The organism is Nocardioides agariphilus (genome assembly GCF_015352445.1).
In the GTDB taxonomy this organism is placed as follows: Bacteria; Actinomycetota; Actinomycetes; order Propionibacteriales; family Nocardioidaceae; genus Nocardioides; species Nocardioides agariphilus.
The window spans coordinates 1-44056 of record NZ_JADKPO010000037.1; the positions used below are offsets into that span (position 1 = coordinate 1).

45 protein-coding genes and 1 tRNA gene are annotated in these 44056 nt (G+C 70.0%); 22 read left to right on the forward strand and 24 right to left on the reverse strand.

Features of this window, described 5'->3' with window-relative positions; genetic code table 11:
- Window positions 1-440 precede the first annotated feature (440 nt).
- On the forward strand, window positions 441-2588 hold the full coding sequence (locus ISU10_RS19750; RefSeq protein WP_194698161.1) for an Ig-like domain-containing protein: 2148 nt from the start codon (window positions 441-443) through the stop codon (window positions 2586-2588).
- On the opposite strand, the gene ISU10_RS19755 is transcribed toward ISU10_RS19750, so the two are convergent.
- Window positions 2579-4219, reverse strand: coding sequence for an MFS transporter (locus ISU10_RS19755; RefSeq protein ID WP_194698162.1), 1641 nt, complete (start codon window positions 4217-4219; stop codon window positions 2579-2581). The two genes, ISU10_RS19750 and ISU10_RS19755, sit on opposite strands and share 10 nt — an antisense overlap.
- Window positions 4220-4371: 152 nt before the next feature.
- Between ISU10_RS19755 and ISU10_RS19760 the strand changes: the two genes are divergently transcribed.
- On the forward strand, window positions 4372-4584 hold the full coding sequence (locus tag ISU10_RS19760) for a hypothetical protein (protein ID WP_194698163.1): 213 nt from the start codon (window positions 4372-4374) through the stop codon (window positions 4582-4584).
- 17 nt (window positions 4585-4601) lie between these two features.
- On the opposite strand, the gene ISU10_RS19765 is transcribed toward ISU10_RS19760, so the two are convergent.
- Both ISU10_RS19765 and ISU10_RS19770 read right to left on the reverse strand, forming a co-directional pair.
- Window positions 4602-5621: a phosphotransferase gene (locus ISU10_RS19765; protein ID WP_194698164.1), complete on the reverse strand. Its 1020-nt coding sequence runs from the start codon at window positions 5619-5621 to the stop codon at window positions 4602-4604.
- Window positions 5611-6612: a GNAT family N-acetyltransferase gene (locus tag ISU10_RS19770; RefSeq protein WP_194698165.1), complete on the reverse strand. Its 1002-nt coding sequence runs from the start codon at window positions 6610-6612 to the stop codon at window positions 5611-5613. The genes ISU10_RS19765 and ISU10_RS19770 overlap by 11 nt, the downstream gene beginning before the upstream one ends.
- Window positions 6613-6671: 59 nt before the next feature.
- Here ISU10_RS19770 and ISU10_RS19775 point away from each other — a divergent pair, with 59 nt between their 5' ends.
- Together ISU10_RS19775 and ISU10_RS19780 are read left to right on the forward strand one after the other, a co-directional pair.
- The gene (locus ISU10_RS19775; protein WP_194698166.1) at window positions 6672-7424 is read left to right on the forward strand and encodes a PIG-L deacetylase family protein; all 753 of its coding nucleotides are present in this window, start codon (window positions 6672-6674) and stop codon (window positions 7422-7424) included.
- Window positions 7425-7480: 56 nt separating this feature from the next.
- On the forward strand, window positions 7481-7912 hold the full coding sequence (locus ISU10_RS19780) for a hypothetical protein (RefSeq protein ID WP_194698167.1): 432 nt from the start codon (window positions 7481-7483) through the stop codon (window positions 7910-7912).
- Between the two features lie 53 nt (window positions 7913-7965).
- Here the strand turns inward: ISU10_RS19780 and ISU10_RS19785 are convergent.
- From ISU10_RS19785 to dnaG, 3 genes are all read right to left on the reverse strand, one after another.
- A tRNA-Asn gene (locus ISU10_RS19785) sits at window positions 7966-8038 on the reverse strand.
- Between the two features lie 41 nt (window positions 8039-8079).
- Entirely contained in the window at window positions 8080-8577 is a 498-nt protein-coding gene (locus ISU10_RS19790) for a hypothetical protein (protein WP_228501419.1), read from the reverse strand.
- A 7-nt stretch (window positions 8578-8584) separates the two neighbouring features.
- Entirely contained in the window at window positions 8585-10471 is a 1887-nt protein-coding gene (gene dnaG / locus ISU10_RS19795; protein ID WP_194698168.1) for a DNA primase, read from the reverse strand.
- Between the two features lie 129 nt (window positions 10472-10600).
- On the opposite strand from dnaG, the gene ISU10_RS19800 reads away from it, so the two are divergent.
- Both ISU10_RS19800 and ISU10_RS19805 read left to right on the forward strand, forming a co-directional pair.
- On the forward strand, window positions 10601-11683 hold the full coding sequence (locus tag ISU10_RS19800) for a YihY/virulence factor BrkB family protein (RefSeq protein ID WP_194698169.1): 1083 nt from the start codon (window positions 10601-10603) through the stop codon (window positions 11681-11683).
- A 23-nt stretch (window positions 11684-11706) separates the two neighbouring features.
- The gene (locus tag ISU10_RS19805; protein WP_194698170.1) at window positions 11707-12054 is read left to right on the forward strand and encodes a YtxH domain-containing protein; all 348 of its coding nucleotides are present in this window, start codon (window positions 11707-11709) and stop codon (window positions 12052-12054) included.
- A 17-nt stretch (window positions 12055-12071) separates the two neighbouring features.
- On the opposite strand, the gene ISU10_RS19810 is transcribed toward ISU10_RS19805, so the two are convergent.
- Complete coding sequence (locus tag ISU10_RS19810) at window positions 12072-13343, reverse strand: deoxyguanosinetriphosphate triphosphohydrolase (RefSeq protein WP_194698171.1); 1272 nt, start codon at window positions 13341-13343, stop codon at window positions 12072-12074.
- A 56-nt stretch (window positions 13344-13399) separates the two neighbouring features.
- On the opposite strand from ISU10_RS19810, the gene ISU10_RS19815 reads away from it, so the two are divergent.
- Both ISU10_RS19815 and ISU10_RS24245 read left to right on the forward strand, forming a co-directional pair.
- Complete coding sequence (locus ISU10_RS19815) at window positions 13400-13909, forward strand: SigE family RNA polymerase sigma factor (protein ID WP_194698172.1); 510 nt, start codon at window positions 13400-13402, stop codon at window positions 13907-13909.
- Window positions 13906-15126 (forward strand): PASTA domain-containing protein, encoded by a 1221-nt coding sequence (locus ISU10_RS24245; protein WP_194698173.1) that lies wholly within the window; start codon window positions 13906-13908, stop codon window positions 15124-15126. Before ISU10_RS19815 ends, ISU10_RS24245 begins: the two co-directional genes overlap by 4 nt.
- A gap of 21 nt (window positions 15127-15147) precedes the next feature.
- Here ISU10_RS24245 and ISU10_RS19825 read toward each other — a convergent pair whose 3' ends face one another.
- The 8 genes from ISU10_RS19825 to ISU10_RS24250 form a co-directional block, all read right to left on the reverse strand.
- Complete coding sequence (locus ISU10_RS19825; RefSeq protein WP_194698174.1) at window positions 15148-16032, reverse strand: VldE C-terminal domain-containing protein; 885 nt, start codon at window positions 16030-16032, stop codon at window positions 15148-15150.
- Between the two features lie 180 nt (window positions 16033-16212).
- Entirely contained in the window at window positions 16213-17406 is a 1194-nt protein-coding gene (gene dusB, locus ISU10_RS19830; RefSeq protein WP_194698175.1) for a tRNA dihydrouridine synthase DusB, read from the reverse strand.
- Window positions 17407-17408: 2 nt separating this feature from the next.
- Complete coding sequence (locus tag ISU10_RS19835) at window positions 17409-17882, reverse strand: TspO/MBR family protein (protein ID WP_194698176.1); 474 nt, start codon at window positions 17880-17882, stop codon at window positions 17409-17411.
- Complete coding sequence (locus tag ISU10_RS19840) at window positions 17879-18856, reverse strand: SDR family NAD(P)-dependent oxidoreductase (protein ID WP_194698177.1); 978 nt, start codon at window positions 18854-18856, stop codon at window positions 17879-17881. Before ISU10_RS19840 ends, ISU10_RS19835 begins: the two co-directional genes overlap by 4 nt.
- A complete protein-coding gene (locus tag ISU10_RS19845; protein ID WP_194698178.1) occupies window positions 18853-19299 on the reverse strand; it encodes an SRPBCC family protein in 447 nt (148 codons plus the stop codon). The genes ISU10_RS19840 and ISU10_RS19845 overlap by 4 nt, the downstream gene beginning before the upstream one ends.
- 49 nt (window positions 19300-19348) lie before the next feature.
- Entirely contained in the window at window positions 19349-19996 is a 648-nt protein-coding gene (locus ISU10_RS19850) for a hypothetical protein (RefSeq protein ID WP_194698179.1), read from the reverse strand.
- A 37-nt stretch (window positions 19997-20033) separates the two neighbouring features.
- Window positions 20034-21443, reverse strand: a complete 1410-nt coding sequence (locus ISU10_RS19855) for a glycine--tRNA ligase (RefSeq protein WP_194698180.1) — start codon at window positions 21441-21443, stop codon at window positions 20034-20036.
- A gap of 60 nt (window positions 21444-21503) precedes the next feature.
- The gene (locus tag ISU10_RS24250) at window positions 21504-21839 is read right to left on the reverse strand and encodes an antibiotic biosynthesis monooxygenase family protein (RefSeq protein ID WP_194698181.1); all 336 of its coding nucleotides are present in this window, start codon (window positions 21837-21839) and stop codon (window positions 21504-21506) included.
- A 151-nt stretch (window positions 21840-21990) separates the two neighbouring features.
- Between ISU10_RS24250 and ISU10_RS19865 the strand changes: the two genes are divergently transcribed.
- Window positions 21991-24303 carry an arylsulfatase gene (locus ISU10_RS19865; RefSeq protein ID WP_370865741.1) on the forward strand — a complete coding sequence of 771 codons (2313 nt, stop codon included), beginning with the start codon at window positions 21991-21993 and terminating at the stop codon, window positions 24301-24303.
- A gap of 47 nt (window positions 24304-24350) precedes the next feature.
- A complete protein-coding gene (locus ISU10_RS19870; protein ID WP_370865742.1) occupies window positions 24351-25193 on the forward strand; it encodes a formylglycine-generating enzyme family protein in 843 nt (280 codons plus the stop codon).
- Window positions 25194-25201: 8 nt separating this feature from the next.
- Here ISU10_RS19870 and ISU10_RS19875 read toward each other — a convergent pair whose 3' ends face one another.
- The 3 genes from ISU10_RS19875 to ISU10_RS19885 are packed head-to-tail and all read right to left on the reverse strand — an operon-like array spanning window position 25202 to window position 26870.
- The gene (locus ISU10_RS19875; protein WP_194698183.1) at window positions 25202-25486 is read right to left on the reverse strand and encodes a DUF202 domain-containing protein; all 285 of its coding nucleotides are present in this window, start codon (window positions 25484-25486) and stop codon (window positions 25202-25204) included.
- Between the two features lie 40 nt (window positions 25487-25526).
- A complete protein-coding gene (locus tag ISU10_RS19880; protein WP_194698184.1) occupies window positions 25527-25901 on the reverse strand; it encodes a YidH family protein in 375 nt (124 codons plus the stop codon).
- Between the two features lie 15 nt (window positions 25902-25916).
- Entirely contained in the window at window positions 25917-26870 is a 954-nt protein-coding gene (locus ISU10_RS19885) for a DMT family transporter (RefSeq protein ID WP_370865743.1), read from the reverse strand.
- A 40-nt stretch (window positions 26871-26910) separates the two neighbouring features.
- Here ISU10_RS19885 and ISU10_RS19890 point away from each other — a divergent pair, with 40 nt between their 5' ends.
- From ISU10_RS19890 to ISU10_RS19910, 5 genes are read left to right on the forward strand one after another with little or no spacing between them, the layout of a single operon-like run.
- Entirely contained in the window at window positions 26911-27405 is a 495-nt protein-coding gene (locus ISU10_RS19890) for a MarR family winged helix-turn-helix transcriptional regulator (protein WP_194698186.1), read from the forward strand.
- A gap of 46 nt (window positions 27406-27451) precedes the next feature.
- Window positions 27452-28360, forward strand: a complete 909-nt coding sequence (locus ISU10_RS19895; protein WP_194698187.1) for a metal ABC transporter substrate-binding protein — start codon at window positions 27452-27454, stop codon at window positions 28358-28360.
- A complete protein-coding gene (locus ISU10_RS19900) occupies window positions 28357-29154 on the forward strand; it encodes a metal ABC transporter ATP-binding protein (protein WP_370865744.1) in 798 nt (265 codons plus the stop codon). The genes ISU10_RS19895 and ISU10_RS19900 overlap by 4 nt, the downstream gene beginning before the upstream one ends.
- A complete protein-coding gene (locus tag ISU10_RS19905; RefSeq protein WP_228501423.1) occupies window positions 29151-30170 on the forward strand; it encodes a metal ABC transporter permease in 1020 nt (339 codons plus the stop codon). The genes ISU10_RS19900 and ISU10_RS19905 overlap by 4 nt, the downstream gene beginning before the upstream one ends.
- Window positions 30157-30567, forward strand: a complete 411-nt coding sequence (locus ISU10_RS19910) for a Fur family transcriptional regulator (RefSeq protein WP_194698189.1) — start codon at window positions 30157-30159, stop codon at window positions 30565-30567. Before ISU10_RS19905 ends, ISU10_RS19910 begins: the two co-directional genes overlap by 14 nt.
- Before the next feature lie 40 nt (window positions 30568-30607).
- Here the strand turns inward: ISU10_RS19910 and ISU10_RS19915 are convergent, their stop codons facing one another.
- The 4 genes from ISU10_RS19915 to ISU10_RS19930 all read right to left on the reverse strand — a co-directional run bounded on the left by ISU10_RS19915 (window position 30608) and on the right by ISU10_RS19930 (window position 34313).
- Window positions 30608-31552 (reverse strand): type IV toxin-antitoxin system AbiEi family antitoxin, encoded by a 945-nt coding sequence (locus ISU10_RS19915; RefSeq protein ID WP_194698190.1) that lies wholly within the window; start codon window positions 31550-31552, stop codon window positions 30608-30610.
- Between the two features lie 301 nt (window positions 31553-31853).
- A complete protein-coding gene (locus ISU10_RS19920) occupies window positions 31854-32624 on the reverse strand; it encodes an isoprenyl transferase (RefSeq protein ID WP_194698191.1) in 771 nt (256 codons plus the stop codon).
- A complete protein-coding gene (gene recO / locus ISU10_RS19925; RefSeq protein ID WP_194698192.1) occupies window positions 32621-33361 on the reverse strand; it encodes a DNA repair protein RecO in 741 nt (246 codons plus the stop codon). Before recO ends, ISU10_RS19920 begins: the two co-directional genes overlap by 4 nt.
- A gap of 82 nt (window positions 33362-33443) precedes the next feature.
- Window positions 33444-34313, reverse strand: coding sequence for an alpha/beta fold hydrolase (locus ISU10_RS19930; protein WP_370865745.1), 870 nt, complete (start codon window positions 34311-34313; stop codon window positions 33444-33446).
- A 52-nt stretch (window positions 34314-34365) separates the two neighbouring features.
- Here ISU10_RS19930 and ISU10_RS19935 point away from each other — a divergent pair, with 52 nt between their 5' ends.
- Complete coding sequence (locus tag ISU10_RS19935; RefSeq protein WP_194698194.1) at window positions 34366-35172, forward strand: GNAT family N-acetyltransferase; 807 nt, start codon at window positions 34366-34368, stop codon at window positions 35170-35172.
- Window positions 35165-35647 (forward strand): GNAT family N-acetyltransferase, encoded by a 483-nt coding sequence (locus ISU10_RS19940; RefSeq protein ID WP_194698195.1) that lies wholly within the window; start codon window positions 35165-35167, stop codon window positions 35645-35647. The genes ISU10_RS19935 and ISU10_RS19940 overlap by 8 nt, the downstream gene beginning before the upstream one ends.
- 94 nt (window positions 35648-35741) lie before the next feature.
- On the opposite strand, the gene leuA is transcribed toward ISU10_RS19940, so the two are convergent.
- The gene (leuA, locus tag ISU10_RS19945) at window positions 35742-37469 is read right to left on the reverse strand and encodes a 2-isopropylmalate synthase (RefSeq protein ID WP_228501426.1); all 1728 of its coding nucleotides are present in this window, start codon (window positions 37467-37469) and stop codon (window positions 35742-35744) included.
- A 289-nt stretch (window positions 37470-37758) separates the two neighbouring features.
- On the opposite strand from leuA, the gene ISU10_RS19950 reads away from it, so the two are divergent.
- Together ISU10_RS19950 and ISU10_RS19955 are read left to right on the forward strand one after the other, a co-directional pair.
- Entirely contained in the window at window positions 37759-39453 is a 1695-nt protein-coding gene (locus ISU10_RS19950) for a lactonase family protein (RefSeq protein WP_194698196.1), read from the forward strand.
- 14 nt (window positions 39454-39467) lie between these two features.
- On the forward strand, window positions 39468-40229 hold the full coding sequence (locus tag ISU10_RS19955) for an SAM-dependent methyltransferase (RefSeq protein WP_194698197.1): 762 nt from the start codon (window positions 39468-39470) through the stop codon (window positions 40227-40229).
- On the opposite strand, the gene ISU10_RS19960 is transcribed toward ISU10_RS19955, so the two are convergent.
- Complete coding sequence (locus tag ISU10_RS19960) at window positions 40226-41482, reverse strand: serine hydrolase domain-containing protein (RefSeq protein WP_228501428.1); 1257 nt, start codon at window positions 41480-41482, stop codon at window positions 40226-40228. The genes ISU10_RS19955 and ISU10_RS19960 overlap by 4 nt on opposite strands.
- Before the next feature lie 100 nt (window positions 41483-41582).
- On the opposite strand from ISU10_RS19960, the gene ISU10_RS19965 reads away from it, so the two are divergent.
- From ISU10_RS19965 to ISU10_RS19975, 3 genes are read left to right on the forward strand one after another with little or no spacing between them, the layout of a single operon-like run.
- On the forward strand, window positions 41583-42086 hold the full coding sequence (locus tag ISU10_RS19965) for a flavodoxin family protein (protein WP_194698198.1): 504 nt from the start codon (window positions 41583-41585) through the stop codon (window positions 42084-42086).
- 41 nt (window positions 42087-42127) lie between these two features.
- The gene (locus tag ISU10_RS19970) at window positions 42128-42934 is read left to right on the forward strand and encodes a septum formation family protein (RefSeq protein WP_370865746.1); all 807 of its coding nucleotides are present in this window, start codon (window positions 42128-42130) and stop codon (window positions 42932-42934) included.
- Entirely contained in the window at window positions 42931-43797 is an 867-nt protein-coding gene (locus ISU10_RS19975; protein ID WP_228501430.1) for a septum formation family protein, read from the forward strand. Before ISU10_RS19970 ends, ISU10_RS19975 begins: the two co-directional genes overlap by 4 nt.
- Window positions 43798-44056 lie beyond the last annotated feature (259 nt).

Genomic DNA, 44056 nt, shown 5'->3' on the forward strand with positions numbered 1-44056 from the left:
ATCGCCATGAACCAGTTCGACGTCATGTTCCCCGGCCGTCTGGACAACGCCTAATATCAAAGTCAGGTCAGGCCCTTACACAGGAACGCTGACAAGCCCTGCTAGCGCAACCTCCTCAACCAGCAGAGACCGGCGCAACCTCCTCAACCAGCGACACCCACCGGGTTTCGAGACGGTTGCTAGCGCAACCTCCTCAACCAACGGAGACCGCGCAACCTCCTCAACCAGCGACACCCACCTGGTTTCGAGACGGCTGCTAGCGCAACCTCCTCAACCAGCGGAGACGGCGCACTCCTCAACCAGCGGAGGGATCGCGGTAGGCGAAAGACGCACTATCGCTGGGGCGGCGGTTCTGGGACCGTGCTTGCAGCGGGGTGAGAACGGCAGGGGGCCCTTCCATGATGTCTTCTTACAGGCGAGCCATCTCAGCAGCAGCCAGCTTGGTCCTGGCAGTCGTCGCGTTGACCGCGACCGCGGCTCCAGCCGAGGCTGCGGTCGTTCCTCCGTGGCGCTGGAAGCGCGTCGACCTGCAGAACCAGAACATCGCCGCCACGGGCGACGGGTTCTACGAGCTGCAGTGCCCCGACGGCTACATCCCCGTGAGCGGCGGCATGGGCTCGCCCAACAACGCGGTCTGGATCAAGCGCGAGTACGTCGACTACAACACCAATCGGTACGTCATGGTGATCCACAACTGGACGCCCACCGAACGTCCCGTCCACCTGCACGCATGGTGCGCAAACGCGATCGATGTCGGGCCCATCGTGACTGTCACGGAGACTTACACCGAGGTGAACAACCGGGCCGGAGGCTACGCGATCTGCCCCGACGGCTACACGCTGCTCAGCGCCGGGGCCGACTGGAACACGCTCGGCGACCGCCACATCGACGTCAGCGGCCCGACACCACTGGCCGACGCGTGGTACGCCGCAGGCACCAGCGCCGCGACCGACGACACGCTCTACATCGATGTGCACTGCATCCCCAGCGCCAACGTGCCTGACTTCACACCGGTGCTCAGCGCCGCCGACGTCAGCGGCAGCAACACCTCGAGCCAGGGCGTCTTCTGCCCAGCGGGCAAGCGGATACTGACCGGTGGCACGTGGGCCGGGCCCAGTGGCACCAACCAGCGCGACAGCGCCCAGCGCGCGACGACGTGGTCGTCGTACCCGACGAGTGCGGCTGGTTGGACCGCGGGCGCGCAGGTGGTGGACAGCAGGTTCGGCGTGATCGCGATCTGCATCCCTGTGAGTACGCCCGTACTGGCGCTCACTGACGTGCCGCCGCTTGTCTCCGCGAGCAACACAGGGTCCTTCGCGTTCAGTCTGAGCGACCCGGCAGGCGAGGAGCTCTCTTACTCCTGCCACGTCGACTTCGCCCCGACTCCGTGCTCGCCCGGCTCGGCCAACCCCTTCGGGCCGGTGGCCGACGGCTCGGTGACGCTGCAGGTCTCAGCAGGCAACACGTCGGGACAGACCGTGTACAAGAGCTATGACTTCGTCGTCGACACGACCCCTCCGACTGTCACGCAGCACGACCCCAGCACGGCCGCTCCCTTGAACGGGGACTTCACCATGACGTTCTCGGAGGGGGTCACCGGAGTCGACAGCTCCACCTTGCGCGTCGTGGCCGACGGGTCGACCAAGCCACTCGCGGGCACCATCACGCTCGAGCCCTCGGCGAACTCAGCGACGTCGGCGACCTTCGACCCCGACGCACCACTGGTTCCCGGCCAGACCTACAGGGTGCTGCTCGGCAGCGGCATCAAGGACCACGTCGGCCTCTCGCTCGTGCCGCCCGACTGGCAGGTGCGGGCCACGACCGATGTCGACGTTCCCTCGTCGGTGCTGACGCAGAAATGGGACCTCGACAAGTCCACGAAGGCGAGCAAGGGACGATTCATCGCCTCCCGCGACAAGGGCGCAACGGCCGAGCTCACGTTCACCGCGCCGAGCTCCGGAGAGGTGTCCGTCTTCGGCATCCGGTCTCCGACCGGTGGGCGGGCACAGGTCTACGTCGACGGGATGCTCGTGCGGACCGCTTCGTTCTACGCACCCCGCCTCAAGCGCGCACTGGTCTTCAAGGCAACGGGACTCAAGTCCTTGGTCAAGCACAGCCTGCGGATAGTGGTCGCCGGCACCAAGCCCCAGGGCTCGCGGGGCACGTGGGTCAACCTCGACTCGGTCGCCTATGGCACCACCGTCAAGCAGGAAGGCGCGTTGCGGCAGTCGTTCCGCACCGTCGTCGACCCAGCGGCGTACGGCGGCTCGTACGTGAGCGTCACCCACGCCACGAAGGGCGACACCGGCGCGAAGCCCGAGTACCGCCTGAGGTTCCGGGGTACGTCGGTCAGCGTGCACGCCGTGTTGGACCCGGGTTCGGGCAGGGCCGCGATCTACGTCGACGGCGTGCTGCGCAAGAAGGTCAACCTCACCGCGTCCGGACGGGCCTACGACGTCGACGTCTTCACGATGTCGCTCGCCGACAAGGTCCACGTGATCCGCGTGGTGCCACTGGGCACGCGATCGGGCAGCAAGTCTGCTGTGGGCATCGACCGGTTCGTGGTCGACGCCGCCGGTCAGACCTGACCGGGCGGCCACTCTTCGGTGAACCGTCCGGGGGCGTGCTCCAGGTGCTCGGACCGGGTCTTCTCGGCGGCGGCGCGGGCCTCGCTGATCCCTGTCACTGCGGGCAGGAAGTCAGAAGCGCTGATGCCGAGCAGCCGCGTGTCCTCGGTGGCTCTGACAGTCATCGTGCGGGTGGTGTGACCGAGCAGGGCGATCTCACCGAAGCCCTCGCCCGGACCCATCGTCCGAACGAGCCGCTGACCGTCGAGGATGTCGACGGCGCCTGACTCCACGACATAGAAGCTGTCGCCGATCTCGCCGGCCTCGAAGACCGCCTCACCTGTCGCGACGTCCATGTGGTCGGCACGCTGGGCCAGCTGCTCGATCGCGTTGACCGGCAGGGGTCGCAGCATCGACACACCTCGGAGCACCTTGATGACGTCGGTGCGCACCGAGATCGACCGATCGACCTTCGTGGCCCGGAACCACGTGAGGACGCAGGCCACCGGCGCGACCAGTCCTACGACGATCAGCGCCGCGCGGTCGCCGAACAGGGCGACGAGCAGCGGTGCGATGAGCGAACCCAGCCCGACGGCGAGTGCACCGAGCGCCTCCAACGCGCCGAACACCCGCGCCAGCACGGCATCGGGGACCATCCGCGCGATCAGTGTGAAGGCCGTGACATCGACCATCGCGTTGCCGATGCCGATCACGGCAGCGGCGACGAGAGCTACGACGTACTCAGGTGCGATGCCCATCACGGCCATCGGCGCTCCCCACAACACGACGGCGATCGAGAGCCACCGCGTCATCGCCCGGCTGCCGACCAGGAGCGTGCACAGCGCGCTGCCGGCGAGGGCGCCCACCCCTACCGCTCCCTGCAGCACCCCCACCTCGGACTCGCCACGACCCAGCAGGTCGATCGCCACCACGACCACGTAGACCGTGAAGGCCCCTCGGAGGAAGGTCTGCAGGATCACGAAGGCGAACGAGGTCGGCACGCCGGGGTTGTCCCTGACGGCCTTGAGGCCTTCGACGACCTCGCCCAGCAGCCGGGGCCGGGCGGGAGCGACGGGGATGCGCTCGTAGGACAGGTTGAGGATGAGCACCGCTGACAAGATGCCGCACGCGCCAGCGAAGACGAAGACCGACGCCACATCCGAGACCGTGACCAGGATCGCTGCGACGAAGGGTCCTATCACCACGCTGAGCGAGTCGAGCAGGCCGCGCACGACGTTGATCGAGGTGAGCTCCTCGGGTTCGCGACACAGCAGCGGCATCAGCGCCGAGTGACCGGCACGGTACGGCGTGAACGCGATGGTCGAGATGATCGCCAGCCCGTAGACGACCCACGTCGGCCCCCCGGAGATCAGGATCGGCGCGCACAAGACTGTCGCCAGACCCCGCACCGCACTGGAGGCGAACAGCACCTTCTCGCGGGGCAGGCGGTCGGCGTAGGCCGCCACGACCGGCGCCAGGACAGCTGATGGCAGCAGTCGCAGTGTGCCGACCAGACCGACCGCAACGGCTCCCCCGTCGGCGAAGGCCACCAGGCTGATCGCCACGGTGAACGCCCACTCCGCGGTATAGGCACCGCCGAACGACAACAGGGCACGAACCAACGAGGCGTCGCGAAAGACCCGTCCGTGCACCCCCGCATGCTCACTGAAATCGGGGTACGACGCGAGCCCGCCACGGCGAATCGGTACCGCTACGTACTCAGGGGTGGTTTGACGACTCAGGATCGGTGCCAGCATCCGAGCAAGGGTCCGATCACGGATCCCGACCCTGGGAGGCACACAGCATGGGAAGACTGCTCGCAATCGTCGTGGTCATCTGGCTCGTCATCGGCGTGCTGGCGGCATTCCAGCGGGGGTACTTCGGGGACAACAAGGACGTCTCCTGCAAGGAGTTCGCCGACACGGCGCTGACCATCGTGGCCGGTCCGCTCAACTACGTGGGCCTCAACCCGAAGGTCGAGTGCAAGGACGTCAAGGCTCCTCAGCCGTCTCAATGACACCGACCGGGTGACGCTCACCCGTCCACGAGTGGTGGAGGTTCGGTGATGTCGAGCAGCCAGTAGGCAGCCGAGTCACCGAACTCCGCCAGTTCCTCGTCGGTCACATGGGTCAGGCAGCGCGCCCAGGACTCCGAACGAGCGAGCTTGCCGAGCTGGAGCGAGGGGGCCAGCGCGGCTCGCAGCTCTGCGGCCGGGGCCAGGTCGCTCCACACCTCGATAGCCGAGTCCGCGACCCGCGCGAGTCGTGGGTCGTCGGGCCCGCAGCCGAGGTGGAAGCGCATCGAGCTCAGCGTCGCGAGAAGGACCGCGAGCGGGTCGCTCAGCACCGCGTCGCCGAAGTCGAAGAATCTCATGCCCGTCGGCAGCGCGAAGACGTTGTTGGAGTGCAGGTCGCTGTGGTTGAGCGCGACGGGGAGACCCAGGGCCAGCACCTGGTCCGACCATCGCTCGACCTCGGGGAGCGCTGCCCTCAGCCGAGCGGACTGCTCGCTGTCGAGTCCCCGAGGGTCACCCGACGGCAGGGCGGCGTACTGCTCGGCCCGCGTCTCGACGTATGTCACGGCCTCGGCCGCCCCGACCCGCCGCGCGCCCGCGCTCTCGAGGGCCTCGACGTGCGGCACGAGCTCGCGCTGCAGCAGGGCCGCTTCCCGTACGACGGTCGACCACGTCTCCTCGCTGTCGCCGACCGACTCGCGCATCACCGGCCCCTGGTCGGGCGTCAGCAAGAAGCCGCGCTCGCGATCGATGGCGGTCACCGGCACGACCCGGCCCGAGAGCCGGCTCAGCCCGGCCATCAAAGCGGCCTCGAAGGCCTGGCCCGGACAGTTCTGCTTGGCGAAGTAGACGCCGTCGTCGGTCACGACTCGCCACACGGCCGACCAGCAACGGATCTTCACCTCCTCCAGACGCACCTCGGAGCCCAGCACCGAGCGGCACCACTCCCCCAGCTCGGCGACGAACTCCGTGGAGCGCCAGACCGGCGAGGTGGGCTCACCTCGAGTCGGCGGCGGCCACAGCTCGTGATCAGCCGTCACGGCGCTGCATCTCGTACATCCGCTCGACCGGTCGGTAGCCGAAGTCGAGGTTGGTGGCCTGCATGGCGTGGTTGTCGACGGCGGTGTCGGTGTGGATCGCCCGGCGATCGGGACTCTCGCGCTGGAGCAGCTCCAGGGTCGCCAGCTTGAGGGCGGTCCCGAGGCGGTGTCCGCGGTGCTCGGGCATCACGAGCGTGTCGTCCTGGTAGACGTAGTCGGCGCCGTGCGGCAGGTACAGCTGGGAGTAGCCGCCGAACACGCCGTCGGCCCTGCGCCGTGCGACCGACGTGATGCCGTCGAAGGACCGGAAGACCCGCTCCTCGCGGCCGCGGAGGCGCTCAGGGTCGATGAGCACAGGCTCGTAGTCGATCTCGCCCACTGGCACGTCGCTGCTCATCCGCGTGTGCATCTCGCAGAACTGCTCGAGGTGCTCCTCGGGACACGGGCCGGTCCACGTGAGGACGTCGTAGGCCGTCTTGTCGACCTTGCCGCGCAAGCGCTCGACCTCACGGCCGCCCACAGGAAGCGCGAGCATCAGGTGGTCCTCGCTGTGCACGGGCGCGTAGCCCATCGCGGCCGCGAAGTCGTAGGCCGCCTCCCCCGACCCCTGGCTGCCGGCCGGGCAGTAGACCTCCCCCACGACGCTCGTGCGGCCATCGGCGCGAAGGCGCCGGGCCGCCTCGTCGTGCAGCGCCCGTCCGATGCCCTCGCGTCGGCGCTCGGGGAGCACGTGGATCTCGAGGTCGGCCAGGTGCAGGTTGTCGGTGATCGAGCCACCCAGGTCGGCCACGCCCACGAGGGCATCGCCGTCGCGCGCGACCAGCAACGTTCGCCGGTACCAGTCGTTGGGGTGGGCCATCATCGAGCGCAGCCGCTCCCAGCTGCGCGGGATCGCGTACTGCCGGTCGTGCCACACCGAGGCCTGCTCGGTCTCCCAGAACGCCCGCAACGTCGGCTCATCGGCTGGGTCGACCTCGCTGACAACGATCACCACGGAAGCCTCGCGGACCCCTGGTTCGCAGGCAACGCAGTATCGGCCATGCTCTGCTCATGGAACCTGAGCCCTTGAAGACCCTCCCCGAGAACTGGACCAAGGCCGTCGCGATCGTCGCGCACCCCGACGACATGGAGTTCGGAGCGGCGGCGGCGATCGCCCGCTGGACCGGCCAGGGCAAGGAGGTCGCCTACGTGATGGTGACGAGCGGCGAGGCCGGCATCGATGGCATGCACCCCGACGAGAGCAAGCGGGTTCGCGAGGCCGAGGAGATCGATTCGGCGCGGATCGTCGGCGTCGACACCGTGGAGTTCCTCGGCCTTCCCGACGGGATCGTCGAGTACGGCGTCCCGCTGCGCCGCGCGCTCGCCGAGGTGATCCGCCGCCACCGCCCCGAGATCGTGATGACGCTCAACTTCCGCGACAGCTTCGGGCCCGGCGCGCTCAACCAGGCCGACCACATCGCCGTCGGCCGTGGCCTGCTCGACGCTGCCCGCGACGCCGGCAACCGGTGGATCTTCAACGACCAGCTCGTCGACGGTCTCGAGCCCTGGGGCGGGGTCAAGGCCATCTGGGCCTTCAACTCACCGGAGGCCACGCACGGCGTGGACACCACCGACACCTTCGACAAGGGCGTGGAGTCGCTCGCCGCCCACGCGGCGTACATCGACGGTCTCGGCTGGGAGAACTGGGACCCCCGCGAGTTCCTCGAGGGCTTCGGTCGCCAGGTCGGCCAACGCCTCGGCGTCGCCTTCGGCACGACTGCCGAGGTCTACTCGCTGACCTGGGGCGGCGACGACGAGGACTGAGTAGCTCCTCCCGCACTCGGTGTCGGCGACCGGACAGACACCCTGACATCCATTCGGTGCGAACGTTCGCGCGCGAACGGTTCCGGATCACTCGTCGTGTCTGCACCACCGCCGCGGCCGTCGCCCTCGCCGGCTCCGTCGTCTCCACCACGGGTTCCGCCGCGTTCGCCGGCAAGCCCGCGGGCGGCGGCACAACGACGCTCGCGATGCAGACAGAGTGGTTGTCCTCGACTCCACCGCACGTCTACATCGGTTACGACGTCCCGGCCAAGGTCTCGAGCGTCAGCTGCACGCTGGATGGACTGCCTTACACCCCCTGCCTCGACCCTGGCTATGGCACCTACTCAAAGCAACTCAGGCGAACGGTGCTGGTGAAGAACTTCCAGACCGTGGAAGGCGCCGTGCCAGCAGAGCACACGTTCGCTGTCAGGGTGATCGCCGGCAAGACGACCTACGTCGGTTCCACGACCTTCACGCTCGGCCTCTGACCTCGCTGTAAAGCCAATGCCCCCGCCGACGACAGCCGGCGGGGGCATTTCTGCTCCCCCGGTTGGACTCGAACCAACAACCCTCCGGTTAACAGCCGAATGCTCTGCCAGTTGAGCTACAGGGGATCGGGAAGCCCGCACAGATTAGCAAGGCCCGAAGGCCGTATCTAATCGAGCCCGACCTCGTCACGCGCGGAGGCGAGAGCGGCCTGGGCCGCAGAGCGTACGGCCGGGTCGGCAGGGTCGATCCCCTCGTCGAACTCGTAGACCCAATGGATGTCGTGGCGCAGCTCCCGGTTGCCGGCCGGTGGGCGGCGGGCGATGACGCGTACGCCGCGGCGACCGTCGATCGGCACGTGGCGGACGAGCAGCACGCTCGCTGTCACCCGCTCGCGCACCAGCTCCAGGAGGCGGCCGGGTTCGGAGATCGGGTAGCGGTGCTCGCCCCGCGGCTGTCCCCAGGAGCCCACCTCGACCACGCGGAGCAGCTCGGTGTCGCGGTCCCAGTCCGCAGCCTCGACGTCCTGCCAGGCCAGGCGCTGTCCGTCGAGGTAGATCGCCTCACGGGTGCCGGCGAGCACCTCGCCGGTCGTGGTCCGGGTCCAGGCGAGGACGCGCTCACCCGCAGCAACATCGACCGGCGGACGCTTCGAGCCCAGCCTCACCAGGCGCTCATCCCTGCTGGCCCATCGCCAGCTCACGCAAGGTGCGGCGGTGCTGCTCGAGTGCGACCAGCTCACCGAACATCCGGTTGTAGTCGACGGCCTGGTCGACGGGGTTGGTGCGCTGCAGCCGCGACTTGAGCTCGGTGATCCGGCGCAGCGCCGTCAGCTCCTGGAGGCGGTAGACGTGGGCTGCGACGAACGCCTGGTCGGGCTCCTTGGCGGTCTTGAGCGGCTCGACGCCCAGGGCACTGACGGCCGACTGCACGACGGGATCGGCCGCGTCGGCGCGGATGCGCCCTGCCCAGCCGGCGTCGGCGGCGCTCGGCCCGCCGTTCTTCTCGACCAGCTCCCACACCGTGCGCAGGGTCGGGTGCGTGAAGTCGTTGGCGCCCACGTCGGAGGCCATCCGGCCGACCGCGGTGGGGTGCTGGAGCACGAGCTTGAGCGTCTCCCGCTCCAGGGCGAACCGGGGCTCTCGCGGGTCGGGCAGAGCGGCACGGGCCGGCTGCTGGGGCTGCTCAGCACGAGCTGTCGAAGGGGCACCCGGCCGCTCGTCGGGGCGCCGGTTGGCGGCCCGGCGAACTTCGTCGCGAGCCTGCTCGATGTCGACGCCGACCATGCCGGCCAGCTCTCGGGCGAAGGCATCGACCTTGGACTTGTCGCGGATCGACGAGACGAGTCGCGCGCCTTCGCGGACGGCATCGACGCGTCCGTCGGCCCGGTCGAGGTCGTACTTGCCGACGACGTTGCCGAGCACGAAGCGGTAGAGCGGCACCCGGCGCGCGACCAGCTCGCGCACCGCGCCGTCGCCCTGCTGGATGCGCAGGTCGCACGGGTCGAGGCCGGTCGGCTCGATCGCGACATAGGTCTGGGACACGAAGTTCTGGTCGCCGCTAAAGGCCCGCAGGGCGGCCTTCTGGCCGGCCGAGTCGCCGTCGAAGGTGAAGATCACCTCGCCGCGGAACTCCTCGTGGTCGTGGAGGAAGCGCCTGAGCACCCGCGCGTGCTCGTCGCCGAACGCCGTGCCGCAGGTCGCGACCGCGGTGGGTACGCCGGAGAGGTGGCAGGCCATCACGTCGGTGTAGCCCTCGACCACCACGGCCTGGGACGTGCGGGCCATGTCACGCCTTGCCAGGTCGATGCCGTAGAGGACCTGGCTCTTCTTGTAGAGCGCCGTCTCGGCCGTGTTGAGGTACTTGGCCTCGATGCGGTCGTCGTCGAAGAGCCGCCGTGCACCGAAGCCCAGGGTGTCACCGCTGGCGTCGCGGATCGGCCACAGCAACCGGCCGCGGAACTTGTCGTAGGTCGACCGGCCCTGGCTGACCAGGCCCGCCGCCATCGACTCCTCGTCGCGGAAGCCCTTCTGGCGCAGGTGGCGGGTCAGCGCCTCCCCGTCGCGGGGCGCGAAGCCGATCCCGAACTGCTCGGCTGCCGCCTGGTCGAACCCGCGCTCGCCGAGGAACTGGCGGCCCACCACCGCCTCGGGCGTGGCCAGCTGCTCGGCGTAGAACAGCTGGGCGACCTTGTTGGCCTCCACGAGCCGCTGCCGCTGCGGCCCGCGCGGCCGCTCCTCGCGGACGTCGCCGTCCTCGCGGCGCAGGGTCACGCCGTACTTGTCGGCCAGGCGCTCGACGGTCTCGGTGAAGGCCAGGCCGTCGATCTTCATCAGGAAGCTGATGGCGTCGCCTCCCTCGTTGCAGGCCCCGAAGCAATGCCACAGGTTGCGCGAAGGAGTGATCTGGAACGACGGCGTCTTCTCGTCGTGGAAGGGACACAGACCCTTCAGAGCGCCTCCGCCAGCGCGACGCAAGGTGACATAGGACGACACGACGTCTTCGATGCGGGCCTTGTCGCGCACCTCCGCGATGTCTTCCTCACGGATGCGGCCGGCCACGCGCGGAGTCTATGCCGCGGCGCCCACCGCCAGTCCGGCGCAGGCCGGCCCCTGTGGAGGAGGTCCACGCCCTGGGACGGCACCCATCCGGGTGGTTCGACCGAGGGCGGGCGGGGTCAGGATGGAGTGATGACATCCTCGGACCTCGATCGCTCCGAGAAGGCCCGCGACCGCGAGGCGGCCAAGCCGGAGCCTGACGACCCCACCAAGCCCGATGCGCCCACCGACCTCGAGAAGCGCACCTGGTTCTACGTCGCCCGCAAGGTGAGGCGCGAGTTCAGCGACGACCAGTGCACGGACCTGGCGGCCGCGTTGACGTACTACGGCGTGCTGGCCATCTTCCCGGCCGCGATCGCCCTGAGCGCGATCTTGGGCCTGGTCGGGCAGAACCCCGAGAAGTCCGTGCAGACGGTGCTCGACGTACTCTCGCCGCTGGTGTCCGACGACACCCTCGGCACCATCAAGACGCCCCTCCTCGAGCTCGCTGCGTCGCAGACCGCGGGGGTCGCTCTCATCCTCGGTCTCCTCGGCGCGCTCTGGTCCGCGTCGGGGTACGTCGGAGCCTTCGCGCGGGCGATGAACCGCGTCTACGAGATCGGCGAGGGGCGGCCCTTCTGGAAGCTGCGGCCGATCATGCTCCTGATCACCCTGGTCGCGATCCTGCTCGTGGCACTGGTGCTGGTGATGCTCGTGGTCAGCGGACCGTTGGCCCAGTCCATCGGCGACCAGATCGGGCTGGGTGACCAGGCCGTCCAGGTCTGGAGCATCGCCAAGTGGCCGCTCATGCTCCTCGCGGTGCTGCTCATCGTCGCGATCCTCTACTACGCGACGCCCAACGTGCAGCAGCCCAAGTTCCGGTGGATCTCGCTCGGCGCCGCCGTCGCGATCCTGATCTGGATGCTCGCCGCGGCCGGCTTCGCGTTCTACGTGGCCAACTTCGGCTCCTACAACAAGACCTACGGCTCGTTGGCCGGTGTCGTCGTCGGACTGGTCTTCTTGTGGCTGACCAACGTCGCGCTGCTGCTGGGCGCCGAGGTCGACTCCGAGATCGAGCGCGGCCGCCAGCTGCAGGCCGGCATCGCCGCTGAGTCCGAGATCCAGCTCCCCGCACGCGACACCCGCAACATCGAGAAGGCCGCGGCCAAGGACGCCAAGGACGAGGCCAAGGGCCGCCGCATCCGCGAGCGGGCCGGTCGCCGCCACCACGACTGACCACCACCACCCAGGAGGACATCATGAAGAAGCTCACCTTGTTGATCGCGTTTGCCGTCGGCTACGTGCTCGGAGCCCAAGCGGGCCGTCAACGCTACGAGCAGATCAAGAAGGCCGCGTTCAAGGTCAAGGACGACCCACGTGTGCAGTCCGCCGCGTCGACGGTCGCCGACACCGCGCGCGAGCAGGCTCCGGTGGTGGCCCAGAAGGTCAGCCACGCTGCCGGAGTCGCCGCGTCCACCGCGGCCTCCCACTCGCCGTTCGGCTCGTCGTCAGGGTCCAACGGGCACGACGACGAGCTGCTCGACCAGCTCAACCCCGAGAGCACCGCGCGTCAGGACAACCCGTACCCGCAGGGCGACCTGCCCTGACACTCGAGGGTCTCGACTCAACCCACCACGAGCCTGTCGTGCCACGCTGCCGCGCTGGCGTCGGTGAGGGAGGCGACCTGGTCGATGACCGCTCGCCGACGACCGTCGTCGGCGGCGGCGGCGGCCCAGTCGTCGGCGTACGGCGCATCGAGCGCGTCCGGACCGCGGGCGGTCAGCACCTCGACCAGCTCGGCCAGCAGCTCGCGCTGGCGTGACATCAGGGCCAGCCGGTCGTCGGTGCGCATCACATAGTGGGCCGCGATGCCCTTGAGCACGGCGATCTCCCGCTCGGTCTCCTCCGGCACGACGAGGTCTGCGCGATAGCGGACGAACGGTCCTGGCGACCCGGCGAAGGTCGCGTCCTGGACCGCACCGCAGAACCGGCCGATCAGGTCGCTCGTCAGGTTCTTGAGCGCCGCGAGGTGACGACGCGACCCGTCGTAGGCCCGGTCCGGCCAGCCGTCGACCGACTGCAGCGACTTGAGCGCGCCGTCCAGCGCTGCGTCATCGGTGCCGGGGAGGTACCACTCGCGCACGGTGGCCCAGACAGCCTCGGTGTCGAGGTCGTGCAGGTCGATGCGCCCGGCGACGATGCCGTCCTCGACGTCGTGGACGGAGTAGGCGACGTCATCGGCAAGGTCCATCACCTGCGCCTCCAGGCATCGCCTCCTGCCCTGGACGCCGTCTCGCACCCAGTCGAAGATCGGCCGGTCGTCGTCGTAGACGCCGAACTTGCGGATCACTCGCGGCGAGCCGTCAGCGTGGACGCCGCCCGGCGCCTCGGCCTCCGCCGACGGCCAGGGGTACTTCGTGCTGGCATCGAGGGTGGCCCGCGTCAGGTTCAGCCCGACCGAGCCGTCCTCGCCGAAGGTCTTGGCCTCGAGCCGCGTCAGCAGGCGGAAGGTCTGGGCGTTGCCCTCGAAACCGCCGAACCCGGCACTCAGCTCCGCGAGCACCCGCTCACCGTTGTGCCCGAACGGCGGGTGGCCGAGGTCGTGGGCCAACGCTGCGGTCTCGACGATGTCGGGCTCGCACCCGAGTGCGCGGCTGAGGTCTCGGGCGACCTGGGCGACCTCGAGGCTGTGGGTGAGCCGGTTGCGCACGAAGTCGTCGGACTGCGGGCCGACCACCTGGGTCTTGGCGGCCAGCCTCCGCGACGCAGCCGCGTGCACCACCCGGGCGCGGTCGCGCTCGAACGGCGTGCGCACGGGGGCCGCGACCCGCTTGGGCGGCTCGGCGACGTACCGCTCGCGGTCGCCCTCGTCGTACAGCTCGGGGTTGACGTCCATCGTGCGCGACCCTAGTAGGGAACCGCAGGCCGTGACCGACGCGTCTGGGAGGTGTGGTGAGCGACGACCCGGTAGTGGCCGAGTTCAGCGAGTACGTCTCGCTGCGCTGGGCCCGGCTCGTCCGCTCGGCCGTCCTCCTCGGCTGCTCGCCCCCCGAGGCCGAGGACGTCGTCCAGGCAGCGTTGACCAGGTGCCTGGTCAGCTGGGCGAAGGTACGCCGGGCCGACGACCGCGATGCCTACGTGCACCGCGTACTGATCAACACCTTCACCTCGAGCAGGCGTCGGCGGTGGACGGGCGAGCTGCCGGTCGCCGCGACCCCGGAGCGTCTCACGGACGACGAGACGGCGTCCTACGACGACGCGGACGCCGTGCGTCGATCGCTCGCCCGGCTCTCACCTGACCAGCGGACCGCCGTGGTGCTGCGCTACTACGCCCATCTGAGCGAGCAGCAGATGGCCAACGTTCTCGGCGTCGCGCCCGGCACCGTGAAGTCGCGGCTCTCCCGCGCGCTCAAGCTGCTGGCCGACGACCCTCACCTCTCCGACCTGCGAGGCGCACCGTGACCGACCAGAACCTCTCCGACCTTCTGGACCGAGCCGGCGAGCGCATCGCGGCAGGCTCTCCCCCGTTGGGGGCGATGATCGACGCCGCTGCGGTGGTGCGTCGGCGGCAACGAACTCGCTGGACCGGGGCGCTCGCCGCCGTCGGTGCCGGGGCAGTCGTGGCCGTCGTGGTCGGCGGTCCTGCGCTGTTCCCGGCCGCTGACTCGCGTACGCCGCCACAGCCCTCCACCCAAGGCACCTCGCCCGTCGAGTCGGAGCCGATCCCTCCCGGGACCCGGTTGGTGGGCATCGGGCACGTGGCGATCGCCGTACCCGAGGAGTGGGCGACCAACGCGATCAGGTGCGGGACTGCCACCCGGCCGACGGTCGTCGTCGACGTGACGGTGATCGAAGGATGTGCCCTGCTGGCACCGAAGGTGCACGACGTCGTGTGGCTGGAGCGCGCTGTCAATGCCTCGATGTTCGTACCCGACCGTGATGTCGAGATCGACGGCGTGGCCGCCCAGACGAACGAGGTCACCTGTTCGGAGTTGGGCAACGGCACCACGAGCTGCACCCGCACGGTGTTCGTCCCGTCGGACCAGGCGTCCTTCCGTGCGATCGCGAAGACCAAGGAGCGCGTGGACGAGATCTTGTCGTGGATCCGGGTGGTCGACGACCGGGTCGCCGTACCTGGGTTCCACGGCGTCAACGACAGCGAGCAGGACGACGACGCCGGCGAGCACTATCGCCAGGCCCTCCAAGCGGCGGGGCTGGCAGCCCAGGTGAACACTCAGTTCGTCGGGGGTGGCAAGCCTGGCCTCATCCTCGGCGTCAGCCCCGCGCCCGGCACGATGCTCGAACCCGGCCAGACCGTGACGATGACCGAGGTCGCCGATCCTCGCGGCCCTGCTGACCTGGTCGATGTCGAGGTCAACTCGGTCGGCCCAGGCAACAGCATGGACTACCGCGGACGCACCGACGCCCAGCTCCGTGCCGGCACCCGCATCGAGCTCGAGCTGGGCTCGACCATCTGGGTCTATGGGCATGGCCAGGGGATCGGCTCGCTGGCGGGGGAGATCTCAGGGCCCGCGCTCGCTCTCGATGACTGGAGGGAAGGGCCGAACTACGGGCGGTCCTGGACGGCTGTCGCCCGGGGTACGAGCGAGCTGACGGTCACCATCACCGTCGACGGGGAGCGCATCGTGATCGGGACGGTCACCGTCAGCGTGCGGTGAGGGTCAGGTTGCCACTGAACCTCAGAAGACCGAGACGTGCACGTGGTCGTAGTGGTTGGCGGTGGTCGAGCCGCGGCTCGCCATGGGACGCCAGCCCTCGCCGCTGCGCTCGACCGACCAGATGTGCTGGCTGTAGATCACATAGGAGACGCCGAGCTCGGCGTAGTGGGCGCGCACGAAGTCCGCCACCTGGTAGCCGAGGTCGCCGCTGACCATGATGTCGACGGCCTTGCCCAGCGGGTGGTCGCCGCCGCCGCCGCGCAGCGTGCCGTAGACGGTGATCGAGGGGAAGGCCGCGCACACGGCGGCGTGCACCTTGATGATGCTCGGGCTGACCGAGCTGGGCACCGTGGTGCCGTTGGTGCACGCGCCGCCGAAGGCGATCGGCTTCACGTCGTCGAGGTAGCCGGCGGTCACCCAGCGGCTCTTGCCCTCCACGACGATCTCCTCGCGGCCACCGGCCTGGCGTCCGGTCACCAGGACGTGGCGAGCGGACGCGATCTCGCCGACCTGCACGGCATCGGGCCCGGACTTGGTCCAGAGGTTCAGGGGCGCCGTGGTCCAGAGCCGGGTGTGGGCCTGACGGACCGCCTTGGCCGTCGCGGCGAGCGCACCGTCGGCGCGTGCCTCCCTGACGGCGTCCTTCTTGTCCTTGCGAGACGCCGAACGGGAGACCACCAGGCGGTCACTGGCATCGGCCGACGCGGTGGGCGAGATCGTCGCGGTCAGGCGGTTGGCTGCCGGGGCAGCCAACAGGTCGGCACCGACCGAGGAGTTGAGGACTCCTGCCGTGATGACGGCGGTGGTGGCGAGTACGGCGAGCCCGGCGGAGACCGTCTTGGTGCTGGTGACGGCTCCGAACAGGCGGCGGGCATCGGCGTCCCGCTTGTGGCGATGAACAGCCACAGCGCTGATCCTTTGCTGTTGAAGACAGGGGACAGGTCCGGTTTCCCGCGAGAGCTACCAACCGATGGTTGATAACGAAACGGACACGAAGCCCCGAGTCAAGCACACATCTCGATGGGTGTCTCAAATCCCCGGCGCGATCGGTGTACGTGTTCCGCGTCACCCCAGGTGGTGGGGCGACTACCCGCCCGTGGTCTCGTTGGAGTCCTCCTGGACGTGCTGGCCGGCGCCGTCGGAGTCGTCGAGCCACCCCTCGGGGAGGGCAACCTTGGCCCGGGGCGATCCCTGCCGTCCGCGCGGGTTGCCGAGCTCGGAGACCGGGAACGGCTCGTCGGGATCGAGGTCGGCCAGCAGCAGGTCGAGGGTCGCGAGCGAGTCGACCAGCGCCAGCGAGTGGCGCAGGGTGCCGCCCGCGCGGAAGCCCTTGAGGTACCACGACACGTGCTTGCGAAACTCCTTGCAGCCGCGCTCCTCCCCCATGTGCTCGCACAGGAGCTCGGCGTGCCGACGCATCACCTCTCGCACCTCGCCGAGGTCGGGCAGCCGCGGTCTCGACCCGCTCGACCACTGGGAGTGCGCAGCGAACGCCGCCGCCAGGTCCCGGAAGAGCCACGGCCGTCCGAGGCAGCCCCGACCGACCACGACGCCGGCCGCTCCCGTCTGCTCGACCATGCGCACGGCGTCGCCCGCCTCCCAGATGTCGCCGTTGCCGAGCACCGGGATGGATACGTGGGCGACCAGGGACGCGATAGCCGACCAGTCGGCCTCTCCCGAGTAGGACTGCGCCACGGTGCGGCCGTGCAGCGCGATCGCCGCGCAGCCGGAGTCCTCGGCGATCCGGCCGGCGTCGAGGTAGGTCAGGTGGTCCTCGTCGATGCCCTTGCGGGTCTTCATCGTCACCGGCACGCCGTACGGCGTCGCCGCCCCGACCGCGGAGGTGAGGATCTCACCGAGCAGCCCGCGCTTCCACGGCAGCGCTCCCCCACCTCCCTTGCGGGTCACCTTGGGGACCGGGCAGCCGAAGTTGAGGTCGATGTGAGCGACGCCGTACTCCGCACACAGGATCTCGGCGGCCTTGCCGACGTAGACCGGGTCCGTGCCGTAGAGCTGGACCGACCGGATCTTCTCCAGGTCGTCGAAGACCAGCATCTTCAGCGTCGTCTCGTCTCGCTCGACGAGCCCGCGCGAGGTGATCATCTCGCAGACGTAGAGACCCGCACCCTGCTCCGCGCACAACCGGCGGTACGCCGCGTTGGTGATTCCGGCCATCGGCGCCAGCACCACCGGGGTCTCCACCGTCAGCGACCCGAGGGTCAGCGACGTGGGGAGGGCTGGCACGGCCGTGGAGCTGGACACCGGGTCATTGTGCGGCATCCCTAGTTACGGCGGGCGATCGCGGCGTTGAGCGCGGCCGCGAAGGCGTTCCAGGCGACGTAGGGCACCAGGGCGCGAGACGCAGCGGGATCGAGTCGGCGCACCTTGTCCGCCAAGAGGACGGTGGAGGCCTCCAGGACCACGACCTCGACGAGAGCCGACCGCGGGCTTCGCGCGGTGAAGAACAGCCACGACCATCCGGCGTTGAGCGCCATGTTGACCCAGAGCTGCCGCTCGAGCGCGTGGGCCTCGTCCCGCGACGGTGCGGCCGCCATGGCTCTGGCCGTGCCTGCTGCCGTCAGCGCGTAGAGGCCCGTCCACACCGGACCGAACAGCCAGGCAGGCGGCTGCCAGGCGGGCTTGGCGAGCCCGACGTACCACGCCGAGGTCGGCTTGGTGCCCAGGCCGCCGACGACCGCTGCGGCGAGGACCGGGGGCACGGTGCGGCGCAGGTGCGAGCGCCAGTGGGGCCTCATCCGGTGATTCCCGTCTGCTCGGCGACCCACGCCCACATCCGGTCGACGTCGCCGGCTCGCGGACGGGTTCGGGGAAGGAAGTGCGTCGGGCGCTGCCGGCGGTCGTGCCACAGCCCGCCTCCCGGCGGTGCCGGCTGCACGGCAGACAGCCACACCGTCGTGTCGGCGCCGCCAGGACCGTCTCGGAGGATCGGCTTGGTGAGGCGGTCGAAGCGAGGCAGCGACTCGGCGACGCCGGGCGTCGCCGCCCACCCCGGGTGCGTCGCCCAGACCAGGCAGCCGTCGGGGGCCCAGCGCTGCTGGAGGATCGGCAGGAGCTCGACCTGCGCCCGCTTGCTCCGGGCATAGGCCTCGGTCGGCGAGTAGCTGCCTCGGAGGTACTCCGGGTCATCCGCGCGCAGCGCTTGGGCATACATCCCGCCCGAGGTCACCAGCATGACCCGTGCCCCACCACTGGCCGCGAAGCTGGGCCGCAGCAGCTCGGTCATCAGGACCGGACCCAGCACGTGCACGGCCGTCGCGAGCTCGTGGCCCTGCGGCGACTCGGTCCGCTTCGGCGGCATCACGCCTGCGTTGTGCACGAGCACGTCGAGCCGATGCCCGGACGCGACGAACGAACCGGCGAACCGCTTCACGTCGTCGAGGTCGCCGACGTCGCACCGGTGCACCTCGACCACGGCCGAGGGTGTGGCGGCGGAGATCCGCGCGACCACGCCCCTGGCCTTCTCCTCGTCGCGGACCACGAGGTGCACGCGTGCGCCGAGGGCGGCGACACCCAGTGCCGTGGCCAGGCCCAGCCCGGAGGTCGCGCCGGTGACTGCCACGTCGCGGCCGAGCAAGGCACCCGGCGGCGGGTCGGAGGGCCAGCCGGGCAGCCGTGAGCGGACACCGAGGCCGATGCGGGAGAACCCGAGGACGACGCTCCGGTCCAGGGCCGAGTCGAGGAGGCGAGGCAGGGAACCCGAGAGGGTCACCGGTCCGCCCTCGCCTCGAGGGTGTCGCGCAGCTGGGTCTCGGTGTCGTCGGCCAGCTTGTTGAGGAAGGGCGTCAGCAACGGCGAGACGACCGATGCGATGCCCTTGAAGGTCATCTCGGCGCGGTACTCGACGCTCGCGCCCCCCGAAGCGGTGGTGGTGACGGTCACCGTGTCGGTGCTGACCACGGTCTTGTTGCCGCCGGTGATGACGAACTGCCGCCCCGGCACGAGCTTCTCGACCTCGTAGTCAAGCGAGGTCTCCCTGCCCAGGAACTTCGAGACGTTCAGGTAGCGGGTGCCGACCCCTCCGTCGCCGGCTCGCCGCTCGCAGCGGACCGTGCCGGAGTCCCACTCCTCGGCGTGCTCGAAGTCGAGGAGGTAGTCGAAGACCGACGCCGCGTCCCAGCGGGTGGTCACCGTGCGCACCAAGAGATGACTCATGGGACAAACCTTAGACAGACACACCAACCGCGACGCCCGGCCGGGCCGCTCAGCTCTTGCCGGACTTCCTCGGCGGCTTCGGCTCCTGGACCTTGCCGACCCACCTGACCGGGTTGAACTTCGGCGTGGCCCGGAAGGCGACCGCTGCCAGCTTGCCGTGCTTGGGCACCAGATAGGCCTGGCAGATGGTCACCTTCTGCCCGGCAACGAAGCCCGCGGGCAGGCTGAGGCTCGGGCAGGGGTCGAAGTCGGTCTTGAACTCGCTGGACTCGACGAAGGCACCCGCGCCGTCGAGGACGAACAATGGGACGCGCAGGCCGCCCAGGTCGGCGTCGCCGAGGTTGGCCACCGTCGCGGTGACGTAGTAGAGCGAGGAGCGGCGGCCCGCCTTGTCGAGCTGCCAGTTGGCGAGGTCGGAGATCTTGGCGTGCACGAGCTTGCGGACCTTGACCGCGAGGACGCCGACCTGGCCGTCCTCGAGCTTCCAGGCGATGCTGGCCGACTCGCCGAGTCCCAGCTCGCTGCCCGGGTCTGCCAGCACGACGCCATCGGGTACGGGGAGGTACGGCGTGGGGTCGGCGTCGCCGGCAGTGCCGTCGCTCCCGCTCGACGGGCCTCCGGCACCTGGCCCGTTGTCGCCGCTCGCGCCCACGTTGCACGCAGCGAGAAGCAGCACCGCGACGAGGACCGCTGCCACGGTCGCGGCCCTCGAGGCCCGGCGGGTCGGCACCGGCTCAGCAGCCGACGAGTCGCTCGGCGAAGTAGGAGGTGACCTGGTCGATCGAGATCCGCTCCTGCTTCATGGTGTCGCGCTCGCGGATGGTGACGGCCTGGTCCTCCAGGGTGTCGAAGTCGACGGTCACGCAGTAGGGCGTGCCGACCTCGTCCTGGCGGCGGTATCGGCGACCGATGGCGCCGGAGTCGTCGAAGTCGATGTTCCAGCCGAGCCGGCGCAGCGCGGCCGCGAGGTCCTTGGCCTTCGGGCTGAGGTCGGCGTTGCGCGAGAGCGGCAGCACCGCAACCTTGACCGGCGCGAGGCGCGGGTCGAGCTTGAGCACGACGCGCTTGTCGACGCCGCCCTTGGTGTTGGGGGCCTCGTCCTCGGTGTAGGCGTCCATCAGGAAGGCCATCATCGCCCGGTTGGGACCCAGCGCGGGCTCGATGACGTAGGGGACGTAGCGCTCGTTGGTCGCCTGGTCGAGGTAGGACAGGTCCTGACCGGAGTACTGGCTGTGCTGGGTCAGGTCGAAGTCGGTGCGGTTGGCGATGCCCTCGAGCTCCTCGAAGCCACGCTCGGAGAAGCCGAAGTTGTACTCGATGTCGACGGTGCGCTTGGCGTAGTGGCTGAGCTTCTCCAACGGGTGCTCGAAGTGGCGCAGGTTGTCGGGGTTGATGCCGAGGTCGGTGAACCAGCGGGTGCGCTCGTCGATCCAGTACTGGTGCCACTCCTCGTCCTCACCCGGCTTGACGAAGAACTCCATCTCCATCTGCTCGAACTCGCGGGTGCGGAAGATGAAGTTGCCGGGCGTGATCTCGTTGCGGAAGCTCTTGCCCATCTGGGCGATGCCGAAGGGCGGCTTCTTGCGGCTGCTCGTGACGACGTTGGCGAAGTTCACGAAGATGCCCTGAGCAGTCTCGGGACGCAGGTAGTGCAGGCCGGACTCGTCCTCGATGACACCGAGGTAGGTCTTGAGCATCATGTTGAACTGGCGGGGCTCGGTCCAGGTGCCGCGGTTGCCGCAGTTGGGGCAGGGGACGAACTCGTTGATGTCCACCGTGTCCGGGTCGGCGATGTCCTTCTTGCCGGCGTAGTCCTCCTGCAAGTGGTCCTGCCGGAAGCGCTTGTGGCACGACTGGCACTCGACCAGTGGGTCGCTGAACGTCTTGAGGTGGCCGCTGGCCTCCCACGTCTTGGTCGGCAGGATCACGCTCGAGTCGAGCCCGACGACGTCGTCGCGCGTGGTGACCGTGGAGAGCCACCACTGCTTCTTGACGTTCTCCTTGAGCTCGACACCCAGCGGGCCGTAGTCCCAGGCGCTGCGCGTGCCGCCGTAGATCTCGCCGGACGGGTAGACGAACCCCCGCCGCTTGCACAGGGAGACGATCGTGTCGAGGACGCTTGCGGACTTGCTGGGGGTGGCCACGGTGGAGCTCCTGGTCTGGCTATCTGGCTGGCCGGCTGGCTGCCGGTCGGGTCGAAGGGCTCAGCCTAACGAGCGCGGGTCCGTCGAACGCATTCGGGAGATGTTGAGGTCGGTCCCGGGCTCGACGACCTCGTAGGCACTCGGCTCGTCGATCGCCCGGCTCAAGACCGGCACTGCGGTCAGCTTCACGTCGTAGGCGGACAGGGACCTCCGGTAGGCACCGACGCTCTCCCACTCGGTCGTCAGCACCCACAGCTCCGGGTCGTCGGCGTTGCGGCCGATGCGGCTGTGGAGGTGTCCGGGCCGTGCCGCGAGCGTCGCGCGCGCTGCCTGGAGGTCATCGCGGAACTGCTGTTGTTGCGTATGAGGCACCCGGAACCGGTTCACCACGATCACCAGCGAAGCGTAGGCCGCTCCGGTCCGCAGGTTGAGGTGCGAGCGTGCGAGCCTCGAAACCAAGGGCGCCGCCGGGGTGGTTTCGAGGCTCGTCGCTGGCGCTCCTCGCACCTCAACCGCCGATCCGCCCGTGGGTCCTACAGTGGCGCCCGTGCCTGCCACGCCCGACCGCTCCCGGTTGCCCCTCGACGTCGACACCACCGCCCGTCCGATCCGACCGGTGGAGACCGAACCGGGCTCCCCCAACGTCGTGGTCGTGCTCATCGACGACATGGGGTTCGGCGCGTCCTCGGCCTACGGCGGGCCCTGCGAGATGCCGACGGCCCAACGGCTGGCCGACGAGGGCCTGCGCTACAGCCGCTTCCACGTCACTCCCCTGTGCTCGCCGACTCGCCAGGCCCTGATGACCGGCCGCAACCACCACACGGTCGGGATGGGCGTCACCAGCGAGATGTCGACGCCAGAGCCCGGCTACCACGGCTACCGCCCGGCGAGCGCCGCGACGATCGCGCAGATCCTCAGCGGCAACGGCTACTGCACCGCGGCCGTCGGGAAGTGGCACCAGACGCCGCCGGTCGAGGTCAGCCCGTCCGGTCCGTTCCCCCGCTGGCCGATGGGCGAGGGCTTCGACTTCTTCTACGGCTTCATGGGTGCCGAGATGAACCACTGGTACCCCCAGCTCTACCAGGGCCGCTACCCCGTCGAGCCGGACCGGCTGCCCGAGGACGGCTACCACCTCTCCGAGGACCTCATCGACAACGCCATCGCATGGGTGGAGAACCAGCACACCATCACGCCCGATCGGCCGTTCTTCGCCTACGTCGCCCTCGGCGCCACCCACGCGCCGTTCCACGTCGCTCCCGAGTGGCGCGACAAGTACGCCGGGCGCTTCGACGCCGGCTGGGACGCCCAGCGCGAGCAGACCCTGGCGCGGCAAAAGGAGCTGGGCATCGTCCCGGAGTCGGCCGCGCTCGCGCCCTGGGCCGAGGGCGTCCCGCACTGGGAGGAGCTCGACGAGACCGAGCGGCGCGTAGCCGCGAGGTTCATGGAGACCTACGCCGGCTTCGCCGAGCACGCCGACGTGCAGGTCGGGCGACTGGTCGACGCGCTCGAGGAGATGGGCGTCCTGGACGACACGCTGGTCTTCTACCTGCTGGGCGACAACGGGGCATCGGGCGAGGGCGGCCCGCGCGGCACGTTCAGGGAGCACCTGGTCGGTCACGGCATCCAGGACGACACGGCCGACATGGCCGCACGGCTCGACACCCTCGGTGACGCCACGACGTACGCCATCTACCCGGCGGGCTGGGCGCTCGCCATGAACACGCCCTACCCCTGGACCAAGCAGGTCGCGCACCTCGGCGGCACGCGCGACGGCATGATCGTGCGCTGGGGCAACGGCATCGCCGCGCGCGGCGAGATCCGGCACCAGTGGCACCACGTCATCGACGTGCTGCCGACGATCCTCGAGGCGACCGGCCTGGACGCACCGGAGTCGTTCGGCGGCGTCGAGCAGCAGCCGATCGAGGGCACCAGCCTGCGCTACTCCTTCGACGCTGCCGACGCTCCTGAACGGCACACCACGCAGTACTTCGAGATGATCGGCAACCGCGGCGTCTACCACGAGGGCTGGACCGCGGTGACGCGCCACGGCATCCCGTGGGAGATGGTCGACACCCCCAAGCGTCCCTTCGACGAGGACGTCTGGGAGCTCTACGACCACAGCGAGGACTGGAGCCAGGCGCACGACATCGCCGCCGAGCACCCCGACCGCCTCCGCGAGATGAAGGAGCTCTTCCAGCGCGAGGCGGAGAAGTACCACGTGCTGCCGCTGGACGACCGGGTGACCGAGCGCGAGAACCCCGAGGTGGCCGGTCGCCTCGACCTCCACGGCGGCCGCTCCACCCTGAGCTTCGGTCCGCGCATCGGCCGGCTGAGCGAGGAGGCGGCCCCCAACGTCAAGAACCGCTCCCACGTGATCACGGCCGACCTCGAGCTGGTCGCCGGCACCAGTGGCGTGGTGGTCGCGCAAGGCGGTCGTTTCGGTGGTTGGTCCCTCTACGCTGTCGACGGCGTGCCGCACTACGCCTACAACTACGTGGGTCGCGACCTGACGGTCGTCCGGGGCGAGCAGCCGATGACCCCGGGACGTCACGAGGTCGTGGTGCGATTCGACTACGACGGCGGGCCACCCGGCAGCGGTGCGCAGGTCGGCCTCGAGGTCGACGGCGTGGCTGTCGGCGCGGGTCGGGTGCCGGTGACGACCGCCTACTACTTCTCCTTCGACGAGACCTTCAACGTCGGCGTCGACCGCGGGACACCCGTGGTCGACGACTACCTGCCCGTCCGCAACCGGTTCGAGGGGCTCATCCACCGGGTCCGCTTCGACCTGGGACCCGTCGGCGAGTCGACCTCCGACGAGGAGCGGGCCGGACGCATCCGGGCTCACCTGACGCACCAATGAGCCACTGCTGCTCCCCGTCGCGCGAGCCCGACTCCTCGGGGGTCGACGTGCGAGGCCGGCCACGGCCGAGCCTGGAGACCACGGCGACAGGGCTGGTCCCCATCCAGGGCGGTCGGGTCCGGGTAGGCAGCACTGACCCTGACTTCCCCGAGGAGTGGCCGGTGCGCGAGGTCGAGCTGCCGGCGTACCGGATCGCGCGCTGCGCGGTCTCCAACGCCGAGTACGCCGAGTTCGTGGCCGCAACCGCCTACCGCTCCGACGCCGAGACCTACGGGTCCTCCTTCGTCTTCGCGGGCCTCCTGCCCGACGACTTCCCACCCACGCGCGGCGTCGCGGCCGCGCCGTGGTGGCGAGAGGTGGTCGGGGCCGACTGGGCGCACCCCGAGGGTCCGCACTCCTCGACCGACGGCCGGGAGGACCACCCCGTGGTGCACGTGTCGCGCCACGACGCCGAGGCCTACGCCGCCTGGCGGGGCGGTCGGCTGCCCACCGAGGACGAGTGGGAGCAGGCCGCCCGCGGTGGGCTGGTCGACGTCCCGTTCCCGTGGGGTGCCGACCTGGAACCGGGCGGCGAGCACCGCATGAACGTCTGGCAGGGCACCTTCCCCACCGAGAACACCGCGGCCGACGGCTGGCGGGGCACGTGTCCCGTGGACGCCTTCGCGCCCAACGGCCTCGGGCTGCACAACACCACGGGCAACGTGTGGGAGTGGTGCTCCGGCCCGTGGTCGGCGACCCACCCCGACGACCCCCAGGGCGGGGTCAGCCGCGGGGGTTCCTACCTGTGCCACGCGTCGTACTGCCGCCGCTATCGCGTCTCGGCCCGCCAGCAGCACTCCCCCGACTCGAGCGCGGGCAACCTCGGCTTCCGGCTGGCCGCCGACGCCTGAACGTCGGCTCAGCCCGCGGTCACGCCCAGGAGCGCGACCAGGCCGAGCAACAGGATCCCGAGGACCAGGACCAGTCCCGTCACGGCGAGCTGGCTCTGGCGGCTCAGCCACACGAACGCGACCACCGCGGCCGTGCCGACCAGCGTGACGAGCAGCGGAAGGGTGCCGACGCCGCGGGCCGCCAGGTGGGCGACCAGGAGGCCGGTCGCGAGCAGCGACAGGGCCGTACGCCGCCACGACAGCAAGGTGCGCTCGTACTGGTCGTGCGCGTCGTCGCTCATCCCCGTGCTCATCGGGGGCTCATCGGGGGCTCATCGCGGGCTCATCGCGGGGTCACAGCAGCAGCACCACCAGGCCGACAGCGACTGCCATCATCGCCAGCGCGATCCACGCGAGCACGACGGTCGAAGGCAGCGGTTGCCGCAACCGCATCGCACGCTCGGTCGCGGCCCATCGCAGCCAGGCCGCCGTCGCACCGAGCAGTCCCAGGACCACCAAGGTCACCGCTACCGCTGTCTGCACGCCGCGTGGCCCGTCCAGGTCGACGGCGTCGAGCGCGACACCACCGGCCAGCAGTGCCAGCGAGGTACGTACCCACGCCAAGAAGGTCCGCTCGTTGGCGAGGCTGAACCGGAAGTCGGGTTCCGACCCGACGCCGTAGACGCGTGCGGGCCAGCGAGTCGGCCGAGAGGTGGAGTCGTCACTCACGCGCTCATCTTGCCGCTAGGCGACGCACTCCTGCGGGCGGCCCGCCTTGGCGCTTGGTCCCGATCGCCAAGTCTGCGCGACCTCCGGCTGGCGTTGGTGGCCAGACGCGTGCCTACGACGGGCCCGGAGACCCTGGCCCGCGACCACGCCGCCGAGCACCAGCACCATCCCCAAGGCCTGCGCCCAGCCGAACAACTCACCGGCAAAGACCACCCCGAGCAGGGTGCCGACGACCGGGTTGACGAGCCCCACGAGAGCGACCGCACCAGCAGGCATCCGGGCCAGTCCGCGGAACCAGCAGTAGTAGGCCACCGCCGTGCCGATGGTGGTCAGCCACAGCAGGCCGCCGACGTTGGCCAGCGACAGCGACGGGGGCGGGCCTTCCACCAGCAGCGCGACCGGCACGAGCACGACGCCCCCTGCCACCAGCTGCCACGAGACCGAGGTGAGCATGTCGGTGGGGGCCGGCCAACGCTTGACCAGCACGAAGCCGAGCGCCGACACCAGCACCGAGCAGAGCGACGCCACCAGACCGATCGTGGAGATCTGCGACCCGGCGCGCAGGACCAGCAGCCCGACGCCAGCGACGCCCACGAGCCCGGACAGCACGCGCCGAGACCCCGGTCGCTCACCGATGAGGGGCAGCGCGATCGCCATGACGGCCAACGGGGAGAGGGCCTGCACGGTCGAGGCCAACCCACCTGGCAGCTGGTAGGCCGCGAGGAACAGCAGCGGGAAGAACAGCCCGATGTTGCACAGGCCGAGGAGCGCTGCCTTCCACCACCAGTCACCGCGCGGCAGCTGGCGGCTTACGGCGAGCAGCACCAGTCCCGCTGGCAGCGCCCGCGCGGCTGCCGAGAACAGCGGCCGGTCCGGTGGCAGGAAGGTCTCGGTGACGATGTAGGTCGTGCCCCACGCGATGGGTGCCACGGCGGTGATCGCGAGCGTCCGCAAGGAAGTATCTTCCACGGAAAGTAATATACCTTCCATGGAAGATAAGATCAACCGCATGAGCGCCCAGGACGCCGTGGACAGGTTCGCCGAGCAGTGGGCCCGCGAGCGTCCCGATCTCGACGTCGGTCCGATGCTGGTGGTCGGCCGCCTGCATCGCGTGGCCGAGCTGCTCGACGAGGAGCTCCGGACGGTCTTCGCCCAAGCCGATCTGGGCAACGGCGACTTCGACGTGCTCTCCGCACTGCGACGCTCGGGAGCGCCGTACCGGCTGACTCCGACCGAGCTTGCCGGCGCCACCATGGTCACCTCGGGGGCCGTGACGAAGCGGGTCGACAGGCTCATCGGCCAAGGGCTCGTCGAGCGCACCGTCAGCGAGACCGACGGCCGAGGACGCGTGGTCGCCCTCACCCCGGCGGGCAAGCGACTGCAGGAGCGCTTGCACCCCCAGCACCTCGCCAACGAGGAGCGTCTGCTCGCCCCACTCGAGGCCGACGAGCGACGACAGCTCGCCGCACTGCTCAGCAAGCTCCTGGTCAGCCTCGAGGAGTAGCCCGCACGTTTGACAACCATTCTCAACTGAGTTGAGAATGGTTCTCATGCGCTGGTTGGCCGTACTCCTGCTCGTGGTGCCCCTGACCGGGTGCGCCGCGAAGGCCGGCGACGGCGACGGCCGCGTCCAGGTGACCGCCGGGTTCTACCCGCTGGCCTGGGTGGCCCAACGCGTCGGCGGCGCCGACGTCGACGTGGTCGGCCTGACCGACCCCGGGGTCGAGCCCCACGACATCGAGCCGACCTTCGCGCGCACGGTCGCGCTGGCCAGGGCCGATCTGGTCGTGGTCGAGCACGGCCTCCAGCCGGCCATCGACGAGGCCGTCTCGCAGAACGCCGAGGGGAAGGTCCTCGACGTCACCCAGGTCGTCCACCTGATGCACACCGGTGACCACACTGTCGAGCACGACTCCGGGGACCACGACCACGGCCCGATCGACCCGCACTTCTGGCTCGACCCGGCGCTGCTGGCCGACGTCGGCGACGCCGTGGCCGCGGACCTGTCGGCGCTGGACCCGCCGCACGCGACGTCGTACGCCGCCAACGCCGCCGCGCTGCGCGCTGACCTGGAGTCGCTGGACAGCGCCTTCGCCACGGGACTGGCCGACTGTCCGCGGCACGTCATCGTCTCCAGCCACGACGCCTTCGGCTACTGGGCCAAGTACGGCATCGAGGTCGCGCCCGTCACGGGTCTGACCCCCGACGCGGAGCCGACGCCGGCCGGGATCGCCAGACTTCAGGCGCTGATCCGCGACGAGGGCATCACGACGGTGTTCGCCGAGAGGCTGGCCAGTCCCGAGCTCACCGACTCCCTCGCGCGCGACCTCGGCGTGCGCACCGCCGTCCTCGATCCCGTCGAGGGACTCACCGGCGACGACAGCGACGAGGACTACCTCACGCTGATGCGCGCCAATCTCACCGCCCTCGAGGAGGCCAACGGATGCACCCACCCGTGAGTCCGGTCCAGCTGTCTGGCGGCACTGTCGCCATCGGCGGCCGGCCCATCCTCCGCGGCATCGACCTGACCGTGACGGCCGGAGAGTTCGTCGCCCTGATGGGCGCGAACGGCTCGGGCAAGACCACCCTGGTGCGCACGATCACCGGGCTGCTCCCCCTGACCTCCGGGGAGCTCCGGTTGTTCGGAACGCCGCTGGCCTCCTACGACGAGTGGTCGCGGATCGGGTTCGTCCCCCAGCGACCGGGCGCTTCCTCGGGCGTACCCACCTCGGTCTGGGAGGTGGTCGCGTCCGGACGGCTGACCCGGCGGCGGCTGCTTCGCCCCTTGTCCAAGGCCGACAGGGCGGCCATCGACCACGCGCTCGAGGTGGTCGGCCTGGCCGACCGGCGACACGACGGGGTCACGTCGCTGTCGGGCGGCCAGCAGCAGCGCGTACTGATCGCCCGGGCCCTCGCCGGGGAGCCCGAGCTCTACGTGCTCGACGAGCCGACGGCTGGCGTCGACCTCCCGAGCCAGCAGGCGCTGGCCGAAGCACTCGGTCGACTCAAGGCCGGTGGTGCGACGGTGGTCCTCGTGGCCCACGAGCTGGGTCCTCTCGCACCCCTCGTCGACAGGGCGGTCGTGCTCCGAGACGGCCGGGTCGTCCACGACGGCAGCCCGCTCGCCGACCACGAGGTACACGACCCGTCCTTCGGCGAGTCGCACAGCCACCACCATCACGCCAACGAGTCGGCGCCGTCCGCGCGCCACGACCACGCCCCGCACCTCGACTCCCCCGTGGACCGCACATGAACATCTCGTTCTGGGAGCTGCTCTCCCTCGACTTCATGCAGCGCGCGCTGCTCGCCGCCGTCTTCACGGGACTCGCCGCGCCTGCCGTCGGCACCTATCTGGTCCAGCGCCGCCTGTCCCTGATGGGCGACGGCATCGGCCACGTGGCCGTCACCGGCGTAGCCCTCGGCCTGATCACCCACACGTCCCCGACCTGGACCGCCGTAGTGGTGGCAACACTCGGTGCGGTCGCCATCGAGGTGGTGCGCGCCAAGGGCCACACCAACGGCGACGTCGCCCTGGCCCTGATGTTCTACGGCGGCCTGGCCGGCGGCGTGCTCATCACCGGCCTGGGTGGGCAGAGCACCTCGCTGCTGCAGACCTACCTGTTCGGCTCGATCACCACCATCTCCCCCGGCGACGTGTGGGTGACCGTGGCGCTCGCGGCCGTGGTGCTCGCGGTGTGCCTGGGACTCTCGCCGCAGCTGTTCGCGGTGGCCCACGACCCGGAGTACGCCCAGGTCGCCGGACTGCGGGTGCAGGCCTACAACCTGGCGGTCGCCGTACTCGCGGCGGTCTCGGTCACGGTCGCCATGCGCACGGTCGGGCTGCTGCTCGTCTCGGCGTTGATGGTGGTGCCGGTCGCGACCGCCCAGCAGGTGTCGCGGTCCTTCCGCGCGACCCTGGTAGCCGCCATGGCGCTGGGCATCGGGGCGTCGGTCGGCGGCCTGCTGCTCGCGGCGTACGCGTCCTTCTCGGCCAACGTCGCACCCGGCCCCACGATCGTGCTGCTGTCGCTCGGCGGGTTCGTGGCCGCCTGGCCACTGGGTGCCTGGCTGCGGTCCCGGCAGCGGCTGCGGGCGCCATTCGCACCCGGCGAGCCCGCCGCCCACGAGGTCGCGGGCCACGGCGAGGGACATGACCACGTCCACGGAGAGGACTGCGGACACCTCGCCGTCGAGCACGGCGACCACGTCGACTACGTGCACGAGGGACACCGGCACGCACCGCACGGAGAGCACTATGACGAGCACTGACCCATCGCCCCGCCCGACCAAGCAGCGGCTGGCCGTGCTCGACGCGCTGGGCTCGGTCGACGACTTCCGCTCGGCCCAGGAGGTGCACGAGATCCTCGCGTCGTCGGGGTCGCCCGTCGGGCTGGCCACCGTCTACCGGACCCTGCAGCTGTACGCCGACCAGGGCGACGTCGACGTCTTGCGACGCGAGGACGGCGAGGCGATCTACCGACGCTGCTCGCAGACCCATCACCACCACCTGGTCTGCCGCTCCTGCGGCGCGACCGTCGAGGTCGAGGGTCCCACCGTCGAGCGCTGGACCAGCGCCATGGCTGCCGAGCACGGCTTCACCGCCGTCTCCCACACCCTCGAGATCTTCGGGACCTGCGCCGCCTGCACCCCGAGCCGGCGCAGATAGCCCCCTCCCCACCCGCGAGTCGGCGCAGATCGCGCCCCGCTCATCGGCGAGTCGGCGCAGATCGCCCCCGCGTGCCGACCTCGGCGAGCTGACCAAGAGCGATGTAGGTGCGTTCGCCGAGGCTCGCTCGGGCCTGCCGGAAGGCCGCTTGGAGGGCTGCCTCAGCGTCGTGCCGTCCGTAGATGTCGCCGCCTCGGAACGCACGGACCACCCAACCACGCTCGTGCGCCAGCCAATCGCGCCTGGCGAGGTCGTAGCGCTGGTCAGCCGCAGTGGAATGGAACCGCGCCCCGTCGTACTCAACGGCGAGGAGGAGTTCCTCGAGACCGATGTCCAGGTAGTAGACGACCCGTCCCGCCTCGCGGATCTCGATCTGGAGCTGCGGCCGCGGGAGGCCGGCATCAAGCCAACGCAGCCTGAGAACGGACTCGCCCTGGGACTGGGACCTGCCGTCGGCGAGAGGTGCGAGCGCACGTAGCTGACGTACGCCGCGCTGCTTGGCGAAGCGCGGAACCTCAGCGAGCAGCTCCTCTGCCGAGAAGAAGCCCAACCTGAGCAGCGCATCCAGGCACGCGATGGCCTGGTCACGACTCAAGAACCTGCCCAGGTCGAGCGCCGTACGCAGCGGCGTGGTGACGCACAAGCCCCCGATCTCCGTGAGGTCACGCGCGAGCACCGTTCGTTCGCCGCTGCGCGAGAGTTCGTTGCGCAGCCGCCCGTGGTCGGCATGCCTGAAGATCGAGACCTTGGGCGGCGTCAGGTGGTCGTTGGGAGCGAGCGCCATCTCGGTCCCGTGCAGCCACGCAGCGGTTCGGTCCACGATGAAGCAGCCCTCGGGCACCACGAGCCGCAGCATCGCGATCCGCGTAGGGATGTCATCGGGAGCTTGGGCCGCGATGTACACGTTCTGGATCGGGTGCCGGAGCTGTTGGTTGGCGACGAGAGTTCGCAGGTTCTTGTCCGACAGACCCGCCTGATGGGCCATTCGTCGCGTGAACGGCTCGGCGAGCCCCAATGGGAACGTGTGGTCCAGGAGAGGTGGTCGATGCATGGAAGCCAGTGATGCTGGCCAGGCGCAGCCTCGTGGACCGCAACCTCGAGTCTGTGGAAACCACCGCCCGAAGCCCCTCGTGTCGACGGCTGGCGGGCCCGGCAGCGAACACGTGAAGGGCGATGTGAGCCGACTCGCGGTACTTCCGGGGGCGATCAGCGCCGACTCGCGGTACTCCTGGGGGCGATCTGCGCCGACTCGCGGTACTTCTGGGGGCGATCTGCGCCGACTCGGGCTAGGCCTTGCCGTACCTCCGGTCGCGCTGCGCATAGAGCTCGATGGCCTTCCACAGCTCGATCCGGTCGCAGTCGGGCCAGAGGACATCGGTGAAGACGAGCTCTGCGTAGGCCGCCTGCCAGAGCATGAAGTTGGACAGGCGCTGCTCACCGGAGGTACGCCAGATCATGTCGGCGTCGCCGACCTCGGGGACGTAGAGGTGCCGGGCGAAGACCTTCTCGTCGACCTTGTCGGGGTCGAGGCGACCCACGGCGACCTCGCGCGCGATCGAGCGCGCGGTGTCGGCCAGCTCGGCGCGGCCCCCGTAGTTGACGCACATGGTCAGCGTGAGCACGTCGTTGCCGCGGGTCAGCTCCTCGGCGACCTGCAACTCGCGGATCACGGACTTCCACAGCCTCGGCGCCCGCCCGGCCCAGCGCACACAGACGCCGAGCTCGTTCATCTCGTCGCGGCGACGGCGGATGACGTCGCGGTTGAAGCCCATCAAGAACTTCACCTCGTCGGGCGAGCGCGTCCAGTTCTCGGTCGAGAAGGCGTAGGCCGAGATGGCCTTCACGCCGATCTCGATCGCGCCCTCGACCACGTCGAACAGCGAGTGCTCGCCCATCTCGTGACCCCGCGTGCGCGGCAGGCCGCGCTGCTTGGCCCAGCGCCCGTTGCCGTCCATCACGATGGCCACGTGCCGAGGAACGAGCTCGCGCGGGATCGCCGGGGGGCGGGCGCCCGAGGGATGAGGTGTCGGCTGGCGGAACGTACGTCGGGGGCTCACCGTTCGACATACTCCAGCGACCGCAGATCGCGCTCGAGGTGCCAGTGCAGGTAGGCAGACACCAGCCCCGACGCCTCTCGCAGGGACCGGGACTCGGCGGCGGCGATGACGTCCCACTCTCCGGCCAGCAGCGCACCCAGCACGTCGAGCGTGCCGGCCGACGGCGAGGCCGAGCCCGGCACCCGGCAGTCGGCACACAGCGCGCCGCCCGCCGACGGGCTGAACGCCTTGTGCGGACCCTCGTCGCCGCAGCGGGCGCAGTGGGAGAACGACGGCGCGTAGCCGGCCACCGCCAAGGAGCGCAGGAGGTAGGAGTCGAGGACCTGGTTCGCGCCCCTGCGCACGTCGGGGGCGGTCGCAGTCATCGCCCGGAGCCCCCCGACCAGGAGCAGGAACTGCTGCACGGCCGGCTGGCCTTCCTCGGTGACCAGGCGGTCGGCGGTCTCGAGCATCACCGTGCCGGCCGTGTAGCGCTCGTAGTCCTTGCCGAGCCCGGATGCGAACGGCTCGATCGTCTCGGCCTGGGTGACGATGTCGAGGTTGCGGCCCACTGCCAGCTGCAGGTCGACATGGGTGAACGGCTCGAGCCGCGAGCCCCAGCGCGACGTGGTCTTGCGTACCCCTTTGACCACCGCGCGCACCCGCCCGTGGTGGCGGGTCAGCAGGGTGACGATGCGGTCGGCCTCGCCCAACTTGTGGGTGCGCAGCACGACGGCCTCATCCCTGTACAGGGGCATGGGTACATCCTGCCTCGAAGACCCGTGGGATCCGCTGATTGAGGAGGGCCGTCTGACGGCCCGTCTCGAAATCAGCGTCGCTTCATGGTGAGCGATGGTTTCGAGACGGTCGCTGCGCGACCTCCTCAGCCATCGAGACACCCCAGCAGGACAGCGCGAAGCGCGCCGCGAGATCGTTGAGACGTTCGGGCCGAGACCGCCACTCGAGGATGCTGCGCGCCTCCACGAACTCGGCGTTGGGCATCTCCTCGGCCAGCATCGCGGCATCGGCGAACGGATGGATCGGGTCGGTCGGGTGGCCGACGATCAGGGCTCGGGCCGTGATCGCCTTGCGCTGCTTGGACTGGGGTGCGACGCGACCGAAGATGATGCCGTGGATCACGGCGGCCACGGAGGCCGGCCGCTGGTCGAGGGTGTCGAGGACGATGCCGGCCCAGAACGGCACCAGGCCTCGCGGGATGGGCCGGGTCAGCGTGCGCACCGACGAGACCGTCCACGGCAGGTACCGAGCGGCGAACATCAGCGGCACGAAGGCCACGATCGCCGCGTGCAGCGCGTTGTTGAGCACCGGCATCTCGATGATCAGGCCCTGCACGCGATGCGGCCACGTGGCCGCGAACTCCAGCGACACGTTGGCCCCCAGTGAGAGCCCGCCGATGACTGCCTTCTCCGCGCCCAGGTGGTCGAGCAGTGCCTCGACCTGGTCGGCGAACGACGACATCGAGTAGACGAGGGGGTCGGCCGGACGGTCGGAGCGCCCATGGCCGAGTAGGTCGAGGGTGACCACGTGGAGGCCCTCGGCCGCCAGCGCACGGGCCAGCGGCTGCTGCATCCGCCGGGGCATCAGCTGACCGTGCAGCAGCACGACCCAGCGGTCACCGGCGCCGTACTCGGTGTACTCCAGGCGGTCCCCGTCGACGAAGAACTGACCAATACGCTCGGAGACCAACACGTTGGCGGAATCTAGTCGCTCGCCGCGATCGATTGGTGGAACTGTGACGCCTATGACGTTGCCGGACCTCGCCGCCATCGAGCGCTACTACGACTCCGTGCCTCGCCCGATGGCCGACGCCGTCGAGGTCGGCCCGTTCACCTTGTTCCTCCCGCACCCCACCACCGACTGGCAGTTCTACGCCCGGCCGAGGCTCGGGCTCTCCGAGGACATCAACGAGTCCGACATCCACACGCTGCTCGCCAAGCAGTTGGAGCTCGGACGTCCGCGCAACCTCGAGTGGGTCGACGAGACGACTCCCTCCCTGCTCCCGGCCGTACGCCGGGCCCTCGGCACGGCTGCCTCCGCAGGGGTTGCCGTGGAGCTGGCCGAGTGTCCCCTGCTCGTGCTGCCGAGTGACACCCGAACGGAGGATCCTGGGGGCAAACCGGACCCCAGGGTCAAGGTGGTGGCGCCGGACGACACCGACCTGGGCTGGGTCATCGGCGCCGTGCACGCGGGCTTCGAGGGCAGCGACGACGTCGTCGAGCGCCCCCTGAGGAACTACCCGGAGCTCATCGAGCAGGGACATCTGGTGATGGTGGCGGCCTACGACGAGGAGGGGCGGGTGGCAGGTGGCGGCAGCGCCGCGCCGCGGGGGGACGCGGCGGAGCTGATGGGGATCGGCGTGCCGCCGTTCGCCCGGCGCCGGGGACTGGGGTCCGCGATCACGCGCGCTCTCATCCGTGCGGTCCGGGCCCGTGGCATCGGCACCATCTTGCTCTCGGCCGGCTCCGACGACGCGGCCAGCATCTACCGTCAGATCGGCTTCGTCGACGTGGGCACGGCCTGCATCCTCGAGGTGTCCGCCGATGGGTGAGTCGACCCTGCGCCGCCTGACGTCGGACGACTGGACCGTGCTGAGCGACGTACGCCTGCGTGCCCTGGCCGACTCCCCCGACGCGTTCGGCTCGACCCTCGAACGCGAGCAGACGTTCGGCGAGAAGGAGTGGCGACGACGTCTGGTCCGCCCGGTCTGGATCGTGGAGGCCGACGGGCGAGGGGTCGCGATGGCCGGCGCCTTCAGCAACGAGGGCGTGCTCCAGGTCTGGGGCATGTGGACCGACCCGGCTCATCGCGGCCGCGGCCACGCGCGCGCCCTGCTCGACGCGCTCGTCGGGGAGGCCGTGCGCGAGGGCCGGGTCGTCGGCCTCCACGTCAACCTGGCCAACCCCGGCGCCCGGGCGTTCTACGAGTCGTACGGCTTCGTCGGCACTGGCGAGCTCGAACCGCTGCGGCCGGGCTCGGACCAGCGGATCGAGCTGATGCTGATCAACCCCAAGCCCGTTGGTTGAGGAAGGCGCGCTGGCGCCTGTCTCGAAACGACGGTGACCATCTCGCTCACGGTGGTTTCGAGACGGTTGCTAGCGCAACCTCCTCAACCAGCGATCAGCTTGCCCGGTTGACCGCCGAGATGACGGCCTTGAGCGAGGCCGTCACGATGTTGGCGTCGAGCCCGACGCCCCACAGCACCTGGTCGCGGACGAGGCACTCGACGTAGGCCGCGGCGATGGCGTCGCCGCCAGCCGACAAGGCGTGCTCGGCGTAGTCGAGCACGCGGACGTCGAAGTCCTGCGGCAGGGAGTTCAGGGCCGCCACGAACGCCGCGATCGGACCGTTGCCCTCGCCGGCCAACGTGGTCGGCTCGCCGTCGACGTAGACGTTCACCGAGAGCTGGTCCTTCTCACCCGCGGCAGCCGAGGTGTGCACGGAGTTGAGGCGCAGCGGGGTCTCGCGGTCGAGGTACTCGGAGCGGAACGCCGTCCAGATCTGCTCGGGCGTCATCTCGCCGCCCTCGGCGTCGGTGTGCTGCTGGATGACGCGACTGAACTCGATCTGCGCGCGGCGCGGCAGGTCGAGCTTGTGCTCGGCCTTGAGGATGTAGGCCACGCCGCCCTTGCCCGACTGGCTGTTGACGCGGATGACCGCCTCGTAGGAGCGGCCGACGTCCTTGGGGTCGATCGGCAGGTAGGGCGCCTCCCACGGGATCTCGGAGACCGGACGGCCCTGCTCGGCGGCGATCCGGTCGAGGTCCTCCAGGCCCTTCTTGATGGCGTCCTGGTGGGAGCCGGAGAACGCCGTGTAGACGAGGTCACCGGCGTAGGGATGGCGCGGGTGGACCGGCAGCTGGGTGCAGTACTCGACGGTGCGCCGGATCTCGTCGATGTCGCTGAAGTCGATCTGCGGGTCGATGCCCTGGCTGAAGAGGTTCATGCCGAGAGTGACCAGGCAGACGTTGCCGGTGCGCTCGCCATGGCCGAACAGGCAGCCCTCGACCCGGTCGGCGCCGGCCATCATGGCCAGCTCGGTGGCGGCGACGGCGGTGCCTCGGTCGTTGTGGGGATGCAGGCTGATGGTGGTGAACTCGCGCCGCGTGAGCTGGCGGGAGAACCACTCGATCTGGTCGGCGTACACGTTGGGCGTCGCCATCTCGATGGTCGCCGGCAGGTTGAGGATGATCTCGCGACCGTCGTCGGGCTGCCACACGTCACTGACCGCCTCGCAGACCTCGACGGAGAACGGCAGCTCGGTGCCGGTGAAGATCTCGGGGCTGTACTCGTAGCCGATGATCGTCTTGTCGAGGACGTTCTCGCTGTGCTTCATGACGAGCTCGGTGCCGCGGACCGCGATGTCCTTGATCTCGTCGTTGCTGGCGTGGAAGACGACCCGGCGGAACAGCGGGGCCAAGGCGTTGTAGAGATGGATGTTGGCGTGGTGGATACCGACCAGCGAGTGCACCGTGCGCTCGATGAGGTCTTCCCGGGCCTGGGTCAGCACCGAGATGGTGACGTCCTCGGGGACCTTGTCGCCCTCGATCAGCTGGCGCACGAAGTTGAAGTCGGTCTCGCTCGCACTCGGGAAGCCGACCTCGATCTCCTTGTAGCCCATCGAGACCAGCAGGTCGAACATCTTCATCTTGCGGGCCGGGCTCATCGGGTCGATCAGCGCCTGGTTGCCGTCGCGCAGGTCGGTCGAGAGCCAACGCGGGGCCTGCGTGATCTGCCGGGTGGGCCAGGTGCGGTCAGGGATGTCGATCGGCGGGAACGCTCGGTAGCGATGGATCGGCATCCCGCTGGAGCGCTGGGTGTTGGTGAATCCTGAGTTCTGCAGAGTCATGGTTCAGTCGTCCTCGAGTGGATCGGTGAGCCGATCAGTTGGCCCAGTGGGACGCCGGCGCGGTCAGAAACCTCCGCAGCGAGGGGTCCGACGGTTCAGACCTCGCTGCGGCACGGAAGGAGGAGGCGCGCGCTCATGACCGGGTCACCATAGCCCGCGTCGTACGTCGCCCGCGACCGCTTGCCAGTACGCGGGACACCGCGTCGGCCTGTTGCCAGCCCGAGAGGCGCGGCTTAGCGTGCCTGCACACCCACGTTGCCGGGCTCGGCCGGTCGAGCAGGAGCAGCCCATGAGCGTCCTCCGACGAGCCCGTTGCGCAGCGGCGCTCACCCTGTTGGCCGTCTGCCTGTCGCCGCTCACGGCCGCGCCGGCGACAGCGGCCGTAGGCGACCCGTCGTACGCCGGGTGCATCGCCGGCACACCGATCACTGGGTGCACCACGGCAGGACCTGGCCTGTTCGCGGTGGACGTCGAGCTGTCTCCCGACGGGAAGCAGCTCTACGTGCTGGGCCGTGAGCCCTCGCTGCGCATCTACGACCTCGCCGCATCTGGCCCCATGGTCCCCCGGTCCGGAGGGGGTAGCTGCTTCAACACCGACGGAGCGAACGGCTGCACCGCGACCGCCGGCTTCACCGACTTCGACGTGCTGGACCTGGCGGTCTCGGCCGACGGGAAGTCCGTCTACGTCTCCGGGTTCAGCAACCTGGTCTCGTGGACGCGAGATCCCTCCACAGGCAACCTCACCCCCAGTGCGTGCTACGGACCGGGCGCGGGGTGCAGCGGTGCGTTCCCACGTGCCGCGGCGGTCTACGCCGTGGTCGTCAGTCCCGACAGCAAGAACGTCTACGTCCGGCAGGCGGGTGGCCTGCTCGTCTACGACCGCAACCCGACCACCGGCGCGCTCACCCTGAAGCCGGGCGCGTCCGGCTGCCTCTCGGAGCTGGCCGTGGCAGGCTGCACCGACTCGTTCGGACTGACAGGCAACGGCTTCGAGATGTCGCTGCCGGCCGACGGCCAGTACCTGTACCTCACCTTTCAGGACCCGGGCGGCGTCAGTGTCTTCAACCGAGCAGGCGACGGCACCTTGACCAGGTACGCCGGCACGAACGGCGGCTGCATCAGCTCGGACGGCAGCAGCACGTCGGCCGGAGAGTGCAGTTCGGTCGGCGACAGCTCTGGCCAGGCGATCACCAACGCATGGGCGGCGACGCTGTCGCCGTCGGGCAAACACGTGTTCGTGTCGGGAAGTGTCGGCACCACGGTCTTCGCCCGAGACGCCGTCACCGGCAAGCTCACCAAGACCGACTGCATCTCACCGGACGTTTCCAGTGACTGCCAGCAGGTGAGCGCCTCGGACGGCATGGGCGTCGAGGTCACACCGGACGGCACCCGGGCGATCGTCGGGTCGAACGGCGTGGCCGGGGTGGGCGTCTACGCCTTCGACGAGGCTGCAGGGACACTCAGCCGGCTCGCGGGAGCCCTGGGCTGCTTCTCGGCCACGCAGCAGACGGGTTGCACCGACCTACCGGGCACCTTCGGCGGCGACGGCAAGGCGGCCATCTCCGCCGATGGCCGCAACGTCTACTTCGCGGCCCTGACCCCGGTGCACCGCCTGGTCTTCGACAGGGTCGTCAAGATCGTCATTCGAGGGCAGGTCGTCTCGTTGGGTCGCGACGCCAGGGCCAGGGTGAAGCTCAGCTGTCCTGCGACCGAGCAGAGCGGCCCGTGCTCGGGAAGGTTGACCCTCAAGACCCGGGGCAAGGTGCTGTTCGGTGGCAAGAGGGTCGTCGTCAAGCTGGCCAGCGCCACCTACCGGGTGCCGGCCGGCACCACGAAGACGGTGAGACTGAGCCTTGGCCAGGCGCGGATCGCCCTGGTCAGACGCGTCCCCGATGCACGCAAGCTCAAGGTGGTCGCCACGGTCAAGGACACGATCGGCAACACGGCCCGGGTGACCAAGCTGGCGACACTGAGGCTGCCCTGACCGAGGATGGGACGGTGAGCCCGTCCTTCGCACCGCCCCATCTCGACCTCACGTTCATGGCACCGCTCTCGGAGGAGCGAGCGGCGCGACTGGTGCGGTTCGTGGCCGACGGTCGGCCCGGCACCGTGCTCGACATCGGCTGCGGCTGGGCGGCCTTGTTGCTGCGGGTGCTGACGGCAGTGCCCGAGGCGATCGGTGAGGGGGTGGACCTCGACGAGGTCGCGATCGCGCACGGACGCGAGCTGGCCGATGCCGCGGGCCTCACCGACCGGGTGGACCTGCGCGTCGACGACGCGCGCGACCTGGCCGGGGGCTGGGACGCCCTGATCTGCATCGGCGCCTCGCAGGTCTGGGGCGCGCCTGTCGAGGACGCCCAGCCGCTGCCGTACTCCGCCGCACTGACGGCTCTGCGGGGCCTGGTCAACCGCGGCGGGCGGCTCCTGTACGGCGACGGCATCTGGTCGCGGCCGCCGACCCCGGAGGCGGTTGCTCCGCTGGCCGGTCGCGACGACGAGTTCCTCAGCCTCGGTGAGGTGGCCGCGCTCGCGGTCGAGGCGGGCTTCGCACCGATCGGGGTGCACGAGGCCTCGATCGACGAGTGGGACGTGTTCGAGGGTGGCTACGCCGCGGCGTACGCGCGGTGGCTGGCCGCGCACGAGCCCGACGACCCGGAGGCCGCAGAGGTGCGCGCCATCGCGGAGGGTCAGCGCGCGGCGTACTTCGGTGGGTACCGCGGCATCCTCGGGCTCGGGTACCTCGAGCTGCTGGCGGTCTAGGGGTCGACGAGGGCCTCGGTGATGAACCTGGCCGCGTCCTGGCCGTTGTAGGTCGCCTCGGGCGAGGCCTGGAACTGCCCGAGTCGCACCACGACGGTCTCGGACTCGGGGTCGACGAGGACGGTCTGACCGCCGAGTCCCTGCGCTGCGAACGCACTCGCCGACAGGCCGGGCATGGCCCGGCCGGCGGGCGGTGTGGGCTGACCGGGGCCGTCTGTGGCCAGCGGGCCGATGATCGGACCGCGCCGGTTGAGCCACCACAGCAAACCGTAGGCCGCGTTGTGCGACTGCGACGGCTGGCCGACCGCCGCCCGCACCCACGAACGCGGCACGACCTGCTCGTCGCCCCACCGACCCTGGTTGAGGAAGAGGTAGCCGAACCGGGCGAGGTCGCGGCAGGTCGTCTGGGCGCCGAAGAACGTGTTGGTGTTGCCCGCCGGGTCGGCCGTCATCTGCGTGTGAGCCATGCCGATCGGGCCGAACAGCCGCTCGGCGGCGAAGTCGCGCGTGGGCTCGCCCGTCGCGGTCGAGATGACACGGTCGAGCGTCTGGATCGCGGCGTTGTTGTAGGCCCAGACCTTGCCGGGCGGGTACTGCTGCCGCAGATCGACGGCGTACTGCGTGCGGTCCTCGGCCTGCGGCAGGTCGGCGTAGTCGCTGCCGAGCTCCCAGAACCGGCCGCTGACGTTGCTGAGCAGGTCGCGCACCGTGACGGTGCTGGAGCGGGTGCCGCGCCACTCGTGGATGTAGCTGCTCGCCCGGTCGGCGATCGCGAGGTCACCGTCGGCCTCGGCCATGCCGACCAGCGTGCTGGTGATCGACTTGGTGACGGAGAACACCTCTCGCGGAGTGTCGGCGTCGACGCCGCCGCGGTTCCACTCGCCGACCACCTGACCCTTGCGGGCGACGAGCAGGCAGGTCGTCTGCGACGGCCGCGCAGCCCTCGCGATGGCCTCCATCCGCTGCGGGTCGAAGCCGAGTGCGCGGGGATTGCCGCTGGCCCACGCCTGCGCCGGGTAGATCGTGCCGTCGGGTGCACGGGTCGGCAGGTCGGCAGGTACGGACGGCAGCGCCTCGTCAGTCGGCGTACTGCTCTCGGTCGCCGCGCTCGTCGCCGCCGAGGTGATCCCGCTCGCCGGGGTCGCCGTGCTGGCCGAGGTGTCGTTGCCCGAGCAGGCGGCCAGGGCGAGGACGCCGAGGGTGCCGATGACGCAGAGGACGACCGGCGCTGAGGTCAGGCGTCTTGCGTGCATCCGTTCGAGGCTACCCACGACAACGGGGTGGCCCCGAAATCCTCGCAACCCTCAGAGGTAGCCCCAGTCGCCCAGCACGGCTCCGCACTAGCCTCAGGCGATGACCTCCAGGTCCCGGCTCCTCGTCGTGCACCACTCGCCGACCGCGACGGTGCAGCGGCTGACCGACGCCGTCGTCGGCGGCACCCGTGACGTGGCCATCGACGGTGTGGAGGTCGTGGTCCTTCCGGCACTGGAGGCGCACGCCGACGACGTGCTCGGCGCAGACGGGTACCTGCTCGGCACCACCGCCAACTTCGGCTACATGAGCGGCGCTCTCAAGCACTTCTTCGACACGATCTTCCTCGAGGCCGGCGGTGCCCTGGCCGATGACGGCTCCGCAGGTACGCCGGCCAGCGGTGCGGGCAAGAAGCCCTACGGCCTGTTCGTACACGGCCGCTACGACACGACCGGAGCAGTCCGGTCCGTACAGGGGATCGTGGGTGCCCTCGGATGGCGACAAGCCGCGCCCGTGTTGGAGGTGCTCGGCACGCCGGAGGACCATCAGCTCGAGGCGGCCTACGAGCTGGGCGCCACCCTCGCGGCATTGCTGAGCGGGACCTGAGCGGCGGCTGGCCTCAGCTGCGGTCAGTAGGATCGCCCGTCGTGACACCCCGCCTGCGCAGAACCACCACCGCGCTCGCGGGGCTGGTGACGGCCCTTGCGCTGGCGGCGTGCGGTGAGGACCTGCCCGACACCGTCGACCCAGGGCAGGTCGACGCGGTCGAGGCGCCCGACCTGGGCGCCTGCCGTGACCTGACGACCGACGACCTCGTGCAGTCGAGCAACGCCACCCGGGTCGTGGAGTGCACGCAGCCGCACACGGCCATGACCTACGCGGTCGGGCCTTTCCCGCGGACCCTCGACGATCTCGACTACGACGCCGCGGAGATCGGGGCGTTCGCGTTCCGGACGTGCTCGTCGGAGTTCGTCAAGCTCCTCGGTGCGGACGAGAGCCTGGCGATGCGGTCGGTGCTGACGTGGGCGTGGTTCCGGCCGTCGAAGGATGCCTGGGACGAGGGCGCCCGGTGGTACCGCTGCGACGTCGTCGGCGGCAGTGCGCAGACCGACGGACTCATCGAGCTGCCGCCCAACGTCAGGGGTCTGCTGCAGCGACCCGAGGACGAGTGGCTCGTGTGTGCGCTGGGTGACACGGTCGACGACTCGATCAAGCTGCCGTGCACCCAAGCCCACGACTGGCGTGCCGTGTCGACGATCAAGCTCGGCGAGGCCGCCGACCCCTACCCCGGCGACAAGGCGTCCGAGGCGACGACCAAGGACTACTGCTCTCAGTCCGTCGGTGCCTGGCTGGGCTACCCCGTCGACTACGACTTCGGCTACACCTGGTTCCACCAGGCGGAGTGGGACGCGGGCAACCGCCGGTCGGTGTGCTGGGCGAAGACCAGCCAATGAGGACCCCGCCGATGCGCCGACGTACGACGTCAGCCGCGGTTGCCCTGGCGGCGACGCTGTGGCTGGTCGGATGCTCGGGCGACGGCGACTCACCGCTGCCCAGCGCCGCGCCGTCGACCACTACGAGCGCCGCCGAGCCCGTGCCGACGCCGACGACCGCCGCGGCGGCGCCCGCGCCACGCAACCTGGCCTGCTACTCCTACGGCTACGCCGCCGCCGTCGCACCCGTTGCGCGCGGGAAGTCCGTGCCGTGCGACAGCGCCCACAACGCGATCACCTTCTCCGTGGGCGACCTCGACACCGTCGTCGACGGCCACCTGGTCTCGGTCGACTCCGACCGCGTGCAGGCTCAGATCGCGGCTGAGTGTCCCCGCGCCTTCGCGAGGTTCGTCGGGGGCTCGGTCCAGGCGCGCCGCCTCAGCATGCTGCGCACCGTCTGGTTCACCCCGAGCCTGCGCGAGTCGGACGCCGGCGCCAACTGGTACCGCTGCGACGCCGTCGCCATCGCGGCGGACGAGAGGCTCGCGCCCCTCGTCGGCCGGCTGCGCGGTGTACTGGACCGACCGAAGGCCGCCGAGCGCTACGCCATGTGCGGCACCGCCGAGCCCGGAACCCCCGGCTTCCGTCGGGTGATCTGCTCGACCAAGCACGCCTGGGTCGCGCTGAGCACCGTCGACATCGCCGGCCGGGCCTATCCGGGTGTGGCGAAGGTACGCGCGGCCGGCCAGCAGACCTGCCAGGACGCCGCCTCCGCGCAGGCAGACGACCCGCTCAACTACGAGTGGGGCTACGAGTGGCCCACGCAGACGCAGTGGCAGACCGGCCAGCACTACGGGATCTGCTGGGGAGTGAGCAGCGGCTAGCGAGGAACGAGCTAACCGCGTCGCGAGGGAAGGTTGAGCAAGCCCGCAACTGAAGAACGAGGTCGCGCAAGGCGCGACGGAACCCGGTGAGGGGCAGGCAGGCCGCTACCAGGGGTTTCGAGACGGTTGCTGCGCAACCTCCTCAACCAACGGAGGGGACCTAGTGCCGCGCATTTGAAGTCTTCATCCGGTTGGCCTTCTTGAGGATCTCGTCGGCAGTCTTGGTCCATACGAACGGGTGCGAGCGGTCGTTCCAGCC

What these genes read in the sequence shown, in the direction of transcription:
- ISU10_RS19760 (WP_194698163.1), top strand. Translation starts at nt 4,372, where the DNA reads ATGGGAAGACTGCTCGCAATCGTCGTGGTCATCTGGCTCGTCATCGGC.
- ISU10_RS19775 (WP_194698166.1), top strand. Translation starts at nt 6,672, where the DNA reads ATGGAACCTGAGCCCTTGAAGACCCTCCCCGAGAACTGGACCAAGGCC.
- ISU10_RS19800 (WP_194698169.1), top strand. Translation starts at nt 10,601, where the DNA reads ATGACATCCTCGGACCTCGATCGCTCCGAGAAGGCCCGCGACCGCGAG.
- ISU10_RS19805 (WP_194698170.1), top strand. Translation starts at nt 11,707, where the DNA reads ATGAAGAAGCTCACCTTGTTGATCGCGTTTGCCGTCGGCTACGTGCTC.
- ISU10_RS19810 (WP_194698171.1), bottom strand. Translation starts at nt 13,343, where the DNA reads ATGGACGTCAACCCCGAGCTGTACGACGAGGGCGACCGCGAGCGGTAC.
- dusB (WP_194698175.1), bottom strand. Translation starts at nt 17,406, where the DNA reads ATGCCGCACAATGACCCGGTGTCCAGCTCCACGGCCGTGCCAGCCCTC.
- ISU10_RS19835 (WP_194698176.1), bottom strand. Translation starts at nt 17,882, where the DNA reads ATGAGGCCCCACTGGCGCTCGCACCTGCGCCGCACCGTGCCCCCGGTC.
- ISU10_RS19845 (WP_194698178.1), bottom strand. Translation starts at nt 19,299, where the DNA reads ATGAGTCATCTCTTGGTGCGCACGGTGACCACCCGCTGGGACGCGGCG.
- ISU10_RS19875 (WP_194698183.1), bottom strand. Translation starts at nt 25,486, where the DNA reads ATGAGCACGGGGATGAGCGACGACGCGCACGACCAGTACGAGCGCACC.
- ISU10_RS19890 (WP_194698186.1), top strand. Translation starts at nt 26,911, where the DNA reads ATGAGCGCCCAGGACGCCGTGGACAGGTTCGCCGAGCAGTGGGCCCGC.
- ISU10_RS19895 (WP_194698187.1), top strand. Translation starts at nt 27,452, where the DNA reads ATGCGCTGGTTGGCCGTACTCCTGCTCGTGGTGCCCCTGACCGGGTGC.
- ISU10_RS19905 (WP_228501423.1), top strand. Translation starts at nt 29,151, where the DNA reads ATGAACATCTCGTTCTGGGAGCTGCTCTCCCTCGACTTCATGCAGCGC.
- ISU10_RS19910 (WP_194698189.1), top strand. Translation starts at nt 30,157, where the DNA reads ATGACGAGCACTGACCCATCGCCCCGCCCGACCAAGCAGCGGCTGGCC.
- ISU10_RS19915 (WP_194698190.1), bottom strand. Translation starts at nt 31,552, where the DNA reads ATGGCCCATCAGGCGGGTCTGTCGGACAAGAACCTGCGAACTCTCGTC.
- recO (WP_194698192.1), bottom strand. Translation starts at nt 33,361, where the DNA reads ATGCCCCTGTACAGGGATGAGGCCGTCGTGCTGCGCACCCACAAGTTG.
- ISU10_RS19935 (WP_194698194.1), top strand. Translation starts at nt 34,366, where the DNA reads ATGACGTTGCCGGACCTCGCCGCCATCGAGCGCTACTACGACTCCGTG.
- ISU10_RS19940 (WP_194698195.1), top strand. Translation starts at nt 35,165, where the DNA reads ATGGGTGAGTCGACCCTGCGCCGCCTGACGTCGGACGACTGGACCGTG.
- leuA (WP_228501426.1), bottom strand. Translation starts at nt 37,469, where the DNA reads ATGACTCTGCAGAACTCAGGATTCACCAACACCCAGCGCTCCAGCGGG.
- ISU10_RS19950 (WP_194698196.1), top strand. Translation starts at nt 37,759, where the DNA reads ATGAGCGTCCTCCGACGAGCCCGTTGCGCAGCGGCGCTCACCCTGTTG.
- ISU10_RS19960 (WP_228501428.1), bottom strand. Translation starts at nt 41,482, where the DNA reads ATGCACGCAAGACGCCTGACCTCAGCGCCGGTCGTCCTCTGCGTCATC.
- ISU10_RS19965 (WP_194698198.1), top strand. Translation starts at nt 41,583, where the DNA reads ATGACCTCCAGGTCCCGGCTCCTCGTCGTGCACCACTCGCCGACCGCG.
- ISU10_RS19975 (WP_228501430.1), top strand. Translation starts at nt 42,931, where the DNA reads ATGAGGACCCCGCCGATGCGCCGACGTACGACGTCAGCCGCGGTTGCC.